Annotated in this window: 41 protein-coding genes and 2 pseudogenes (1 of these 43 running past the window's edge); 7 read left to right on the plus strand and 36 right to left on the minus strand. The window is 50.0% G+C overall.

What is annotated here, in order from left to right:
• The 24 genes and pseudogenes from IPF95_18065 to tgt all read right to left on the minus strand — a co-directional run.
• Positions 1 to 548: ABC-F family ATP-binding cassette domain-containing protein (locus IPF95_18065; protein ID MBK6476588.1), on the minus strand; the 548-nt coding region annotated here is incomplete at its 3' end.
• Positions 549 to 587: 39 nt separating this feature from the next.
• Entirely contained in the window at positions 588 to 890 is a 303-nt protein-coding gene (locus IPF95_18070; protein MBK6476589.1) for an ABC-F family ATP-binding cassette domain-containing protein, read from the minus strand.
• 2 nt (positions 891 to 892) lie between these two features.
• Positions 893 to 1,087: an ATP-binding cassette domain-containing protein gene (locus tag IPF95_18075; GenBank protein MBK6476590.1), complete on the minus strand. Its 195-nt coding sequence runs from the start codon at positions 1,085 to 1,087 to the stop codon at positions 893 to 895.
• The gene (locus IPF95_18080; GenBank protein ID MBK6476591.1) at positions 1,065 to 1,478 is read right to left on the minus strand and encodes a hypothetical protein; all 414 of its coding nucleotides are present in this window, start codon (positions 1,476 to 1,478) and stop codon (positions 1,065 to 1,067) included. Before IPF95_18080 ends, IPF95_18075 begins: the two co-directional genes overlap by 23 nt.
• Positions 1,479 to 1,563: 85 nt before the next feature.
• Positions 1,564 to 2,247 (minus strand): response regulator transcription factor, encoded by a 684-nt coding sequence (locus IPF95_18085; protein MBK6476592.1) that lies wholly within the window; start codon positions 2,245 to 2,247, stop codon positions 1,564 to 1,566.
• Positions 2,248 to 2,562: 315 nt separating this feature from the next.
• Positions 2,563 to 2,874 (minus strand): hypothetical protein, encoded by a 312-nt coding sequence (locus tag IPF95_18090; GenBank protein MBK6476593.1) that lies wholly within the window; start codon positions 2,872 to 2,874, stop codon positions 2,563 to 2,565.
• A 224-nt stretch (positions 2,875 to 3,098) separates the two neighbouring features.
• Complete coding sequence (locus IPF95_18095) at positions 3,099 to 3,611, minus strand: hypothetical protein (protein ID MBK6476594.1); 513 nt, start codon at positions 3,609 to 3,611, stop codon at positions 3,099 to 3,101.
• Positions 3,612 to 3,963: 352 nt separating this feature from the next.
• Positions 3,964 to 6,960, minus strand: a complete 2,997-nt coding sequence (locus tag IPF95_18100; GenBank protein MBK6476595.1) for a hypothetical protein — start codon at positions 6,958 to 6,960, stop codon at positions 3,964 to 3,966.
• Positions 6,957 to 7,403 carry a hypothetical protein gene (locus tag IPF95_18105; protein ID MBK6476596.1) on the minus strand — a complete coding sequence of 149 codons (447 nt, stop codon included), beginning with the start codon at positions 7,401 to 7,403 and terminating at the stop codon, positions 6,957 to 6,959. Before IPF95_18105 ends, IPF95_18100 begins: the two co-directional genes overlap by 4 nt.
• A 236-nt stretch (positions 7,404 to 7,639) precedes the next feature.
• On the minus strand, positions 7,640 to 9,166 hold the full coding sequence (locus IPF95_18110; GenBank protein ID MBK6476597.1) for a T9SS type A sorting domain-containing protein: 1,527 nt from the start codon (positions 9,164 to 9,166) through the stop codon (positions 7,640 to 7,642).
• A 454-nt stretch (positions 9,167 to 9,620) separates the two neighbouring features.
• Entirely contained in the window at positions 9,621 to 10,106 is a 486-nt protein-coding gene (locus IPF95_18115) for a hypothetical protein (GenBank protein ID MBK6476598.1), read from the minus strand.
• A 383-nt stretch (positions 10,107 to 10,489) separates the two neighbouring features.
• Positions 10,490 to 11,692: a pyridoxal phosphate-dependent aminotransferase gene (locus IPF95_18120; GenBank protein MBK6476599.1), complete on the minus strand. Its 1,203-nt coding sequence runs from the start codon at positions 11,690 to 11,692 to the stop codon at positions 10,490 to 10,492.
• Positions 11,693 to 12,113: 421 nt separating this feature from the next.
• Positions 12,114 to 12,284 (minus strand): annotated as a pseudogene (locus tag IPF95_18125) (transposase).
• Positions 12,285 to 12,602: 318 nt separating this feature from the next.
• Positions 12,603 to 13,115, minus strand: coding sequence for a hypothetical protein (locus tag IPF95_18130; protein ID MBK6476600.1), 513 nt, complete (start codon positions 13,113 to 13,115; stop codon positions 12,603 to 12,605).
• Between the two features lie 225 nt (positions 13,116 to 13,340).
• Complete coding sequence (locus tag IPF95_18135; GenBank protein ID MBK6476601.1) at positions 13,341 to 13,853, minus strand: hypothetical protein; 513 nt, start codon at positions 13,851 to 13,853, stop codon at positions 13,341 to 13,343.
• A 203-nt stretch (positions 13,854 to 14,056) separates the two neighbouring features.
• Complete coding sequence (locus IPF95_18140; GenBank protein ID MBK6476602.1) at positions 14,057 to 16,255, minus strand: tetratricopeptide repeat protein; 2,199 nt, start codon at positions 16,253 to 16,255, stop codon at positions 14,057 to 14,059.
• A gap of 267 nt (positions 16,256 to 16,522) precedes the next feature.
• On the minus strand, positions 16,523 to 18,712 hold the full coding sequence (locus IPF95_18145; GenBank protein MBK6476603.1) for a tetratricopeptide repeat protein: 2,190 nt from the start codon (positions 18,710 to 18,712) through the stop codon (positions 16,523 to 16,525).
• Positions 18,713 to 18,842: 130 nt separating this feature from the next.
• The gene (locus IPF95_18150; protein MBK6476604.1) at positions 18,843 to 19,511 is read right to left on the minus strand and encodes an SCO family protein; all 669 of its coding nucleotides are present in this window, start codon (positions 19,509 to 19,511) and stop codon (positions 18,843 to 18,845) included.
• A 32-nt stretch (positions 19,512 to 19,543) separates the two neighbouring features.
• On the minus strand, positions 19,544 to 20,269 hold the full coding sequence (locus IPF95_18155; protein ID MBK6476605.1) for a DUF2490 domain-containing protein: 726 nt from the start codon (positions 20,267 to 20,269) through the stop codon (positions 19,544 to 19,546).
• On the minus strand, positions 20,269 to 20,673 hold the full coding sequence (locus IPF95_18160; GenBank protein MBK6476606.1) for a hypothetical protein: 405 nt from the start codon (positions 20,671 to 20,673) through the stop codon (positions 20,269 to 20,271). The genes IPF95_18155 and IPF95_18160 overlap by 1 nt, the downstream gene beginning before the upstream one ends.
• A 43-nt stretch (positions 20,674 to 20,716) precedes the next feature.
• The gene (locus tag IPF95_18165; GenBank protein ID MBK6476607.1) at positions 20,717 to 22,477 is read right to left on the minus strand and encodes a long-chain fatty acid--CoA ligase; all 1,761 of its coding nucleotides are present in this window, start codon (positions 22,475 to 22,477) and stop codon (positions 20,717 to 20,719) included.
• Between the two features lie 62 nt (positions 22,478 to 22,539).
• A complete protein-coding gene (locus IPF95_18170; protein ID MBK6476608.1) occupies positions 22,540 to 23,244 on the minus strand; it encodes a DUF4918 family protein in 705 nt (234 codons plus the stop codon).
• 7 nt (positions 23,245 to 23,251) lie between these two features.
• On the minus strand, positions 23,252 to 24,331 hold the full coding sequence (locus IPF95_18175) for an LptF/LptG family permease (protein MBK6476609.1): 1,080 nt from the start codon (positions 24,329 to 24,331) through the stop codon (positions 23,252 to 23,254).
• 95 nt (positions 24,332 to 24,426) lie between these two features.
• Positions 24,427 to 25,557 (minus strand): tRNA guanosine(34) transglycosylase Tgt, encoded by a 1,131-nt coding sequence (gene tgt / locus IPF95_18180; protein MBK6476610.1) that lies wholly within the window; start codon positions 25,555 to 25,557, stop codon positions 24,427 to 24,429.
• 186 nt (positions 25,558 to 25,743) lie between these two features.
• On the opposite strand from tgt, the gene IPF95_18185 reads away from it, so the two are divergent.
• From IPF95_18185 to rsmG, 3 genes are all read left to right on the plus strand, one after another.
• The gene (locus tag IPF95_18185) at positions 25,744 to 26,844 is read left to right on the plus strand and encodes a glycosyltransferase (GenBank protein ID MBK6476611.1); all 1,101 of its coding nucleotides are present in this window, start codon (positions 25,744 to 25,746) and stop codon (positions 26,842 to 26,844) included.
• Entirely contained in the window at positions 26,835 to 27,443 is a 609-nt protein-coding gene (locus IPF95_18190; protein MBK6476612.1) for a sigma-70 family RNA polymerase sigma factor, read from the plus strand. Before IPF95_18185 ends, IPF95_18190 begins: the two co-directional genes overlap by 10 nt.
• Positions 27,444 to 27,548: 105 nt before the next feature.
• On the plus strand, positions 27,549 to 28,163 hold the full coding sequence (gene rsmG / locus IPF95_18195; GenBank protein ID MBK6476613.1) for a 16S rRNA (guanine(527)-N(7))-methyltransferase RsmG: 615 nt from the start codon (positions 27,549 to 27,551) through the stop codon (positions 28,161 to 28,163).
• A 10-nt stretch (positions 28,164 to 28,173) separates the two neighbouring features.
• On the opposite strand, the gene IPF95_18200 is transcribed toward rsmG, so the two are convergent.
• The 3 genes from IPF95_18200 to IPF95_18210 all read right to left on the minus strand — a co-directional run bounded on the left by IPF95_18200 (position 28,174) and on the right by IPF95_18210 (position 31,356).
• Positions 28,174 to 30,000 carry an ATP-binding cassette domain-containing protein gene (locus tag IPF95_18200; GenBank protein ID MBK6476614.1) on the minus strand — a complete coding sequence of 609 codons (1,827 nt, stop codon included), beginning with the start codon at positions 29,998 to 30,000 and terminating at the stop codon, positions 28,174 to 28,176.
• A 215-nt stretch (positions 30,001 to 30,215) separates the two neighbouring features.
• Entirely contained in the window at positions 30,216 to 30,623 is a 408-nt protein-coding gene (locus tag IPF95_18205; protein MBK6476615.1) for an SRPBCC family protein, read from the minus strand.
• Positions 30,624 to 30,702: 79 nt separating this feature from the next.
• Positions 30,703 to 31,356 (minus strand): orotate phosphoribosyltransferase, encoded by a 654-nt coding sequence (locus IPF95_18210; GenBank protein ID MBK6476616.1) that lies wholly within the window; start codon positions 31,354 to 31,356, stop codon positions 30,703 to 30,705.
• Here IPF95_18210 and IPF95_18215 point away from each other — a divergent pair.
• Positions 31,355 to 31,978 (plus strand): NUDIX domain-containing protein, encoded by a 624-nt coding sequence (locus tag IPF95_18215; GenBank protein MBK6476617.1) that lies wholly within the window; start codon positions 31,355 to 31,357, stop codon positions 31,976 to 31,978. The genes IPF95_18210 and IPF95_18215 overlap by 2 nt on opposite strands.
• 12 nt (positions 31,979 to 31,990) lie before the next feature.
• Here the strand turns inward: IPF95_18215 and IPF95_18220 are convergent, their stop codons facing one another.
• The 5 genes from IPF95_18220 to IPF95_18240 all read right to left on the minus strand — a co-directional run bounded on the left by IPF95_18220 (position 31,991) and on the right by IPF95_18240 (position 35,780).
• Positions 31,991 to 33,508 carry a TlpA family protein disulfide reductase gene (locus IPF95_18220; protein ID MBK6476618.1) on the minus strand — a complete coding sequence of 506 codons (1,518 nt, stop codon included), beginning with the start codon at positions 33,506 to 33,508 and terminating at the stop codon, positions 31,991 to 31,993.
• Between the two features lie 75 nt (positions 33,509 to 33,583).
• The gene (gene coaD, locus IPF95_18225) at positions 33,584 to 34,039 is read right to left on the minus strand and encodes a pantetheine-phosphate adenylyltransferase (protein ID MBK6476619.1); all 456 of its coding nucleotides are present in this window, start codon (positions 34,037 to 34,039) and stop codon (positions 33,584 to 33,586) included.
• Between the two features lie 66 nt (positions 34,040 to 34,105).
• The gene (gene rsmD / locus IPF95_18230; protein MBK6476620.1) at positions 34,106 to 34,669 is read right to left on the minus strand and encodes a 16S rRNA (guanine(966)-N(2))-methyltransferase RsmD; all 564 of its coding nucleotides are present in this window, start codon (positions 34,667 to 34,669) and stop codon (positions 34,106 to 34,108) included.
• Positions 34,657 to 35,472: a DUF3822 family protein gene (locus IPF95_18235; GenBank protein ID MBK6476621.1), complete on the minus strand. Its 816-nt coding sequence runs from the start codon at positions 35,470 to 35,472 to the stop codon at positions 34,657 to 34,659. The genes rsmD and IPF95_18235 overlap by 13 nt, the downstream gene beginning before the upstream one ends.
• The gene (locus IPF95_18240) at positions 35,469 to 35,780 is read right to left on the minus strand and encodes a hypothetical protein (protein ID MBK6476622.1); all 312 of its coding nucleotides are present in this window, start codon (positions 35,778 to 35,780) and stop codon (positions 35,469 to 35,471) included. Before IPF95_18240 ends, IPF95_18235 begins: the two co-directional genes overlap by 4 nt.
• Before the next feature lie 182 nt (positions 35,781 to 35,962).
• Here IPF95_18240 and IPF95_18245 point away from each other — a divergent pair, with 182 nt between their 5' ends.
• On the plus strand, positions 35,963 to 37,351 hold the full coding sequence (locus IPF95_18245) for an AAA family ATPase (protein ID MBK6476623.1): 1,389 nt from the start codon (positions 35,963 to 35,965) through the stop codon (positions 37,349 to 37,351).
• On the opposite strand, the gene IPF95_18250 is transcribed toward IPF95_18245, so the two are convergent.
• The 3 genes from IPF95_18250 to IPF95_18260 all read right to left on the minus strand — a co-directional run bounded on the left by IPF95_18250 (position 37,315) and on the right by IPF95_18260 (position 48,648).
• Positions 37,315 to 38,103: a 4'-phosphopantetheinyl transferase superfamily protein gene (locus IPF95_18250; protein ID MBK6476624.1), complete on the minus strand. Its 789-nt coding sequence runs from the start codon at positions 38,101 to 38,103 to the stop codon at positions 37,315 to 37,317. The two genes, IPF95_18245 and IPF95_18250, sit on opposite strands and share 37 nt — an antisense overlap.
• 78 nt (positions 38,104 to 38,181) lie before the next feature.
• Complete coding sequence (locus tag IPF95_18255) at positions 38,182 to 42,147, minus strand: amino acid adenylation domain-containing protein (GenBank protein ID MBK6476625.1); 3,966 nt, start codon at positions 42,145 to 42,147, stop codon at positions 38,182 to 38,184.
• Positions 42,148 to 42,159: 12 nt separating this feature from the next.
• Positions 42,160 to 48,648, minus strand: a complete 6,489-nt coding sequence (locus IPF95_18260) for an amino acid adenylation domain-containing protein (protein MBK6476626.1) — start codon at positions 48,646 to 48,648, stop codon at positions 42,160 to 42,162.
• Positions 48,649 to 50,657: 2,009 nt separating this feature from the next.
• Here IPF95_18260 and IPF95_18265 point away from each other — a divergent pair.
• On the plus strand, positions 50,658 to 53,810 hold the full coding sequence (locus IPF95_18265) for a thrombospondin type 3 repeat-containing protein (protein MBK6476627.1): 3,153 nt from the start codon (positions 50,658 to 50,660) through the stop codon (positions 53,808 to 53,810).
• Positions 53,811 to 54,181: 371 nt separating this feature from the next.
• Here the strand turns inward: IPF95_18265 and IPF95_18270 are convergent.
• Positions 54,182 to 54,947, minus strand: a pseudogene (locus IPF95_18270) (hypothetical protein).
• A gap of 515 nt (positions 54,948 to 55,462) precedes the next feature.
• Between IPF95_18270 and IPF95_18275 the strand changes: the two are divergent.
• Positions 55,463 to 57,671 carry the 5' portion of a fibronectin type III domain-containing protein gene (locus tag IPF95_18275; GenBank protein ID MBK6476628.1) on the plus strand. It continues 1,880 nt past the right edge of the window, so the window shows 2,209 of its 4,089 coding nt (coding positions 1-2,209); the start codon lies at positions 55,463 to 55,465; the stop codon falls past the right edge of the window.

Consider the following 57,671-nt stretch of genomic DNA (forward strand, 5'->3'; position numbering starts at 1 on the left):
TCCAACGCATTGAGCGTAGGAATATCAAGATCATTCGTAGGTTCGTCCAGGATCAGAACGTTCGGGTTCTTCATAAGCACTGTACACAGATACAGTCGGCGCTTCTCGCCACCGCTCAGCGTGCTTACGTATTGGAATTGTTTGTCCTTATCGAACAGGAAGCGTTCCAACAAACCACTTGCGGTCAGTGTTTTGCCTTTGTTCAACGGAATAAGTTCGGCGATCTCGCGCACCACTTCAATGATGCGTTTGTCCTCCGTAAGTTTTAATCCCTGCTGGCCGAATGTGCCCAGAACCACCGTGTCGCCGATGGTCACTTTACCCATGTCGGGTTCCTGTTGTTTCGTGAGCAGGTCGATGAACGTACTCTTACCAATGCCATTAGGTCCAACAATACCAATGCGGTCACCGCGCTTCAAGGAATAGTTGAAGTGCTCCACGATCGGTTTGTAGGTCTCAGGATCATTGCGATCCCCGAATCCCATGGTGAGGTTACGTGCTTCGATGACCTTGCCGCCCAATCGCTCTGTTTTCACATCGATCTTCACTTGTTCGCGATCGAATTTTTGGTGGCATCCGCTTTGATCTTATCGAATGCATCCAAGCGGCTCTTGCTTTCGTGCCACGTGCTCTAGGCATTTTGCGGACCCATTCCAGCTCGTCTCTTCATGAGGCCGCGCAAATGGTGCTGAGTGGCATCCCGCATCATCCAGCAGCGCTTTCTTCTCCACGTAGTAACTGTAGTTGCCTTTGAAGCGTGTGAAATCACCGAACTCCATTTCAACGATCTCGTCGCACACGTTGTCCAGAAAATAGCGATCGTGCGTCACCAACAATACGGTCATGTTGGGTGCATTCAGTTCATCCTCCAATTGCTCGATCATATCCACATCTAGGTGGTTGGTCGGCTCGTCGAGATCAAGACATCCGGGGCATGGATCAAGACCTTTGCCATGGCAAGGCGCTTCTGCTGGCCACCACTTAATGTATTGACAGGTTGCTCCATATCACGCAGTCCGAAGCGGTGCAGCAGGACATTTACACGGGCTTCATGATCCCATGCTTTATTCTCTCTCCATGAGCTCAATGGCCTCTTGCATCGTATCTGCATCAGCACCCTTGGCTACAGCGTGTTCATAGGCTCTCACGGCGTTGGTCACAGGGTCGTTCTGGTCCAACATTTCATCCAACAAGGAATGGGTGGAATTCATCTCCACGCTCTGGTCCAAATAACCGGTGGTCAGGCCCTTGTTGAAGGTAATGATGCCACTATCCGGCTTTTCCAGTCCGGCAATGCATTTAAGCAGGGTGCTTTTCCGGTACCATTCCGAGCAACGATCGCGGTTTTCTGACCACGCTCCAGACCGAAGGAAATATTCTCGAATAATTGGCGTGGCCTGTACCGTTTGGCAAGGCGTTCTACAGAAAGCACGTTCATGGGGCGCGAAGGTCGGTATTGGTTCGGTGCCACGACCCATTTGGACCAATATCCTTACAACCGAGCCAAACTATCCATCAGCTCCTGCTTCTTCCTTCGGCTTACAGCCACGTTCGTACCATCGCTCACATCACTTCGCCACCTTCTCCGCGAATGTATTTGGTGATGTGTTTTACGTTGATCAAGTATGAATGGTGTACGCGAATAAAACGCTCAGGGTCCAAGATGTCCTCGAACTCCTTCAGCGTTTGGTCGATCACCAAGCGTTTTTTATCTGTTTGATGGACCACAGTGTAATTGCTATCACTTTCGCAGTAGGTAATGTTGTCCACATCCACCATTTCCAAACCCTCCGCGACCGGCAATGCAATTCGTCTTTCCGCGCTCTTGGGTTGCGTTAAGTTCTTCATTAACGCCATGAATTGATCAGGCGTCTGTGGTGTGCGTTCTGCTTGAAGCACTTTTGCGATAGCACTCTCCAGCTCGTCCGGATCTACAGGTTTCAGAAGATAGTCCAAGGCGCTGAAGCGAATGGCCTTAACCGCAAAGCCCTCATGAGCAGTCGTAAAGATCACATGTGGCCTGTCAGGACCTATCGTTTGGAGCAGATCGAACCCGGTCTGATTGCCCATTTCAATATCCAGGAATAGGATCTTGGGTTTAACCTTGCCGAGTAAGGCAACACCATCCGGCACATTGGTGGCCATACCCAATAACTTGATGTTCTTATGCTTCCGTTCGAGGATACCGCTAAGGGCATCTCTACAGTGTTGTTCGTCGTCCACGATCACGGCGGAGAGTTCGGTCATTCTTGGTTCGCTTTTGTTGCGAGGCGAAAAGATAGCACTCTAGGACCGAACGAGTATATAAAAACGGAGAAGGGCCGCATCTAGCGGCCTCATTTCCGAGATGCAAAAGGCTTACAACTTTGCGGCAATGGCATTGCTAGCCAGCATGTTCTTGGCCTGTGGTGTAGGCACGAGCAAGGTGCGAACACCCTCTCCAAGTAGGGTGAAGTAGATCTTGCCGGCCAAGCCATCATATTCCATTGGGTAGTTCTTGTCCTTGGCGCTCTAGTTGCACGTAGAATTCTACGTTTTCTGGGCGTGCGAATGGGCCTTTTGCTACTGGTGCATTGTGGGTATCGAGTAAGGGATCTCTTTGGTGATGTGTTCTTCGCTGGTAAGGATCACGCTAACGGTCTCGTTGGTAGGCACTGCGAAATTGTACTGGCCATGGCAGCCGATCATTACATCCATGGTATCCACGCCATCGGTAACGATCATGGAAACTTCAGCATTGGTGGATTGGGCCATTAATATGCTGCCTTTAAAGACCACGTGGCCTTGTGCATTGGCGAAGAGTGAGCATGTTACAGCGATGATGAAGAGAGCTGTGTGGAGAAGCGTGCGTTTGTGAAGTGGTTGGAAGTTCATTTGAGTTGGTTTTGTTAGGGGTGTGTGTTGTTGTTCGACAGTGCAAATCTGCGGCTGCCTTAACCCTGGCGAAGCAGGAATGAGCAAGTGGCGGGTGGGAGAGAGCAAGTGGCGGAAATAGGTTGAAGGCCATGATGAACATGCATTTCGGAATACAGACTTTAAACCCCGGAAACGGAAAAAGGCCGCTCTGAGGCGGCCCATTTTCCGAAGAAGGGATTTACTTACAACGCTGCGGTAAAGGTGTTGGAAACCAGCATGTTCTTTGGTTGTGGCGTAGGAACGATCATCGTCCGAACACCTTCGCCTTGTGGTGCGAAATAGATGCTTCCTGCGAGACCGCTGTACATCATGGGCTGCGTCAGTTGATTGAGGCTCAGCTCCACATAGAACTCTACCTGCGCCGTGCGAGCAAATGGACCCTTAGCTTCAGGAGCGTTGTGGGTATCAAGCTTGATCTCTTTGGTGATGTAGTTCTCGCTGGTCAGTATCACGCTAACGATCTCGTTGGTTGGGATAGCGAAGTTGTATTTGCCATGGCGGCCGATCATCACGTCCATGGTGTCGACACCATCAGTAACGATCATGGAAACGGCTGGGCTGGTGATATCGGTACGGAGCACACGGCCTTTGAAGATAACATGGCCTTGGGCGTTGGCCATTACGGAGAATCCGATAGCTATCACGAAGAGGATGGTGTGGAGTAAAGTGCGCTTGTGGAGAGGTTGGAAGTTCATTTGAGTTGGTTTTGTTAGGGGTGCGTGTGTTGTTGTTTGACAGTGCAAATCTGCAGCTGTCATCACCCCTGGCGAAGCGGGAACGAGCAAGTGGCGGGTGGGATAGAGTAAGTGGCGCAAACGCCATGGCCCCCAATGGATATGCTAAGCAGAAATCTTTCTGAACACCATGGAAATGGAACAGGGCCGCCTCTTTCGAGACAGCCCTGTTACTGCTTTATTTGGTCCATTTCGTTGCCCGAATCGGATGGATCCGCACGAAAAATTTACCACCTTTCGAATGATCCGGGTCGCAGATCAACTAAGGACAGAACTTGACCAAAGAACTTTTTTCACCAAATACATGACCGATCTATTGCTTTACAAAGCGTGCATGCATTTCATAGGTGCCATTCGCGTTGGTCAACGTAAGGAAGTATGCACCAGCGTCAAATCCAGCCAAGGAAAAGTCGAATCGTCCAGAACCATTTACCGGTCCCATGGGAACGCTCCAAACAATCCTCCCACCGGCATCCATTATACGCAATATCATGCCATCTTCCGGTAGTTCGTCAAAGTAGACGGTTGCATTGTCCAACATGGGATTCGGAACCACTATTGGGGCACCGGACTTGAACAGCACATGCACAACATTTGATGGTTTTTCAGTTCCGTCAAGATCGACCTGGATCAATCGGTAATAGTTACTGCCAGCGTATGGGAAATCATCCACGAAAGTGTAATCGATCAAAGAGACGGACGTTCCAGCGGAAGGCAGGCTGCCAAAACGGTCGAATGAGATCGCATCCATTGATCGCTCCACTATGAAATGGGAGGTATTCGTCTCAGAAACCGTAGCCCAATTCAATTCTACGGATCCTTTTATTGGTCTAGCGTGCAGATCAAGGAGGTCCACAGGGAGCACGGTACAGTCCAATGAAGCTCCATTGGTCAAGTTCCAGCCAAGATCGAAAGCTTGACCATTTGAGCTGAAATTATCGATATACAAGATGTAGATCTCACCTGCAAGAACATTGATGGTGCTCACGAACCGATCCCCACTAGCACTTTCTGTAGCGTCAACGGCTCCATTTCCAAGTCCGGTAGGTCCATATGGTGCGGCATACGAACAACGCAAGGGGGCACCTGTAGGAGGACATGCAATAGTGTTCATCGGTCCCCAAAGTGCAAAGTCGTAATCCGTAGGTACAGTTGGTGTGATCGTAAACCCGATCGTGCCTGAGGCACTTGGCGAGAAATAATACCAGGTTCCTTGGCGTTCGCCGCTAAGGAGACACCCTTGGTTGGCAGTATTCAGATCATTGACATTACCCGTGTTCGAACTGTTGTTATTGAATGCTTGTCCATTACAGATCGTAACGCCTCCAGCGCAATCCTGCGGCGCGGCCGGTGGAGTTACGCAATCCACAGACTGTGCAAAAGAAACACCAGCAATAGGTGAAGATCCGGAGTTGAAGAAGACGCCACCATTCAACATACCGAGTGAAAAACTGTTCTCACACTGGAACGGGCCTGATGCATCGTAGGTAAGTACAATAACATCATTAATGTTCATGCCCAACAGCACCTGTGTATTTGCTCCTGTTACCGTGTACCACGTATTCGCACCTCCGTTAATGCTAACACCAACTTGCGATGTACCCCAACCATCGCCCCAGCTATCGTACAAATTGAGGATATAGACACAATCACCGGTCGGAGGTGGTGGTGGCGTATGCACACAGATGGAGAAAGAACCATTATTGTCTCCACCATACTCCCAGAAACGGATGTAAACAGTAGTTCCAGGAGCAAGACCGGTCAGGTTCAACGCGGGCATTAATCCCACACCACCATCATCATCACAAGCGATCTGCGTGAAAGGTCCTGCGCACGATGCAGCCGTATATACAGCCATCCCACCATCGGTAATAACTCCGGGGTTGGTTTCAATGATCAACGATCCGTTCGCAGGTACAACTGCCCTGAACCAAACGTCACTGGTAACATAGTTGGAGCAGGTCGGTGGGGGTGGTCCTGTTGTCCCGGTAGAACTGGATGTAGTGCTCGACGAAGAAATACAACTTGTGTTTACAGTTAAACTAGTTGCACCGCACGGGTTGTCATTCCCCAATGGTGGTGGTGGTGGTCCACAGATGATATTCGCTGTCCAGCCCGCTCTAACAACTGATCCATCGGACGTAAACCTCACGGTAAGGCAACCGCCAACGGCGGTGGACGTAATAGCCCCTGGGTTTGCAGTACCACTGTACGAACCAAGCACAGGTGAGGCCGTTGTCGGTCCATTGTAGATAGTAATTATATCCAACCCTGCTTCGGTATTGAACGCCGTGAAATTCATGGTCACTACTTGCCCTGCTACTGTAGGACAATAGGTTGCCGTAAAATTGGCATTGTTGGCATAGTTACCAGTACCCCCTGGATCATAGACCGTCGTTCCACATGCGGGTGGTGGCGGTACTGGAGGTCCACACGTTACATTGCCATACCAACCGGCGGCAACACCGGAACCGTCTGAAGTGAAGTTCAATGTAAGGCATCCGCCTACAGCAGAGGAAGTAAAAGGTCCTGGGATCGTTGCGCCACTGAATGTGCCAAGAACTGGTGATGCTGTAGAAGGTCCGTTATAGATGGTAACAAAATCCCAATTCGCTTCAGTAGCGAATTGGGTGAACGTCAACGTAACCATATCACCGGCCACTGAAGGGCAATAGGTGCGTGTAAAGTTGGTATTGTTCGTATAGTTCGCGCCTGGTCCTGCGGGGTCGGAGAACGTAGTACCACATGCGGGAGGAGGGGGAGGAGGTAAATTGAGACCGAAAAGACCAGGACATGGGCTATTCGGTGCGGGCCACGTATCGAACCAAATGAAATAGTTCGTACCTGCAACAAGAGGGACGTTAATGGAGGTGTAAGTGCCGGTATTTCCGTCGCCATAAACACAGGTGCCCCCAGCAGTTGGGCAACCCGCCCAAATTTGGATCGAACTATAGGCTTGTCCGTTGACCCATGCATTATAGGTTCCAGAGGTAGTTGGTGTGAATGTGTAAAGCGCCTCAATTCCGTTCTTGTAAACGGCTAGATCTCCAGTTCCACAGAGTGTTCCAGGGACGTTCGTGGCGTTAAGGTCATCTGCACCGCCACAGACAAGCGATTGGTTCACGATCGGGAGTGTGGCCGGGTTTATTACCGTTGCCCCGGGACATGTGGTCGCAAATGAATTCGCATTCATTGCAAGTGCAACACTTACCAAGAACAATGCACGGAGCCATGAATTCCAGGAATTTGTCCTGGTACTATTCGATGTTCGAAATGAACCGGATACGAAGGAGAATAAAGCTTTACTCATTCTGCACTGTTTTGTTGGTTCATAGCCTTGTATTCCTCCGGGTTGGCCAGGATCCACGCACGTTTCTCAGCGGTATACACGGCTTCATCATGAATTGGATCACCTGTATTCTGCTGAACAGGGAAGTTCTTCGCGGATATGTTTTCCGTAGCAGCTTGGTCGATCGAATAATTGCCTGCAGAATTCGCTCGGAGTTCCGATAGCAGTTCGGAAACGTCTATGGCTGCGTTCAAGCGCACTTTTACGTGCTGTCCGGAGATCGAAATAATGGAGGAAGGATCAAGTGAACGGATCACTTCGTAGAACATTTTCTCTTGAACTTCACCATCTGAGACCCGCAACACGTAGTTGTTCGAAACCTGCGAGAACAACGGCAACCCCATTACGAAAAGCAATGAGGTCAACAGGAATTGGTAGGAAATTCGTTTGTACAATGTATTCATCCAAGGGTCAGTTTGTTCGTCGAATGGTTCTGCAAGTTAGACAATGATCCGATCAGCGCCTAATACATTCTATAATACGACGAACAATTTACCAATTGGTTGCCTCATGGACCATTGTGCCAAAGCACAAGTTTCCGGTGGAAGGCATTTCCTGAATAGTGAACGCCCCTTTCCGCGAAGAGACGTCCGTTGAAGAGCGATGTGATGCACCGCCTCCTAAGTTGTTGTAAAAGATTCTATTCCTTCATAAATCGACCAGAACCGATGTGGTTCTCTTGCCGATCGAATAAATGGATCGAGTAGATCCCGGCATCAAGATCTCCCACAGGAATATTCACGAATGATGGTCCAATACCAACAAGGATACTCACTGTCTTTACCATCCGCCCGCTTCCATCGAAGAGGTTCAGGGACACTTGTTCCGTAAAGCCAAGAGGTAGGTCTATCTGGATCGTTGAATTGGCAGGGTTAGGACGAGGAAGAAGTATGTTCTCATCGCGCTTGAATACCGCCGGTGATACGTTCGAATAGGTAAATGATCCATCCAGTTCAAGCAGTTTCAATCGGTAGTAATTGATACCTGTCCGAGGGTTATTATGGACATATTCATAATTCAGCGTTCCGAACGATGTGCCCGCTGCAATTACGTTGCCAATGGGCACGAAATCAGTATTATCCATAGAATGTTCAACAACATACTGATCGAAATTTGATTCGGTCTGGGTCCTCCAGTTCAGTAGAACGCGGTCCTTCAGAGCCGCTGCTTTGAAATCGACCAATTCAACAGGTAGGACAGTGCAATCCAGCATGGTAGGCGTGCTCAGGTTCCAGTTTAGGCTGAATGATTGTCCCGTGATATCGAAATTGTCCACGTACATGACATAGATCTTCCCGACTTGACCGGCACCAACGACGATAGGCGCGACGAGTCCATTCACCCCCGAACCGTTATCCGCTTCAGATACGTCCGTGTTCCCCGCGACCAGTCCGTTCCTGTATGCGACGTTGCCTGGGTATCCCGGAACGGCTGGTGGATAGGCCCATGAACAACGCAATGGCGTGCCTGTGGGTGGACAGGTCAGTGTATTCATTGGGCCCCAAATAGCGAAGTCATAATCCACGTTCACGGGATTACCCATGGCATCTGTGGGTATCATCAAGAAACCCATGGTTCCTGCGCTTTGTGGCGAAAAATAGTACCATGTGCCTTGGCGTTCGTTGCCCAAGAGGCATCCTCTGTTCGACGCAGTGAGATCTACGCTACATCCCGTATAATCTGCGGAATTATTTATCGCTTGACTACTGCAAACGGTGATCCCACCTGCGCAATCCTCGGTAGGAGTTGGAAAGTTATCCGGGCCTCGTACGCATAGGCTGAATACCCCTGAGGTATTACTGCGTCCCCAATAGCGTATGAAATAGGTGGCTCCCGGTGTAAGTGCTTTGCATCGTCGGTCGATGTCCGGCATCAGACCCGGACCACTATCATCATCACAACCGGTGGCGACCAGCGTTAAGCTTCCGCACGTGCCGGAGTACAATTGCATCACCCCGTCATTCAATGTAACCGCATTGGAGTTGATCCTTACCACACCACTTGCAGGTGCAACGAAGCGGAACCAAACATCGGTATTAGGTGCTCCGCCACACGTTGGTGCAGGTAAATTGCCGGAAGCTGTTGCACCAGAGTTGGTGAAATTCTGTACGAAACAGTTCTCAATGACCGGTAGGACAATAGCACCCGCGCAATTATCATTGGTCATGGGTACCGGAGGCGGCGAGCATGATATTGACAATGGAGAGCATACGCCTGAGTGCGCGCAGGGGTCATACCAAAGGTACTCATCAACCAAAACACGGAGCAGACCTGTGTAGCTGGCTATCCATGAAACCTGCGATTGCAAACCGCAGAAGTCATCATTGAACCCGATGGCAGCACCGCCCGCATTGTTAAATAGAGTTATCCGCGTATCATAGGTCGCACCGCATGTACTGAAAGCGTAAATATTTCCAGCAACTACGTTTACTCATAGCGTGATCGCCCGGGATTAACGCATGTCACGTTAATAGTTCCTGGACAAGGTAGGTGTTATATTCCCACCTGCAAGCAATATGTTATTATTCCCACACTGGGAAAATGCATTGAATGGAGCACAGAACAGCATCAGTGCGCCTGCGGTCAAGATGCTATGGAGAGAGCTAACGCGTATCATGATCTTATTTATCACTGTCTTTAGTAACTGGATGTTCACCCTTGACCAGCGCGTCATATTCCAGCGGATGTGCAAGGATCCATTGGGCTTTAGCTGTTTCATAGCGTGTATTATCCTCGATCTCATTCCCTGTATCGTATTTGGATGGAAAGAGTTCGTACATCGGATCCAGACTCTTCACATCGCTCTCACTTTGCCTTCCGTCACTGACACGAATTGCAAAAAAACCATGTGGTCCGATCAGAGAACGGAGTTGTTGTAAGGAGACCGCAGTTGGTGATGTGAATTGTAAGGAACGTGTTCCATGATCATGCGACACGTCGATCACCCCGATGGTGCGCACCAATTCCGACATCATCGGCTTTGGTGATCGCATCGGAGTTAATGGAATTACCTCTGCTTGATATGAATATTGAGCAGTGGATTCGTTAACGTGGCATAGCGCGATAATAAGCGCGACGACGGTGAGAAGACGAGTGAATGGTCTCATAGCAGTTCGATCAGTTTTCAATGATCAATGGCGATACGTGATGTTCCATCGTCTTTAATTTAGTTCCCAGTTCTACGCGGCAGCGTGGAATAGGTTACAGGGAGATTCGACGGATGGCGTGCTAAGTTCGACGAACTAGCAAATTTTGTCAATGGGTGCGGATGTTGATCTTTACCGAGTAGTACGATCTACACACTTCGTTCCAATCGAACGCTGGTGCCAATAAGGGTTGTGGGCAGCGCAACGGAATCGCCCCTGATAAAGCATATTTTACTGATATCAGTCCTTTGTGTGCGACCAATAGTCACGGCTGACCCAACTATGCCGTTCCTTGGAACCGGGCATAGCGCCTTCTACTGACCCGCTAAATTGTTGATAAGTGATCAAGCTCGATCACGACCGGGGTATACCTCCAGTGCTTTTGCCAAGCACTTCACTGCCAATTCGAGAAAAGGCAATTCAAGAACATACGCAAGCCTCACCTGGCGCTTACCGCGTTCTGGGAACGCATAGAATCCGGTACATGGCGCCATCATGACCGTTGAGCCTTCAAATTCGAATTCTTCCAATAACCATTGGCAGAAACGATCAGAGTCGTCAATGGGAAGATCTGCTACACAATAGAATGCGCCGCTCGGCATAGGGCAGTGAACGCCCGGAATAGCATTCAGGCCATTCACCAATGTATTGCGTCGAGCCTTGTACTCTGCAATTACGTTCTCAAAGTAGGAAGGTGGTGTTTTGAGTGCAGCTTCTGCAGCGATCTGCCCGAATGTTGGTGGACTAAGCCGCGCTTGTGCCATTCTAAGCACTGCGGAATACACATCCGTGTTCTTGGTAATGAACGCTCCAACACGAGCGCCACACATGCTATACCTCTTGCTCACACTATCGATCAGGATCACATTCTGTTCCAGACCTTTCAATGTCATTGCACTTATATGTTCAGTGCCATCATAACAGAACTCGCGGTAAACCTCATCCGAAAATAGGAAAAGGTCATGTTTGAGCACGATCTCGCGCAAGCGCTCCAACTCATCAGCTCCGTAGACACGCCCCGTAGGATTGCCCGGATTGCAGATGAGAATACCTTTGGTCCGTGGAGTAATAAGCGGTGCGAATGTTTCTTCGGCAGGTAGTGCGAACCCATCATCGACACTCGTCTGTAATGGGATCAGTGACACACCGCAAGAGAGCGCAAAGCTGTTGTAGTTGGCATAGAACGGTTCAGGTATGATCAGCTCGTCACCAGGTTCAAAACAGGCCATCATTCCGAACAGCAGTGCTTCCGAACCGCCATTGGTCACGATGATCTGCTCATGATCAACATCGATCTTATGTGCTTGGTAATACTTCGCAAGACCTCTTCTGTAACTCTCGTATCCGGCACTGTGGCTGTATTCGATCACTTTTCGATCCAAGTTGCGGATCGCATCCAAGGCTACTTCAGGAGTCTGGATATCCGGTTGGCCAATGTTCAAATGGATCACTTTGACCCCTCTGGCCTTCGCTGCTTCAGCAAAAGGGACGAGCTTACGAATGGGGGAGGCGGGCATGTTGCGCCCTTTGGTGGAAATAGCTGGCATATCAGATCTGTCTAGAACGGTGCGAAGTTCGTGATTACGCGATCATACCCTTTCGCAATACGAAAATAACCCGATCTACTTGCTCTTTTTCATCATGGCATCTCCAAATTAGTGGCCCCGTAGCAAAGGCAATGCGTCAACCATATTGAATCGCCTTGGTAAAAAATAGCTGCGCGGCTTTAGCCTATTTTGTATTGCGCAAGGGTAGTACCAATACTAACCAAAAGTGGACCGTCTCGAAAGGGATGACCCCTTTTTCATTTAATAGTGATCGGATGCGGCTTACGTTCGGATATCCAGCTGATCGGGATCACATGCTGCTGTGCCCATGTGTTGTACTGGGATGAACAAAGGGCACGTTTGATGCATTGCTCGGCCTGTTCTTGAAGGATCCGGACCAACTTTTTCAAGTAGATCGCTGTTATAGTAGGCCGGTTTCCAAGGTGACTTTGTCCAGTCCTCTGAGCCTGAACCGTATGAAGCGTTTGCTCTGTTTCAGGTTGCCGAAGGCCGATCCCACTTCCATCGGTCTGATGCTGCGATGTCTTAGACCTTCTTCGCTGGTGAGCCTTTCACGGGCTTGGACCCTTAGTTGTGGTCCAGCCTATGGGCAGACGCATTCGTTACGCGCAGCGTTGTAATGGAGCCTGTTCTGTGTAAAGGGGTGTTTCTCCCAGTGGCTCTTATGTTGTTCACGGTGGAAGTGGTTTTACTTTACAAAAGCCCCCACCCACACCTTCCAGAGATGGCAGTAGATTCATCGCTTGTGCCGGGTCCGAGATCCTTGAACACGACTTTTCTTCGTGAAGCCATGCCTACATGTCGATCACACAGATCAACTTCCAACGGCTTTTCAACAAAACGGAAAAGGCCGCTCAGAGGCGGCCCATTTTTCCTAGTGATAGGTTTTTTATAACTCTGCGGCAATGGCATTGCTAGCCAGCATGTTCTTGGCCTGTGGTGTAGGCACGAGCAAGGTGCGAACACCCTCTCCAAGTAGGGTGAAGTAGATCTTGCCGGCCAAGCCATCATATTCCATTGGGTAGTTCTTGTCCTGGCGCTCTAGTTGCACGTAGAATTCTACGTTTTCTGGGCGTGCGAATGGGCCTTTTGCTACTGGTGCATTGTGGGTATCGAGTAGGATCTCTTTGGTGATGTGTTCTTCGCTGGTAAGGATCACGCTAACGGTCTCGTTGGTAGGCACTGCGAAATTGTACTGGCCATGGCAGCCGATCATTACATCCATGGTATCCACGCCATCGGTAACGATCATGGAAACTTCAGCATTGGTGGATTGGGCCATTAATATGCTGCCTTTAAAGACCACGTGGCCTTGTGCATTGGCGAAGAGTGAGCATGTTACAGCGATGATGAAGAGAGCTGTGTGGAGAAGCGTGCGTTTGTGAAGTGGTTGGAAGTTCATTTGAGTTGGTTTTGTTAGGGGTGTGTGTTGTTGTTCGACAGTGCAAATCTGCGGCTGCCTTAACCCCTGGCGAAGCAGGAATGAGCAAGTGGCGGGTGGGAGAGAGCAAGTGGCGGAAATAGGTTGAAGGCCATGATGAACATGCATTTCGGAATACAGACTTTAAACCCCGGAAACGGAAAAAGGCCGCTCTGAGGCGGCCCATTTTCCGAAGAAGGGATTTACTTACAACGCTGCGGTAAAGGTGTTGGAAACCAGCATGTTCTTTGGTTGTGGCGTAGGAACGATCATCGTCCGAACACCTTCGCCTTGTGGTGCGAAATAGATGCTTCCTGCGAGACCGCTGTACATCATGGGCTGCGTCGTTGATTGAGGCTCCAGCTCCACATAGAACTCTACCTGCGCCGTGCGAGCAAATGGACCCTTAGCTTCAGGAGCGTTGTGGGTATCAAGCTTGATCTCTTTGGTGATGTGGTTCTCGCTGGTCACTATCACACTAACGATCTCGTTGGCCGGAACAGCGAAGTTGTATTGGCCATGGCGGCCGATCATCACATCCATGGTGTCGACACCATCAGTAACGATCATGGAAACTTCAGCATTGGTGCTGTTGGCCATAAGAATGCTGCCTTTGAATACTACGTGGCCTTGTGCATTGGCGAAGAGTGAGCAAGTAACAGCAAGAATGAAGAGAGCTGTGTGGAGTAAAGTGCGCTTGTGGAGTGGTTGGAAGTTCATTTGAGTTGGTTTTGTTAGGGGTGTGTGTCGTTGTTGTTTGACAGTGCAAATCTGCGGCTGTCATCACCCCTGGCGAAGCGGGAACGAGCAAATGGCGGGTGGGAAAGAGTAAGTGGCGGAAGTAGGCTTAAAAAGCCCATGACCGTACTATGAAATACGGCCTAGTTTATTGATAAGTCCCAGATCATCAGTCGGAAGACTGCTCATGCGTTCAGGAACGGTATCTCCACCTCAACACGGGTACCTTGTGGTAGATCCGTGTAATGGAAGCCTGCTTTACCACCGTGTTGCTTCTGCACCAGATCCAAGCGCGAGCGGGTTATGGCAGTTCCTAGTGACGTTTTCTTCATGGGTTGTCCAAGAGGTGATGCTTCCTTTTTCGCATGCCTGCCGGCGCCATCATCCTCAATGGTCCATACCATTTGGCTACCGCGCCTAGCAACACTGAGTGTAATGTGCCCTTTGCCTTCTTTGCCTGCCATACCATGCCAGATCGCGTTTTCCACGAAGGGTTGCACCACCAATGGGGGCACCATGACCTCTTCCGGATCGATAGTTTGGTCCACGGTGATCGTAAAATCGAACTTCTTTTCCATCCGCATACGTTCCAGATCCAAGTACCCGCGAAGTGCTTCAAGATCATCGTTCAAGGGCACTTCGGCATGTCTACTATTCTCTAAGACCAACCGCATAACACGGGCGAATTTGCTGAGGTAGCTTGTCGCACTGTCCTGATCATTCTTTTGAACGAATGCGTTGATGCTGTTGAGCGCATTGAAGATGAAGTGCGGGTTCATCTGGCTACGTAATGCTTGGGTTTCCAGTGTAGCCGCCTCTTTTTCAAATCGTTCCGCTCTTCGTTTTCTATCGGTTACGAACCAAGCTCCACCCCCACCTAACAGCAACAAGCCGCCAAACGCTGTAGCTAAAGCGCGGTTCCGGTTCTGATCAGCACGCAATGACTCGATGGTCCGTTCACTTTCCAGTTGCTCGCGTTCCGCAGCATACTCCAAGCTATCCGCAAGCTGTTCTTTATTGAAGGTGTACAGCATATCACGTTGGGTAAGTTTGCGTTGTGTGCTTTCCAGAGACAGGCTATCCCGAACGCCAACGAAGATCTCGTGGTAGGCCAGCGCCAGATCTCCGTTGCCCAATGCCTTGTATGCTTGGTACAAGCATTCGCAATTCAATAAGCGCTCGTCCGCGGCCTTGATCCGTTCAGCTATTACAAGGCCTTGCTTGCATTTCGTAACGGCCAGTTCAGGTCGATCCAGGACCACATCCAACTTACCAAGTTCGGCAAGGGTCCCTGAAATATTCAACTGATAGTCCATACCTCCAGCGATCACCAACGATTCCTTGAGGATGTTCTCTGCTTCCTCATAGTTCTTCATGAGCCGATACGATCTTCCAAGCAAAAGCATGGTCTGGCACATGGGATATTTCAGATCGGCTTCTTTTTCCAATGCGTAGGCATTCTTCAGGACGATGATCGCACTGTCCGTTCGACCACTATCGAAAAGCAAGCTGCCAAGACCACTTAGCGAATGCGCCATACCAGGTCGATCGCCTATTTCAGTGAACAGTTCGTGGGCCTTCAGCATAGACGGAAAGCCCTCTTTGGGATCACCAAGGGAAGCACGCAGATCGCTGAGCATGACATAGCTATGAGCGATCTCAAGTGGTTCTCCTAAACGTTCCATGGTGGCGATATTCTTGTAAGCCAGATCGATCGCTTCCCCGATCCTTCCCATATCGTTGTAGGTCACAATCATGTTATTGTAGCCCCAAGAGGCCACGGCTTCATCATCATATTTCTCAGCGATCTCCACAACTTTCGCGAAACAGACCAACGCACTGTCCGGTCGCCCTTGTATCCGGTGTGCTCGCCCAATATCGTTGTAGCAATAGGCCAACCCGATCTCATGTCCTGCCTTCAAGTGCAGCGCCATACTTCGCCGATTATGGGCGATCGAAGCATCCATGTTGGTTTCTTGCTGTTCAATGAATCCCAGATTGCTTTCCGCATTTGCAGCACCGACCAAGTATGCGGAGTCTTCCCTAAGCAAGAAGATGTGTAGCCCACTATCGACCAATTGGATCGCTTTTTTCGTGGCTCCCTTCGTGAACTGGGCCAGGCCTTCTTTCCTTAATCCCTCAGCCACCATGAACGTGTCATTGGCGCGCATCGCAAGTTCCACCATGTGCTTGGCCAACGTCAGGCTACTGTCCGGATCGTTGGCCCGCAGGGCATTTGTCAACAGGTTCAATGCCTCAAGTTTATTGCGCGTGGGAGTTCCGGGAGTCCTGTAGACATTCCACAACGAATCGTTCTGATCATCCTGCGCGGTGCAGAACGTGGTGAACGGAACAATAAGGAGTAGGATGATAGATCGCCACATGGGAGAGTATGTTGAATGGTCCCGGAAGTCTTGTCCCCGACCAAATTAAGATATGCGGACAATGGGCGGAGATGTAAAACCATCTCGCGATATTAATACCCCCGAATTACTCGCTTTTTACCTGTGCGAAGAGATCTTGCGTACCAAACTGATGGACTTCGGAATGAAGTATCATCGATGCTTCTTCAAAATCGCGTTCCGTAGCAATACATGGACATATAGAAAGCGCACGGCGCATGATCCCATTTCCGTTGCCGGCCGTGGCTATTACGCACTCAAAAATGGCATCTCCACCTCAACGCGGGTACCTTGCGGAAGGTCCGTGTAATGGAAGCCTGCTTTACCACCGTGTTGCTTCTGCACCAGATCCAAGCGCGAGCGGGTTATGGCGGTTCCTAGTGACGTTTTCTTCATGGGTTGTCCAAGAGGTGATGCTTCCTTTTTCGCATGCCTACCAGCGCCATCATCCTCAATGGTCCATACCATTTGGCTACCGCGCCTAGCAACACTGAGTGTAATGTGCCCTTTGCCTTCTTTGCCTGCCATACCATGCCAGATCGCGTTTTCCACGAAGGGTTGCACCACCAATGGGGGCACCATGACCTCTTCCGGATCGATAGTTTGGTCCACGGTGATCGTAAAATCGAACTTCTTTTCCATCCGCATACGTTCCAGATCCAAGTACCCGCGAAGTGCTTCAAGATCATCGTTCAAGGGCACTTCGGCATGTCTACTATTCTCTAAGACCAACCGCATAACACGGGCGAATTTGCTGAGATAGCTTGTCGCACTGTCCTGATCATTCTTCTGAACGAATGCGTTGATGCTGTTGAGCGCATTGAAGATGAAGTGCGGGTTCATCTGGCTGCGAAGTGCTTGTGTTTCCAGCGTTGCTGATTCCTTTTCGAATCGCTCTTGTCTGCGCCTACGATCGGTGATGAACCAGGCGATGCCTCCTCCAAGCAGCAAGATGCCTCCGATCCCGGTTGCCAGTGCGCGGTTTCGATTCTGATCAGCGCGAAGAGATTCGATCATTCGTTCGCTTTCCAGCTGTTCGCGCTCGCTCGCATAGGCGAGGCTATCGGCCAGTTGTTGTTTGCCGAAGGTGTACAATAGGTCGCGTTGTGTCAATTGGCGTTGGGCCCTATCATTGACCAAACTATCGCGGATCGAGATGAAGGTTTCATGGAATTGCAATGCCTTCAAGCCATTTCCCTGAGCCTTGTACGCCAAATAGAGGCACTCGCAATTGTCTCGTCGTTCGGTGGAGATCAAATTCTTGTCTGCCAGAGTGAGGCCTTTGGTGCATCGTTGAATGGCTTGTTGAATAGCGCCTTTATCCAACGATGTTCTGCCCAGTTTGGCGAATGCTTGGGCTTCACTGGGTTGGTCGTTCAGGCTTTGTGCCAAGATCAATGCTTCGTTCAAGATCCGTTCCGCATCCGCTGTTCTTCCTACGAGACGGTAAACTGTCCCAAGTTCCAGAAGCGTTCTTCCCATCAAGTCCTTTACATCGCCTTCGCGTTCCAACTGCAGCGCTGTTTCCAACATGACGATTGCACTATCCGCCTCATTCATCTCCATTAAAAGGGCGCCAATGCTACTTCCGGAGGTCATCATTCCTTGGCGATAATCGGCCTTTTGGTAAAGGTCATAAGCACGTCGCAAGAGGTCAAGCGCTTCTTGGTCCTCGCCTATTGCGCGTTTCAATTCGCTGATAGTGGTAAGGCATGCGGCTACGCCTTTTAGGTCACTGATACGTTCAAGTATGGCTAAGCTCTTGTACGTAGCATCGATCGCCTCACCAATTCGGCCCGTCGCCGTATAGACGTTCCCCATATTTCCGTAACCACCGCCTACCATATCATCCATGCCGATCCTTTCGCCTTCGCTCACAACCCGTTCATAATAGTAGAGCGCACTGTCGTGTTTTCCTTGTATTTCGTAGATCCTGCCAATGCCGTTGTAGCAATAAATTGCCCCTTCCGGATCGTTTGCGCGTTCGTGCAGGCCTAAGCTGAGTAGATAATGGTGCATGGCCTCCTTCAATCGCCCACTGTTCTTGTGTGCATATGCCATGTTGCTTTCCGCCGCTCCAGCACCGCGCAAGAAGGCCGAGTCCAATCTGGTGGAATAGTAAAAGAGTGCACTATCCAAGGCTTTCAGTGCCGGTTCGCTGGATCGCATCATTAAATGTGCGATGCCCACATCACGGTAGCCTTGGCCGATCATCAGTGTATCGTGCTGTTCGCGTGCCCGGTCAACAAGAAGGTGCGACAAATTCAAACAACTGTCCTGATCCACCGAACGCATTTCAGTGATGATCTGGTGGAGCGTTACCAGCTGCTCGCGAGAAACCTTTTGTCCTTGGAAGGCACGCCAAAGAGAATCCAACGGATATTGTCCATAAGCATGTGTTGCTAGTATGGTAAGGATGGTGAGTGCGGCTCGGAGCATGTAATTCCGGCAACTGAGAGAGGCGTATCTGAGCAAGTTATACCATTGGGGCCGCCAAAAGGCATTATCACTATTCCGAGCAGTACATATGCAATGATGAAGAGTTCAGAGGGCAGGTCATAGTATCGGTCTACTTCTCAGGGAGAGGATCCTTTACTTCATCCAACAGTTTCTCAATATCCCCGATCAACCGATCAACATCCACCGTTTTGGTGCCGTCGTAAAAACCACGGATCCGGCGTTGCGGATCAACCAGAACGAAATTTTCCGTGTGCACAAAATCATCCGGACCTCCATCACCTTCATCCACTGCTGCGAAGTAGGATCCTCTAGCGAGGTCATAGATCTGCTTTCTGTCACCGGTCAGAAAACGCCAGCGATCGTAATCAGCTTTGTATAATTCGGCATAGCTCGCCAATACGGGAACGGAATCCATTTCTGGTGTAACGGAGTGGGAGAGGAGCATCAGCGGAGTTTCTTTCGGGAATGCTGCTTGCACACGTCCCATTTGCGTGGTCATTTTCGGGCAGATCGTCGCGCAGGTCGTGAAGAAGAAATCGGCTACGATGATGTTATCCTTTACGTCGCTGTAATCCACAATGGCCCCGTGTTGATCGATCAACTTGAAATCGGAAATATGATGTTCTCCGGTCCGGCCTTTGACATCATCGGCCACAAGGCGTGGGTCCAATTGCGACGGATGATAGATCGGAAGAACGTCGCTGGGCTTTAGGATCTGCCATCCCACGATGATAGCGACCGCAGCGACCGCGAGGAAAAGGAGAATGCGAACGCCTATAGATCTATTGGTCTGGTGCTCCACGGCTGGAATTAAAGGTCTCGCAAATCTAAGGCGTAACCGATGGAATAGATCCACCGATAGGTTGGCCAGGCAACACCATGATCGCGATCGTGGATCAACTTAAAGCTGATCTTATGTGCTTTGGAAAGGGAGTACGATGTGCCAATGGAGTGGCGCGTGCTGGTGTGTTGGATCCCCTGGTAGCCGACCCACGTAAAGAATTCGGTACTGATCTCGGGATCGAACTTGAAATTTTTGAAGTCGTAGCTCAAGGAGAATTTATTGCGGACCATCTCGCGCGCACTACCGAACTCCGTGTAATTATGTTGGTAGCCCAAACGGTATTCCAGTCCGAAGCGCTTCCACTTGGTATCGAAATTCAACTGGAGACTTGTGCGGTGTTTTGTGTTGTCCTCCGGACGGAAACTGATGCGTTGAACTACGCCGATATCGAAATGTCCATTCAGCTTGAAATTTGCACCAAGATCGGTGTACACCTGCCGTGGAGCGTAGAACACATCGTCACTTCGATAACCCAATTCAGCGGCTAGTTTGAATCGTTTGTAGAGGTCCTTTCCCAATAGGTCCTTGAATACCTTTGGCAATCCACCTTCCACATCCAGGGATACCCAGAGTTCGTGTTTGCGAATAGGTTGGGCGCGTTCCTGTGCATACGTTTTGGCAGAAGTGCAGGCCAATGTGATCACGAAAGCAAGACCTGCGATCCACGGAAAACCCATTCGAAAAGAACGCATCAATCGTACCACTTAACGGTGATCAACGGTACTTGCACAACTTCTTTTCGGCTACCTATCTCTACGGTACTGTAAATGGGGTACTGGTTGCCATCACAGGTGTTCTCTTGGCACTCGGAATAAGTGTAGACCGTATAGGAACCTTTGCGCAACCATGGGAAACGGTAGGTGCCATCAGGTTCGGTTCGCGTATCATCACTGGCGAAGGTGTCATCGCCATAACGGATGTACACGCGTTGTTCTGCCACTGGAATGGGAACGCCAACTATGAGACCGGTATTCTTATTGTATTCCTGTTGAAAAATAGTGCCTTGTACCTCGGCTTTTCCGCCCTCACCGGGGTCTTTGGAGCAAGCACTGAAAAGTAGCGCGCCTGCAAGCGCCATTGCTGGGATGAACTTCATGGTAACGATAATTTAACGAGGGGCAAATGTAACCGAAGGGCCCTTATGCTTCGCCATAAATGGCTTTGACCTCCTTGGAATATTTAGCAAGGATCGGTTTCCTGCGTAGGCTCAGCTTGGGTGTCATTTCTCCGGAATCGATCCCCCATTCGGTAGCGAGAAGCGCAACGCGTTTCACCTGTTCCCAGTGACCGAGAGAAGCATTCACCTTGTCCACCTCTTGATCTATCCGATCAATGATGCGCTTTTCATTCACTATTTGCTCATTGCTGGTGAATGGTATGCCTTTCAATTTGCAATAGTCCTTCAAGAACGCAAAACTCGGCACGATCAAGGCTGATGGGAACTTGCGGTTCTCCCCGATCACCATCACTTGTTCGATGAAGCGAGATTCCTTCAATTTATTCTCGATCAACTGCGGAGCCACGTATTTACCACCGCTCGTTTTGAACATTTCCTTTTTCCGATCTGTGATCCGTAGAAAACCGTCTTCGCTCAATTCTCCAATATCGCCAGTACTGAACCAACCGTCCGGGGAAAGCACTTCGGCGGTCATTTCCGGTTCTTTGTAATAGCCCATCATAACATTGGGTCCTTTGATCAGGATCTCACCATCGCTGGCAATTCTCACTTGGACATTATCCAGTGGTTTGCCAACGCTCCCGAACCTTAAGCCATCGTTCTGTGCATCGTTCACACTGACAACCGGCGATGTTTCCGTGAGTCCATATCCTTCCATAAGTGGAATACCGGCGGCGTTGAATATGCGTGCCAGCCGAGGTTGTAATGCTGCGCTGCCACTGGCTATGACCTTGACCTTCCCGCCGAGGCCGGCTTTCCATTTGCTGAATACGAGCTTACGTGCGATCGAAAGCTGAAAGTCGTACCACGCACTTCTGCCGTGAACATCATAGGCTTCCCCCAATTCCAAGCTCCAGAAGAACAGTTTTCGTTTAATGCCAGTGAGGGCTTCACCTTTCGCGAGGATCGAATCGTATATCTTTTCCAGAAGCCGTGGCACAGCGGTGAACACATCAGGTTCTGCTTCGCGGATGCGTGCACCAAGATCTTCAAGAGTTTCTTGAAAACGGACCTGGGTCCCTGCACGCTGATAGAGATACATCAGCATACGTTCGTAGATGTGGCATAGTGGCAAGAAGCTGATCGCACGTGAACCGGCCGAGATCGGTAAGCGTGGTGTACTGGCTTCCACGTTGCTCAGGATATTGTCGTGGCTCAACATAACGCCCTTCGGTCTACCTGTAGTGCCGCTCGTGTATATAATGGTGGCCAGGTCTGCGCGTTTCACTTGTGCCTTGTAGGTATCGAGCTTTGCTCGGCCATCTTCTCCCTTCCCAAGTAACTCTTTCCAATTGGGAGTTCCCTGGATCTTTTCAAAACTAAAAATGTGTTCAAGCCCGGGGCAATTCTTTTTGGCTTCAGTTGCTTTGGCCAGAAGCTCGGGGTTGCTAACGAAGAAGACCTTCGACTCGGAATGGTTAAGCACGTATGCGTAATCATCTGCGCTACTGGTAGGGTAGATCGGAATGTTAATGGCTCCGATCCTTAATAACGCTTGATCCACGATCGCCCACTCAGCACGATTTCCACTGACCATGGCAACCTTATCACCAGGAACTATCCCGATGGTCATAAGACCCAATGCCAACGACTCTGCCGTTTCAATGAATTCTTTGGTGCTGTAAGCCCGAAGCTTTCCATCTTCATAACTCTCAACACATGCTTTCTGGGGAAAGTTCGCGAGCTGATATTCAACGATCTCGAAAAGGCGCTGTACTTGCATAGGGCCAAGATAAACAAGGAATGGATGACCAACGCCCTGTTTAGTCACTTGAGCGCTACCGCCTATCCCACATCGTGCAACGCGTCCATATACTTGGCGATATATTGACCCAGCTGTTTCGCCTTGTACTGCATTACATAGCGTGGATGTTCCAAGGGGATGATTCGATCGAACAGATCGAGTTCATCGTTCAGTTCCTTGAAATACGCTGCGTTCTTTCCGGTACCGATGCAGAAAACAACATCGGTGCGCATGCCGCATGCAACCAGGGTCCTTAACCAGTTGGTGATGAATGGTGTCAATGCCCTTTGTAAGTCCTTGTCATCGTAATAATTCAGGTTGATCGGTCTACCCAGCGGGCCATCTTTTACGAATCCGAGTGGGCAAATTGCATGGACGTAGGTCTTGTCGTAGAACGATCCAGGTCCTCCATAAGCGCGGATCATTCGGTAAAAGAAATCGCTGCTTGGTTCGTGTGTGCGCATACCATTCACCGGAATTCCCAGGTCTGCTTCGCATCGTTTCGTATCGGTGAAGGAGAGTCCCGTGCTACCTGCGCCCAATCTGCCGGGGTTTATTCCGAGCATCAATAAGCGCTTGCTATTATCACTGTAGTATTTTCTGTGGAAAAGCTTTACGATCCTTAGAACTTCATCGCGTTGGGGTCCATTGAATGGATCGAGGACACCTACGGTATCCGGCAATGTTGTTTCATCCAATGTGAATGAAAGTACGTGTTCCAATAGACAATCTGCGAGGGTGGTCATGCTTGGTTCATTTCGGTGCACCCCGATAGATCCAAACGCCGATGATTGCGAAGAAAATATTTGGCGTCCAAACAGCGATCAAGGGGTCCATGCCTGCGTTGGTAGCTGCTACGGCCATTAAGCGCATGGAGAAAACGTAGATCAAGATCAGACCTACCCCAAGTGCCAAGTGCAAGCCCGTGCCGCCGCGCACTTTACGACTTGCAATGCTCACCCCGATCAAGGTGAATACGTAGGTCGCGAAAGGGTAGGCCGTTCGCTGATGCTTTTCGATCTGATAGCTCACTGTTGAACCATCTCCTTGCGCTTTTTTTGCGTCGATATAGTTATTCAATTCACTCCAGCCCATTGCCATCGCGGTCTCCCAGCGTTGTCCGAGGTCAGATGGTTTCAGGCTGATCATGGTATCCAATTCAGTTCCCCGGATCAGCACTTCAGGGTGGGTCGTCATATCGCGAAGCACGTAGTCGTACACATGCCACACGCCTTGCACGCTATCGTATGTGGCTCGATCCGCAGTGAGTTTGCGTGTAAGTTCCGCGTTCTCCCAATTGGAAAGACTGAAGCGATACCCTGTTTTCTGACCAACATTGTACGACTCCATGTATGCAATGGTACCTGGTGTGATCTCACGATGGATATTCTTTGCATCGACGAAGAATGTAACTCGGATATGTTCTTCTTCGAAGGCCAATCGGACCTTATTGGCCCCAGGAAGAACCATGTGATTAACAATGAGTGATAGAGCCGTAAGGAATGTTGCTGCAACGAAATAGGGCTTCATCACCCGTGGAAAACTAACACCACTGCTTAGCATCGCGATCACTTCGGTACGGTGCGCAAGACGGCTTGTGAAAAGGAGCACACTGATGAAAATGAACAGACCACTGAACAGGTTGCTGTAGTAGATGATGAAATTGAAATAGTAATCGACGATTATCTCACGCGACGATGCATTCATTTCGGCGAAATCCTCTGTTTTCTCGCTGATGTCGAAGACCACAGCAATGGCCATGATCAACATCAGGATAAAAAAGAACGTCCCGAGGAATTGGCGGATGATATATCGGTCCAGGGTCTTTAGCATTCAGGTCATATGCTGGTTGTCCTATGTCTCATGCACGACGCCTCTGTTGAAGGCATTGTGTAGAAGACTTAGGACATTGGACAGTCAGTTTCATTTTACAAACGTGTTTTCAACTTGGGCAATAAACCGTTCTTCCAGCTGCTGAATGTTCCTGCTTTGATCTGTACGCGTGCTTCGGCCATAAGCCCTAAATAGAAACCGATGTTATGCAAGCTAGCGATCTGCTGGCCAAGCATTTCCCCGCTCTGGAAAAGATGGCGCACGAATGCTCTGCTGTAGAACGTATCCACCCAACTATGGCCGTTGGGATCCAACTTGGAATGGTCATCCGCCCATTGTTTGTTCTTGATGTTCACCACGCCATCCATGGTGAACAGCATACCGTTCCTTCCATTTCGTGTAGGCATTACACAATCGAACATATCCACGCCCACGGCCATATTCTCAAGTAGATTCCACGGCGTACCCACGCCCATCAAATAACGCGGCCTATCGGTAGGGAGTATATTACAACACAGTTCAGCCATAGCGTACATTTCTTCTTCGGGTTCGCCAACACTTAAGCCGCCGATCGCATTGCCGAACATTCCTTTCGTTGCCACATATTCGGAGGAGCGTTTGCGTAGTTCCGGATACGTGCTGCCTTGGACTATAGGGAACAGCGCTTGCGTATGACCATATTTCGGTTCTGTTGCGTTGAATCGGGAAATGCATCGATCCAGCCAACGGTGGGTCATGTGCATGCTCTTCTCGGCGTATGCCAGATCACAAGGCCAAGGCGTACACTCGTCGAACGCCATCATGATATCCGCACCGATACTTCGCTGCGTATCCATAACGCTTTCCGGTGTAAAAAGGTGTTTGCTGCCATCAATGTGGCTACTGAATCGAACGCCTTCTTCGGTGATCTTTCGGATATCGCTCAATGAATGAACTTGGAAACCGCCGCTATCAGTCAGTATCGGGCCTTTCCAGCCATTGAACGCGTGTAATCCGCCTGCATTCTCTATCACCTCCACGCCAGGGCGTAAGTATAAATGATAGGTGTTACTGAGCATTATCGACGCGTGCAGGTCCTGATCCAGCTCACGCGGATGCACGGCCTTGACCGCACCGAGCGTACCTACCGGCATGAAGATCGGTGTGGGAATAATGCCGTGATCGGAATGCAGCTCGCCTGAACGTGCTTTGGAACCGGGGTCTTTAGCCAAAAGTTTGAATTCCATAACAGGGACTTGGACCGCAGGAACGCACTGCGGTAAGAAGTGGGCAAAGGTAGGCGGGTAGCGTGAGTGAAGCCATCCACGTTGGTTCTGTTCATAACTGAGCGAATAGTTACACCGTTCCGACGGTGCTTCCGGGTAGATTCGCCCTCAGCATGGGCCAAAGGGTACCGTTGCATTTCACCGTAAATGTGGTCAGTGGATTTCATTGTAATGCTCAGTGCGCTCGTTGTGCTCCTTTTCTTTCATGGTGCCATGTTCGCGCGCTTGGCGTTCAAACAAGTCGCCGTTGAACCAGAGGTGAACATTCCGGTCAGTGTTGTGATATGTGCCCGCAATGAAAGTGAGCGATTGGCCTATTTGATCCCCGTACTATTGGCACAGGACCATAAGGAGTTTGAACTGGTGGTGGTGAACGACCGTTCCGATGATGATACTTGGGAGATGCTGCAGAACATGCAACCACTGCATCCACGTCTTCGACCAGTGAATATACAGGCCGATGAAAAATTCAACTACGGTAAGAAGATCGCGTTAGGCGTAGGTGTACGTACAGCCAAATATGATAACGTGCTGCTTACGGACGCCGATTGCGAGCCACATGGCAAGGATTGGATCAGCACCATGGCAAGCGGGTTCTCCAACGGACGGAAGATCGTTGTGGGGCATAGCCCTTATGCATTCCAGCCTGGAATAACGAACGTTCTCGAACGCTACGACAGTACCGTGAAGACCATGCAGTACATGAGCTTCGCGATGGCAGGATTCCCGTACATGGGAGTTGGTCGGAATTTGGGATATACCAGCGATCTGTTCTTCAGTGCTAAAGGCCAACGGCGGCATGGGGAGTTGATGAGCGGCGATGACGACCTCTTCATTAACGAGGTGGCCCGTGCGAACAACACTTCGGTAGTGGCGGATCCACGGTCTTTCATGACCACATCACCGACGCCAGACCTTGGTACATGGGTCCGAAGGAAGCGTAGACATTACACTACTGCAGCGCATTATCGATTCGTACATCAGTTCTTGTTGACCTTATTGCCCTTTGCACGAGTGACCTTCTGGGCGGCATTGATCGTATTGGCCATCCGTGGGAACTGGGTCGGATTTGCGATCGGACTTGGTGTTGAGCTATTCATATTACTACCGATAACCATTGCCGCAATGAAACGCTTACATGCTGGTCTTTTGGCGTGGTTCGCGCTACCGTTGGAATGGTTATTTCTACTTTTGGACCCACTACTCTACACCAGCACCATATTGGTTAAGCCTAAGCGATGGAAGTGAACGAGAACCTTAGTGAAAAAGCGCAGTACGATTATGTTCTCGTGCGCCGCGCCGTTGATAAACACGACCAGAAGGCCTATGCCGAATTGATGGGCCGATACCGCGACTCCATCTATTTCATGTTGTTGAAGATGATCAACAACAAGGACGATGCGGAGGATCTTACGATCGAGGCATTCGGTAAAGCATTCCATCGGTTGAAGCAGTACACGCCGAACTATGCATTCAGCACATGGTTGTTCAAGATCGCATCGAACAACTGTATCGATTGGATCCGCAAACAAAAGAAGAAGACCTTCTCCATCGATAACCCGATCGGGACTGAGGATGGGGATGAAATGACCATTGAGCTCAAGGGCACGGGTCTGGATCCTTCCGAGATCGCAATTCGAGAACAGAAGAGTGAGATCATGCGTGATGTGGTGGATAAGCTGAAGCCCCGTTATCGCACGCTCGTTGAGCTACGCTATTACAAAGAGTACAGCTATGAAGAGATCGCCGACGAGCTCGATCTGCCATTGGGTACTGTAAAAGCACAACTCTTCCGTGCGCGTGAGTTCCTGCTGAATTTGATGGAGCCAAAGAAGGATACGATCTGATGATCAGCTGATCGGTTGATCAGCTAATGGTACGATCAGACAATTAGATGATCGGATCAGCTCACCTGCGCTGGGTTTCGCTTTTGGCACGCTATCTTTTCTCCTATGATCGGTCTCGAATTGATACATACCTATTTCCCGGAGCTTAGCGCGAAGCAGCGCGATCTATTTGCACAACTCGGAGCGCTCTATTCGGATTGGAACGAACGCGTGAACTTGATCTCCCGGAAGGATTTCGAACATTTGTATGAGCGGCATATCCTGCATTCGTTGGGCATCGCCAAAGTGGTGCAGTTCGAAAAAGGCATGCGCATAATTGATGTAGGTACCGGGGGCGGATTTCCATTGGTTCCATTGGCGATCATGTTTCCCGAAAGCACGTTCCATGGCATCGATGGTACCGGCAAGAAGATCAACGCGGTAAAGGGTGTTGTTGAAGGTCTTGGTCTAACCAATTGTACAGCGGAACAGCTTCGGAGCACGGACCATAACATGCGCTACGATGTGATCGTTAGCCGCGCTGTAACCACGTTACCAGAGTTCATCCGCGATACCAAACATCTCGTGTCGAAGGGTCAAGGGCGCATGTACTACCTGAAAGGCGGTGAGCTTGCCGATGAGATCCTACCTGTTCGTCAGTCGGTAAGGGTGCATGAACTGAACAAGGTGTTCAAGGAAGAGTTCTTTGCGACGAAGAAGGTTGTTGAGGTGCGGTTCTGAGGAACAGTATTCAAACGTCGTTTCCGCCTAGTTCCGTATTACTCAAGCTACGATACAATCCTTTATCATCTGCGATCAACTCATCATGTGTCCCACTTTCCACAACGGATCCGTGGTCCAGAACTAGAATGCGATCGGCATTACGGACAGTACTTAGTCGATGCGCGATCACAATGCTCGTGCGGCCTTTCATCAGTTCGTCGAGGGCATCTTGTACGAGTTTTTCACTTGCAGTATCGAGTGAACTGGTTGCCTCGTCAAGGATCAGGATCACCGGGTCTTTGAGCACGGCACGCGCAATGGCAATGCGCTGCCGCTGACCACCGCTTAGCTGCACACCACGTTCACCAACGATCGTGTTATATCCATCAGGAAAGCGTTCAATGAACTCGTGAGCATTCGCTTGTTGCGCTGCAGCCTCGATCTCTGCATCCGTTGCACCGGGTTTGCCGTATGCAATATTCTCTTTTATCGTTCCACCGAACAAGAGGACCTCCTGTGGCACAATGCTCAAGCGGTCCCGAAAGGCCGTAAGATCATAGGACGCAATGTCCTTTCCATCAATAGTGATCGAACCATCAACGGGTTGGTAAAAGCGCAGAATGAGCGATGCGATGGTGCTTTTTCCAGCACCACTGGGGCCAACGAGAGCAACACGTTCACCTGGTCGAGCAGAGAAATTTACGTTCTTCAATACAGGAACGTCCGCGCGCGTGGCGTAGTGAAAAGCAACATTGTTGAAGGTGATGGAACCGTCCAAATGCAGTGGCACTGATCGCGGACCGAGGTTGATCGCTTCCGGAATTTCGTCCTGCAGATCCATTAAACGTTCGGTTGCACCCACAGCTTTTAACAGGTTGGTGATCAGATCGGGGAACGAGCCGATCGATGCTCCGATCATGATCGAAAGCCCAATGAACGCGGCGATATCACCAACATCCAATAATCCTTCTGCGCGCAAGTGAACTGCTCGCCAAACGATGAAGACCACTACACCGAACATGGCGAAGATTATGAAGGAAATGAACGCTCCACGCCATCGGACCGACTTCAAGGCAACGTCCATTGCAGCACGAACGCTGCGGCCATAACGAGCCACTTCGTAACCTTCATTACTAAAAGCCTTTACGTTCTGTATTCCTTGCAGCGTCTCTTCGACCACTACACTGGAATCGGCGATCCGGTCCTGCACATTCTTGCTTAATTCGCGGATATACCTCCCGAATAACACGGCGATCAATGCGACTATAGGCAGCGTCGCCAGCATGGTCACTGTGAGCTGAACACTAACATAGGTCAGTAACGTTATTCCTAAAACTATGGTAATGAACTGCCTGAGGAATTCCGCGAAAACGGTGGTCATTCCTTCTTGCAATAGTGCCACATCCGCGGATAATCGGCTGTTCAATTCACCCACGCGGCGTTGTGCGAAGAACAGCATCGGCATACGCACCAAATGCGCGTAAGTGTCCTCGCGGATATCGGCCAAGGCATGTTCCGAGACATACCCGAACGTATAGATCCTGATGTAGCCGAAGAACGCTTGCAAAGCGAATACGATAAGAAGAAGTTTGGCAATGGAATCAATGTTCGTGAGGTCGTTCAATGGCGCATTCCAGAACGATGTGTTCGGTTCCGCAGTGATCAATTTTCCCAGTAGCAAAGGGAATGCGAGCGCCAAAAGACTTGTAATAAGTAAGCACACAAGGCCAATTGCAAACACCCCGGCATGTGGCTTAAGGTAGCGGTAGATCCGCAACGTTTTCTTCAGCGTTGCTTTGTTCAGCTTCGCTGATGGAGCATCGTCATCGCCAGTGCGTTTCCTTCTTCCGGCCATAGGTCTAATTCTATCTTAAGAAAGGAACCAAAAGCAACGCTGCGTTGGATGGTGAGCTGGTACTTCGCTCTGTGGTAAGAACATCTGCCTCAAGGAAAACGAGATAGGATATAGCGCACGTTCATCGATCTACCCACTTCCATATCAGTGTTAATCATTTCTTTCAGCGTCATCTGCGTTCCAACCTTCGACCAAGCAGTCACTAAATTATCTGATCAAATTCCGCCATGGATCGCCAACATCTTATCCGAGATGTGGTCGAACAAGTTCTTCAGCGGTTTCTCCACCATCATTTTAATGAAGGGATTCAGGTCCGCGTTGAATTCCTGGTGAGCTGTTGTAATACCATTGTTCTCCTTGAGGAACACGTCCAGCGTGAAAGGGAACGGACTGCGCTCAGTGGCTTTCATGCGCAGATGGTCGGGTGGTGTACCTCCGTCCAGTTGCAAGCCAATGGTTGCGGCCCCTTGCACTTTGAACGAGCAAGAATTGCCATCACTTTTCCATTCGCTGATCCGGTCCTGTGGTAAAAGCTGATGGAAATTATTCATGTCCTGTAAAAAAGTATACAGGTCTTGCGCGGGCTTTTTGATCTCAACGGATTTGCTTTCAATTCGGGTCATATAGTGGGTTCAGCAACAACGTGTTCCTTTCGGAAAATAACTGTGCCTCGATTTTTCTTTGTGGATGATGAACTCGGGTTCAGGCTTGTACCGTATTACCCCAGATCGATGGGTCGGCCATCCAAGCGTTCAAACTAGGAAGGTCTTTTTCAGTGATGTATTCGCTTTTCAATGCTTGTTCCATCAATACCGTGAGGTTAGTAAGTGGACAAAGTTTCACCTTGGCATCATCGAAAGCTTTTTGAGCGGTATCAAAACCGTAGGTGAATATCGAGACCATGCCTTTTACTTCGCATCCCTCTGAACGCAGAGCCTCAACAGCTCTCAGACTACTACCGCCAGTACTAACCAGGTCTTCCACAAGTACGACACTTCGTCCGACCGTAAGATCACCTTCTACTTGATTTTGCATGCCATGTCCTTTCGCTTCGCTCCTAACATAGAGAAAAGGAAGTCCCATGTCGTGTGCAACCAATGCACCGTGAGCGATACCACCTGTAGCAACACCAGCGATCATATCCGGCCTACCGAATTCACTGTTGATCACGTGTACGAATTGTTGGCGGATGAATGTGCGCACCGCAGGGTAGGAAAGCGTCTTTCGATTATCGCAATAGATCGGTGATCTCCAGCCAGAAGCCCACGTGTACGGTTCTTTAAGGCTAAGTTTGACCGCTTTGATCTGTAAAAGGAATTCCGCTACTTTGAGCGCTGGATCGAGCTGCGAAGGCATGGTACGAAGGTATACTGTTTATATAGAGAACAAACCGTTGGTCATCTCGGAAAGTCCGATGGAGACCCCCGTTACAGGGGTTCTAAATGAGCGCATTTATGCTGCCGAAGAATTGATCACTGCGATCAAAACCCTTGTGGATCATAGCGATGTGGTATCCGCCCACCTTTGGTCACCGGATGTTGAACGAGTTTGGGAAGAGTTCAAGTCGATGTACAAATTCGTTGTTGCCGCAGGTGGTGCTGTTATTGATGAAGACGGAAGATTGCTGGTGATCAAAAGACTCGGTAAATGGGACCTGCCTAAAGGGAAGGTGGAGCCGGGCGAAGCAATTGAGGCTGCAGCGATCCGTGAAGTACAAGAAGAATGTGGGCTCAAGGAACTGAAGATCACTGCTCCATTGACATCAACCTGGCACACGTACGAGCGCAAGGGAAAAATGTATTTGAAACGCACGGATTGGTTCTTGATGCGCAGTTCTTCCAAAGAAATACTTACGCCACAAACGGACGAGGATATTGAAGAGGTGCGTTGGATGGATGCTGCGGAAGTATCTCAAATGAAGGGAGTAACGTATCCGAGTTTGCGCGCTGTTGTTGAGGAGTGGGAAAAGGCCAGATAAATCAACATATTCTCAATTGTCCCACACTTTCACGCGGTTCTTTTTGTCCGCATCCACTTGCACTTGATGAAAGATTGCACCCAGACCTTCACTCGGTAATGGTGCTGGTGATCGGGCCAACGTTGAATCATTGAGCAATAGGAACAAAGGCAGCGTGCGTATGCGTAGGTCCTCTCGAAGCTGCTGCTCGGCCTCTGCGTGGAGCCAAGTGAAATTCTGTCCGGGATGGGCTCTGCGATAGGTGTTCATGTCGGCGATATCCTCATCAAGTGAAATGGTGAAGATCTGCATTGCACTGGGATACTGGTTCTTCAGTTGTTCAAGCCCGGCCATCTCTATAGCACATGCCGTACACCAACTTGCAGTAAATGCGATGCAAACCGGGCCGGTCAAAAGCGAGTCGAGATCAACTGGTTTGCCTGCAGTATTCTCCAATCGCATTGAAGGCAGTTGCGTGCCGTTGCGCATGGTGAGCATATCCCAAAGCATATTACCGGCAATGATCTTGTGTTCCGCGTATTTGGAATGCTGTCCGATCGCTTTCAGGAAAGCTTCCACTTCGGCATGATCCACCAATTTGGTGTGCCTGTTCAAGTAGAATTGATCCATTGCTACCAACTGTGCAAGGCGTTCTTCATTCTTCAAGAAGTCATTTCTGCGGAAGAGCGCGACTACGCTATCCATCGATGCCGATGCATTTGGGTCCGCGACCAAGGCGCTCAGGTGTTGATCCAGATCCGCGCTTTGGTAGCGGGATACCTGCGCAAGCGATTCGCCATACAGGTTTCGGATGAACCGCACGTACTCAGGGTCATCGTAAAGCACGTCGTGGTCTTTGATGAACCGATCATACATTGACCGTTCATTCACTCTTGGACCGAATTGTAATCCCGCCAGGCCATTGTCCACGTATCGCTTGAACCAAGGGTCATTCACGTCTTTGTAGAATCGGCGAAGTTTCGTACTGAATGAATCCACTTTATTCTCTGAGAGCAAGGGGGTTACAAATAGGGTAGGAGGGCGCGCAGTGGTGTCCTGTTCGGGAGCATCGACCTTACGTTGTAGGTCTACAGCTTGCATACCGCCGATCTCGTCGGTCGCAAGATCCTCGGCGATGAATGCATCGATCCGCTCATTCACGTCACTGACCAAGGCGTTGATGTCCAGCGAGCTAAGTTCCGGGAACGTAATTCCCATCTGAGTAGTGCCATTCATACTGGGTATGCCCGGAAGTGGGGAAAGCTCTACATGGAGGTCGGAACCATCACGAACCAATAGATCCGCAAACCGATCACCGACCCTCAATTGAATTTTCGCAGTACCGTTCACCTCACCTTTCAAGGTCGCGATGCCGTCGGATCCGAAAAGGTCGCGTGTTATGAAAATGGTCCGCATGGTGAAGAGATCATCATAGCGGTAGACGGAGATCACGTCCTCCTTCATATCCTTCGCCGAAGCCCGAATTGTGAATGACCCAGCCGTACTGGACAGGTGAGCTAACAAGGCTATGAACAGAAGGAGTTTTTTCATTGTGAAGTTGGTGGAATGCGGAAAGCAAAGATCGAACCGGAATGATCCTGACCAGCTCCTAACAACGAGCAGGGATCACCCAACCTTCATAGGCACCAACGCAGAAATATCCGCCTTATTGGCGTAAAGCTCCCGTACGATGGTACTGCTGATATGCGCGTGTTCAGGTGCTGAGGGCATGAAGATCGTCTCCACATTGGCGATGGAACGGTTCATTAAGGCGATACTGCGCTCGTAACCATGGTCCGTACTATTCCGGATGCCGCGCAGTATGAATGTAGCACCAACTTTTTTACAAAGATCCACGGTAAGACCTTCAAAGGAGATGACCTCCACTTGCGGGTATTCGGCAAAAACCTCGTTGATCCACTTGATCCGTTGTTCGGCTTCGAACATGGTCTTTTTGGTATTGTTAATGCCCATTCCGATAACGATCTTCTCAAAAAGCGGTAGCGCACGCAATACAATGGATACGTGCCCGACCGTTATTGGATCGAACGTACCTGGAAAAACAGCGATCGGACTTTTCATGTGGATTGACGATCAGTCATGCAATAATACGATTTAGATCCACCGCGTGTCGACGTAGCGACCATGTTACTTCTGAACAGAGCCCCTCTCGATCTCCGCAGGCGTAAAAAAGCTGAACTGGATCATCCCATACTCCCGCGTTTTCTGGTAACCCGGCAAAGTCTTGAAACTGATCTTGTCGTGGTGCTCCAGTATCAATAAGCCTTCGGTTCCTAGAAGTCCATTCTCCAAGATCAATTGCGGAATGCGTTCGATCCCTTCCATATAGAATGGCGGGTCAGCGAAAACGATATCGTACAGCCCCCGATGCGAATTGAGGAACGTAAAAACGTCGCTGCGCACAACGCGCCAATTCGTTTCATTCAGATCTTTGGCTGTGCGTTTTATATAGCCATATAGTTTGTTTTCCTGCTCTACTGAGATCACTTCGGCAGCTCCGCGTGAAAGAAATTCAAGAGATATACTTCCGGTGCCGGCGAAGAGGTCGAGAACGCGGATCTCTTCCAACGCCGTACTGTGTTGTAACACATTGAAGAGGCCCTCTTTCGCAAAATCAGTTGTAGGACGCGCATCGATCCCTTGTGGAGGTACGATACGTCTGTTGCGGTATTTGCCTCCTACGACACGCATGCGAATTGTTCCAATGCAGCCAACCATCGATCAGCAGGATCCTGTTCAGCATTAGAATCAGGGAATGGATCCAACACAGCGCCATCCAGGTGTTTGAAATACTTAGCGAGAAGTTCCCGGTCATTGGCATTCAAGTGCGTACCGCCGTAGAACAGGTCAATATCCGCTGGAGAGTGACCTGTTCGCTCGACTGCAAGCAGTGTGAAATACAATAGATCTGCTGATGTATGAACAGGAAAGGAATTGCAGAGCAACAAGTGGTTCTGATAGGCAATGGCGATCTCCGTTCGATCGGCACCTTTGTGCAGCAGAACCGACGGTTTGGAAGAAGAACGCGAAAGCACTCCGCGCACCAGGATCGAACGCAACGGCAAAGGGCGTGCATTCGCGAAGAGTTCCAACAATGTCTTTTCGGCCTGCGCAGATCGCGAATAAATACACGTAGCGCCGAGCAAACGAACAGGCTCTGTGCGGATCTGACCTTTAGGAGCATTGCCATGCACAAGTGAAAGGTGCTGTGCTTCGGTACCTGGCACCAGCGCTGCATCCGGGACCAGGGTGCTCCATTCCGGTAATGCGACATAGCTCACTGAAACTGGATGCTCGGGTAGGTGATTGTCTTTCAATGCCAAGTCACCAGCGCTCCATGCCATTGCCACCAGTTCACCATTCCCTGTAGCATGCACTACCCAAGCACAAACGCCCTCGCCCAGCAACACGCTCAAGTGGAAAGCGCGTTCGCGTGTGCGATCATAAGTGCCACTTCGGAAGTGGGTCAATAAGGGTGTAATGATCGCGGTCATGATCGCATAGGTACCTCTGTATAAGTGCCAATTGGATCTTGATCCAGAGCCACCGTCCGTTTATCGGATAGATAATTCCGTAATGCAAGGAATCCGGCTGCGAATAAGAACAGAAACCCAAGGATAGCCCCGGTCCGTTTGGAAATTATTTCGGCCTGGAGAGCAAATGCAGTGAGACCAGCCGCTAACGCCAACGCAGCTCCGACGAGCATCGATGCCGAACGACCTTGCATCAATCCCACAATAAGCAGCGCACCTCCTACCATGGTCAGCAGTAAGGGCAATCCATATCGTGCATAGCGTTTCATTCTTCAACCGCCAAAGTAAAGGTAAAAGGCGCCAAGGAATTGCGGCGTCGCGACCAAGGCCACACTCCATGCTATCCAAAGCTACATTTGCAAGGAACAACATCGGATCGCGTGGATCACGCTACCATACTCCCTCACCAAATACATCCAAACTGTCCGCTCTAGCCAGAAGTCTTCGTGATATGTTGGGCCATACGCCCACGGATGGACAGGAACGCGCTATTAACGCGTTGGAACGTTTGATCCTGAGTGAACGTGATCAAGCAACACTGGTGCTGAAAGGCTATGCAGGTACGGGAAAGACCACGTTGGTCGGTGCTTTGGTGAAAGTTCTGGCCAACGAGAAACGACCGGTCGTATTGTTGGCTCCGACGGGTCGTGCAGCGAAAGTGTTGAGTGGATATGCGCATGCTTCAGCGAGCACTATTCATCGGCGGATCTACCGTGTGGCAGGAGATGATGACGGAGGCTATGGCGGTATGACGGTTGCCGCGAATAAGGATAGTACGGCATTGTTCGTGGTGGATGAAGCTTCCATGATCGGCCAAGGTGGGGGCGAAGGACTTTTCGGTGACCGGGACCTGCTGAGCGATTTGTTCGAGCATGTGTTCAGCGGTCATAAATGCAAGCTGTTGTTGATCGGTGATCCTGCGCAGTTGCCGCCAGTTGGTAGTGATCATAGCCCTGCACTTGACATCAAGCACCTGCGGGAAATGGGCCTTTTGGCTGGATCCGTTGAACTTACCGATGTAGTGCGTCAATCCGAGGATAGCGGCATACTCGAAAATGCCACAGCATTGCGTGGAATTCTTGCTGATGAGGACCCAATGCCGCAATTCATCACCGGATCGGAAGACGTTTCGAGGATCGACGGGTATGATCTAGAGGATGCTTTGGAAACGGCTTATGATCGCGACGGCGCCGATGAAGTATGTGTGATCTGCCGGTCCAATAAACGTGCTTACCAATACGGACAACAAGTGCGTGCACGCATTTACGGGTACGAAGAAGAACTATGTCCGGCCGACCGTTTAATGGTGGTGAAGAACAACTATTTCTGGGCCGGAAAGAATGGAAAGAACGAACTGATCGCGAACGGAGAACCAATACTGGTAAAACAGATCCATGGGACCGAGGAACGCTATGGTCTTCGTTTCATGGACATTACTGTCGGTTGGTGGAACAGCACGGAAGAACGGGAGTTGGACGTAAAAGTGATCCTGGATACGCTTTCAACCGAAGGCCCGGCATTACCGGGTATCCGCATGCGTGAACTCAGCAAAGCAGTAGTGGCCGAGTGTGGCGAGACGACAAAAAGTGGTCGCTTCAAATTCCTGAAACAGGATCCTTATGCCAATGCATTACAAGTGAAGTATGCGTATGCCGTTACGGCCCACAAAGCGCAAGGTGGCCAATGGAATACGGTCTTCGTTGACCAAGGGTATGTGACCGAGGAAATGATCGATACCGAATATGTACGGTGGTTATACACCGCAATAACACGTGCTACACAGAAACTGTACTTGCTCAATTTTCACCCGCGATTCTGGGGTGAGGTTGAAGGGGACTGAACGGAAAAAAGTTTGACCGTATCAAGACTGATGGGTGAAGCCAAGCTGATCAAATGCTCTGTTCCGATATGCCATGTACGCACGTGGTATTCCAAAGCAGCCATTTCAACAAATACTTCGTGTGTGATGGTGTTGTTATTCACTAATGCGTCCACTCGCAATACGCTAAGGTCATCCATGATGCCTACGCCACTCGCCTTTAAAACTGCTTCTTTGCGTGTCCAAAGCTCAAGAAAACGGCGTTTCGCATCGGGTGCTTTCGACATATCCACGATCTCTTCCGGCGTGAAGTAATATTCACTGACGGACGCATGATCCACTTTGCGGGTCATCGTCTCAACGTCCGCACCGATCTCATTACCCAACGTAAAAGCGACGAATACAGCGTCCTTTGTGTCGCTAAGATTGAATTGTAATCGGCTCTTCGCGAGGAATGGTTTTCCGTAGTCACCACGTTCCATTACAACCAAGGCAGGGTCGAGATCCAAATAAACTCCAAGAAGTTCTCTGAGCCAGCCATGTCCTAACACGAAACGCTCCTTATCCTTCTCGAACCGGAACCTGTCTGCACGCGCGTGCTCGGCCGAGTCCAATAACTCCCAATATTGTTCGGCCTTGTTCCTCAATTGGTCCACGGTAGCGAACCAAGCATGCACCGCGTCGGGTTCCAAGATGCGCGATACTGTGTCCTCGAAGGCATGTACCTGCACAGGCTCACAACGCACCACTAACGAACGACCAACCCTTGACATGGATGCAAAGCAAGAACAAATAGCGCGTGCATGAACCTTGTTCGCTGTATCGTTGAATTGATCGAAAAGGACATAAGACTATACCGCTTCCACCGCATGCTTGCTTACTGCAAGATCAATGCTGATAGCGAGCTCCTTCACAAGTTGTTTCACCTCAGGGTCCTTTATGAGGCTATAGTGGTCGCCCGGTAATTCGTGCACATGCAGTTGCCCCTTGACCAATTTGGCCCAGCCCATATCCAGAACACCTGGACTCTTTTTCGCCTTGAACACGGTAACAGGGCCGTTATACAATTTGGGGGTGTAGATCTGCAATGCTTTATCGTACGTATCAATGATGTGGAAGTGGCGCAATTTCGGCGTTACGATGCGTCCCTTGTTCTGCTCACGTTTCACCAATTGTCGCATGATCACACGTTTCATTGGTTCGTAGACCTTTTCCTCTTGGCGCATAACTGCGATATAGTCTTCTGGCGCGAACGTATCGAACATGGCCAGCAACGGAACTTCATGCCCCTCTGCAGCAAGTTGACAAGCCATTTCGTACGCAACAATGCCACCGAATGAATAACCGCTCAGCAAGTAGGGGCCGATCGGACGTACGGTCTTCATTTCGTTAATGAAATGCTTTGCAATGTCCTCTACCGTTGTGAATTCCATCGGTGATCCGTCTTCACCTTGGTGAGCGAAACCATAGAATGGTTGGTCGTTTCCGAGGTATCGAGGTATGAAGTGATTTGCTTCATCGCCGTTCACACAGAAGAAAGGAATACGATCACCTTCCGGCTGAATTGCCGATAAACTGGTCCATTTCACATTGGTCCCCGCGCTGCCCAGCAGTTTCGAGAACAACGAGATCGTCGGAGCTTGGAACAGTGAATTCAACGCCAGTGAGATCCCGAAACGTTCTTCCACCTGAGCTAACAACTGGATCCCGATCAATGAGTGACCACCAACGTCGAAAAAATTATCGTGAACGCCGATACGTTTAACACCAAGTAATTTACCCCAGATCACGGCCAACGCAGTTTCTTGTGGATCACGGGGAGCAACGTATTGCGCATGCATTGTCTGTGAACGTAGTTCGGGAACGGGCAATGCACGCTTGTCCACTTTGCCATTCGCGTTCAACGCAAAGCTTGGTAGGACCATGAATGCAGTAGGTATCATGTGCCCTGGCAGGCTGTCACGCAGGTGTTCACGCACACTAGCGATCAACTCCTCTTGTGCATCAACGGCTTGTTCAATATCGTCAATGGCTTTTGGCACGAGGTAAGCGACCAGCTGCTTTGCCCCGGGCATATCGCTTCGTACCATTACAACATTATCCTTTATATCTGCATGTGTGCCTATCGCATTTTCGATCTCTCCCAATTCCACGCGGAAACCACGCACTTTCACTTGGTCATCGGTACGACCTATGAACTCTACATTGCCATCAGCTAACCACCGGACGAGATCACCGGTCCTGTACATTTTTGCGCCGGGCTTTTTGCCGAACGGATCATCAACGAACCGCTCCTCCGTAAGATCCGGTCTTTTCCAATAGCCGAGTGCTACGCCGTCACCCCCGGCATACAATTCGCCTTTTTCGCCAATACCAACTGGTTTCATGTCACCATTCAGGATATGGACCGTGGTGTTATTCAATGCTTTGCCGATCGGGACTCCACCCCGTATGGCAATTTCGTCATTGATCACATAGCAACAAGTGAATGTCGTATTCTCGGTTGGTCCGTATCCGTTGATCAAGACACCAGGGCCAACAACACGCAAAGCACGCGCAACATGCGGAACGCTCAGTACGTCACCTCCGGTAAGGATATGTTTCAACCCTTTCAGTTTTTCGACATGCTCATCCACCATCAGGTTGAATAGGCCTGCGGTGAACCACACGGAAGTAACGTTGTGTTGCTTAATCGTTTCAACGATCTCGAGCAAAGTCGGCTTTTGTTGCGGTTGAAGGACCAATTTTCCTCCATTCAACAAAGCACCCCAAAGCTCTAATGTGGAAGCATCGAAGGATATATTCGAAAGTTGCAGAAAAGAAATGTCCGGACCGAAGCTTAAATAATTCTGGTTATGTACCAATCGGATGATCGCACGCTGCGGTACGATAACTCCTTTCGGTTGTCCGGTTGAACCGCTTGTATACATAATGTAAGCGGCGGAATCCACTTCGCCGATCGATGTCGTAGCTGCTGTATTCGAATGAACGATGTCTTCCAGAAATATCGTTCTGGCACTATGTGCTGGCAAAGCATCTTTCAATGGCCGTTGTGTCAATAGCACATTTACTGAAGTGTCCTTGAACATGAACGCCAATCGCTCAGCAGGGTAGCTGGGGTCGAAGGGTACGAAGGACGCCCCACAGCGCATGATCGCGATCATGGAAGCCACCATATCGGTGCAACGCTCCGTACAAAGTCCAACCGGATCACCGGCTTTAACACCAGCTGCGATAAGTGTTCCTGCTAGTGTATTAACGCGGATCTGAAGTGCAGCATATGTCGTAGTATTCTGGTTGAGGACCACAGCGGTGCGGTCACCGTATTTCGCAACAACTTCATCGAACAATTGTCCAATGTTCTTATTCAGAGGGATCTCCGTCTCAATGCCCTTCCATTCCGCTTTTGGCGCTTCACCTTTATGCTCATTCGCCAAGTCGTTGATCAATTCCGAAATAGGCGAAGCAGCACTACGGTTGATCTGTCTCACCAGTTCGCTGAACTGGTCCATCCAACCACGGATAGTTGCTGCATCGAATAGATCGGTGTTGTAGCTCCATTCCAATACCAAATGATCATCCTTCCCCGTTGCGTTCAAGAATAATTCGAAATTCTCGAAGGCGCGCGGGTTACTTTCAAAACGATGGACGAGGCCGTCAAAAGCCACACCGTCATCCATATTCATATCAATGTTGAACACCACCGGTGCTAGCGGAATACGGCCCGGTTGACGAGGAACACGGAGCTTGCGCAGCAGCGTTCCGAAGGTGTATTTCTGATTGTCGAACGCATCCAACACGCCTGTCCGTCTCGCTTTCAGGTGTTCAGCGAATGGTCTTTCCTCGTCGATCCTGCTATGCAATGCAAGTAGATTCACACAGTGGCCGACCAGGTGTTTCATATCAAGGTCGCTCTGGCCGGCAGCGGGTAGGCCCACAACGATATCGCTGTCACCTGTGAGTTTGTACAGCAGGATCTCGAACGATGTCAGTAGGGTGGTAACGAAGCTTGCGCCATTTCGTGTAGCTACCTCTTTCAATCCGCGCACCAGATCGGGAGCCATCTCAAGATCGATACGATCTCCCTTGTATGTTTTTTGTTTCGGTCGAATGCGATCAACGGGCAGATCCAATTGGGGTAACGGTCCTTTATAAAGATCCATCCAATATTGTTCTACCGCAGCATGTTCCGTGCTTTTCGCAAAATCGATCGTCGCTAACACGTACTCGCTCAACGGCACGGCTGGCGGAAGTTTTAGCACACCACCTTTCTTGTGTGCATTGTACAACGCGCTGATCTCAGCCATCATTATACCTAGGCTCCACCCATCAATGAGTATGTGGTGTCCGCTCAGGCGCAGTACATATTCATCTGCACGCATGCGCATGATGGAAACCCGGAATAGTGGACCGTTCACCAGGTCGAACGGTGTGGTCATATCCTTATGGGCTATGGCCTTAAGTTCCTTATTCCGTTCCTCTTGACCCAGTGCATGCAGGTCTGAATATCCGATCGCTACTTGAACTTCATCAAAAACGATCGTACGTGTTCCGTTCGTATTCAGCACTGCACGCAGTGCTTCATGACGGCGCACCAGATCGATCAGTGCAAGTTCGAGTGATGCCCGGTCTAGTTTGCCGGTAAGGATCAATGACACACTTTCATTGTACGCGCAATTGGCATCAACTCCCATCACGGAAGCAACATACACCTCGCGTTGGGCTTCGGTGGTTGGTAAAATGCGTTCGATCACCGGTCCTTTGAACGGGTCGAAATCCACTATTACCTGTTTGGTATCTGCTACGAATTTCTCCATACTGCCTCACTTTCAATTATCGGCCAATTCTAACATTATGAATTTCCCTTCACGTTCAGGATCTGGCAAGAACCAAGCTGGGTCGCCTTTAGGAGTACGCCCTAATCGTGCGCCAGCGATCGGTGCGTCGGATGCTTCAAGAACGCGCTCGCTCATTTTCCGAGCGTGACCATTCAACGAATTGTTGATCACTTGGATCGGATACGTACGTTTCGGCATAAAGCACGAAGCACGCAATTCAACACACACCTTTTCCACCGTTGCAATAATGAACTCGACATCGACCTCAGTATGGGCCGTGGTCAGGAAATGCGGGAAATCAAGGACGTGCACTCCGTGGTAACGCATTAGCAGGAAGAAGAGTTCCGTGTAGTTCACACTTTCATCATACTTCGTTTTGAATGCACTTCCGAAATTAACCCATCGGTAGGGTAGTACGTATTGATCGAATAGGCCGTTCACACGTTCCACCATATTCTCGGTCATGGTGTTCAGTCGTTCCTGCAACGCGGGACCCTCATCCTTCATATGCACAAGTGCGGCTTTAGCAGCGGCCATGGTCAAAGGGTGACGTACGAATGTTCCTGCGAAATAGGTAACGCCTGAAGGCGGAACGCTGTCATCGCCGAACTGCCAATGGCCACCATCCAGAGCATCCATCCATTTGCTGGACCCTATCATTGCTCCAATAGGTAGACCGCCACCGATCACTTTGCCGTAGGTCCCGATATCCGCTTTAATACCGAACAGCGCTTGCGCCCCATTCGGGTGCATGCGGAAACCGGTTATCACTTCGTCGAAGATCAAAGCCGTTTCATGTTGCTTTGTAATAGCACGCACTTCGCGCAGGAAATCCACCGGACGGAACTCCATACGGCGGCTTTGCACTGGCTCAACCAGAACTGCCGCAGCTTCATGGCAGCGCTGCTTGATGATCTCGAGACTTTCGGGTGTGCCGTAATCCAGGATCAACATGTTCTCCACCGCCTCTGGCATGATACCTGGCGCTCCTGGATAGCTTTTTTTGCTCTTGCTACCACGGATGATCACCTCGTCATTGATCCCGTGGTAGGATCCTGCGAATGCAATGATCAAGTGCCGTCCAGTTACCGTACGGGCCATCCGCATTGCGCCAAGAACCGCTTCGGAACCGGTATTGCAAACTGCGGCGCGTTCACCCCCTGTAAGCTCGCATAGAAGTTTGCTGACGTCCGCAGCAAGCGGATGCATTGGACCGATCTCGATGCCAGCATCCAACTGCTTGTGACATTCCTTCTTGATGAATTCAGGCATGTAACCGAACATGGAAGAACCGAAACCGCTGAGGATATCAACGTATTCGTTGCCATCAAGATCCCACAAGTGGCAACCTTCGCTACGGTCAACAACTACTTGATAGACCAGTTCTTTCGTTTGCGGTTTGAAGCCCGTTACAACGCGCGGGTCGGCCATTGGCAAACGGTTCTCTTGCGTAAATGCTTTGCTCTTTGCTGTTTTCGCAACGTAGCGTTCTACGAATTCATTGTACCAGGCCCGTTGCTCTGGCGAGAAGTCATCCAGTTTTTCTTTCACGATCCGAGCTTGTGCACCGAATACTTTTTTCAGCTCCGGAGCATCTTCGAAAGCATTCGTAACTGCATCGGCGCCAGCGGAAGGTGTGGCTGCACTATTACTGCCACTCGCTACGGACCCTGCGCTTTGACTGCCAACATGCGGCAACAAATGATCAGCTAGTTTGTCCAAGTTCGGCAGTTCTTCATTCAACTGGCGGAAGGAGATCTTGACTCCGAATTTGCGGCTCAAGGACGTTGCTACTTGAGTAAGGAATAAAGAATCCAGACCCATTTCAAGGAACGTCTCTTCAGGGCTTGCTTCTGCCAGCTCAAGACCGGAACTTTCCTCCAGTAACGTTTTGATCTGCTGGATCAAATTTTCTTTTGGTGACAGGTTCGCATCCCCCGCATTCGCAACAGGCGCTTCAATCGTGGTGGAAGCAATAGCATGCCCACCCGCCGCGATCATGGCAACTGGATCCACCCAATGGCGAACGCGTTCGAATGCATAGGTCGGCATGGAAATGCGATGCCGCACTTCGCGTTGGTAGAATTTGCTGCGATCGATCTCGATACCACTTTGCCATAGACCACCAACGGCTTTCAGCAACAACCCCAGTTCGGCACCTTTGCCCGATTCCGCACCCAATGAGGAAACTGCAACTTGGCGTTTAGGATCGGTACTTTGCTGGCGTGCGAGCGTGCTGGCCGTGGTGCGCGGACCAACTTCCAACATGACACGATCGCCTTGTTCCCAACCGAACTTCACGGCTTGTGCAAAGCGTACGGTAGCGCGCAAATGCCCGCTCCAATATTCGCTGGACATGGCTTCTTCATCCTTCAACCATTCCGCAGTAACGGTACTGATGATCGGAATGCGCGGTGCATTCAAAACAATGTCGTCCACAATGCGCTCGTAAGGCACGACCATGGGTTCCATCATAGGGCTATGGAACGCGTGGCTGGTCATTAGCAACTTACAATTGACGCCTTCTTTTTCGAGTTCAGCTTGCAAGGTTGCAATGGCTTCTTTTGGTCCACTTGCGACACATAATTGAGGGCCATTATTCGCTGCAATGCTGCAATCAGCAGGCAAGCGTTGTGCAATATCTTCTTCCGCAGCACGCACGCTTAGCATGGATCCACTTGGGAGCGCCTGCATCATACGCCCACGGTTCGCAACCAGCGTAACAGCATCCTTCAGTGAGAATACACCGGCCAAGCAAGCTGCAGCGAACTCCCCAATACTATGACCGAGCATGGCCTCTGGAACAATCCCCCAATGCATCCAAAGCTTGGCTAAGCTATAGTGCATCGTAAAGAGTGATGCTTGGGTGTAAATGGTCTGCTTTAATTGTTCCGCTGCCTCTTCTTCTTTACCTACTGCGGGGAACATGATCGCTTTAAGATCCACATCGAGTGCAGTATTGAACAGGTTGATGCACTCATCGAAATGCTGCGCGAAAATGGGTTCGCTCGCATATAGGTCGCGGCCCATATTCACATATTGTGAACCTTGGCCAGGGAACATGAACACTACGCCAGGTGAAGCTTCATAAAGCTCACGCGTACCCATTGCATTGGTATCCTTATTTGCAATGGCATCAATTACCTCTTGGTGAGTTCCTCCAACTATTATGCGCCGGAATTTGAATGATCTTCTACCGACCTTCAGGGTATAAGCGGCATCCGCCAAAGAGGCTTCAGGATGTTTTTCCAACCAGGTGCGGAGGTTCTCCGTCATGGCATCCAAACTCACCTTCGTCTTTGCGCTGAGCTGAAAAACCTCTTTACTACGCGAATTGCTCGATACTTTTGGCGACGGACCTTCTCCGAGGATCACGTGGGCATTCGTGCCACCAACACCGAATGCTGAAACTCCTGCAATACGAGGTTTTGAGGTACGCGGCCATTCAATGTTCTCATCTGCCACGCGGAACGGACTATTGCCGAAGTCTATCGCTGGATTAGGTGTTTCAAAACCGTAATTCGATGGGATCACGCCATTCTTCAACGCCAAAGCGGTCTTCATTAATCCCGCGACCCCTGCTGCCGCGGTAAGGTGTCCGATATTGCTTTTTACGGAACCGATCGCACACCAATGCGGATCGCCGGTAACTGGGGTGATCTCAGCGGAACGGAACGCTAGTGTCAATGCTTCCACCTCAATTGGGTCACCCAACGGCGTAGCTGTACCGTGTGTTTCCACATACGTGATCTCGCTCGGTTGCACATTGGCATCCGCATGCGCCATTGCGATCACTTCAGCCTGGCCGCGAACACTAGGTGCGGTAAAGCTGGCCTTATCGCTGCCGTCGTTATTCAGTGCACTACCTTTAATTGTCGCGTAAATATGATCGTTATCGCGAATAGCATCATCCAACCGTTTCAGGACTACAACACCCACCCCATCACTGAAACTGGTTCCTTTACCGTTGGCATCGAATGTTCGTGTGCTGCCATCCGGGCTATACATACCACCTTCGTTGTACAGAACGCCGCTATTGATCGGAACAGTGACCGCAACACCACCGGCAAGCGCCATGTCACATTCGCCATTGCGTAACGCATGCGTCGCTTGCGCGATAGCGACCAATGATGTGCTACACGCAGTATGGATGCTTAAAGCTGGTCCACGGAGATCGAATTCAAAGGCCAAGCGTGTTGCGATATAATCCTTCTCATTGGCGGTCATCACCTGGAAATCGCCAACTTGTTCGATCAACTCGGGGTGCCCGATCACATTTTTCGTGAAGTAGGTATTATTACCCATGCCCGCATACACGCCGATCAACCCGTCGAATTGAGCGGGGTCATAAGCTGCATCTTCCAATGCGGACCAAGCGGCTTCCATGAATACACGTTGCTGCGGATCCATCAATGCCGCCACGCGCGGATTGATCCCGAAGAACCCTGCATCGAACTTATCCGCATCGGTGATCACACCACGTGCACGAACATAATCCGGGTCATTCCGAAGATCATCGTTAACGCTGGGGTCCAGTTCCTCCTTGCTCCATGTCGTAATGCCGTTCTTTTTTTCCAGTAGGTTCTTCCACAATTCCTCAACGCTTGGAGCTCCAGGGAAACGACCATACATTCCCACAATGGCGATCTCACTACGACGATCCGTGTCGTAAGCCTCTCGACGTGCCCGGGCCATTTCTGAAGGTGATTTACCACTGCTGCCGCCTTCCAAATATTCAGCACATGCTTTTACTGTAGGATGCTGGTAAAGCTTAACGATAGGCAATGCCAAGCCGCGGCTTTCAAGTTGGGCAACGCACTGTATGCTCAACAATGAGTTGCCACCAAGATCAAAGAAATTATCATTGATGCCGACTTTGTCCACACCGAGCAACGCGGCCCAGACCGCAGCAACGGCTTCTTGTAATTGGGAAGAAGGTCGGGCATAGGCCACGTCGAGGTCAGGTCGCTTAACATCCGGAATAGGCAAGGCTTTACGATCGATCTTGCCACTAGGCGTACGTGGCATTTCAAGTACCTTGACGAAAGCAGAAGGCACCATGTAGTCGGGCAAAAGTGCACCGAGGTGTTTGCGCAGATCATTCGTTGAGATCGACTTTTTCGCAACAAAGTAGCCTACCAGTCTTTTTAATCCGGGGGTGTCTTCGCGCACGGTTGCAACGGCTTGTTCGATGTCGCTATGTTTCTCCAGCGCGACCTCAACCTCACCTAGTTCGATGCGATAGCCGCGAACTTTTACTTGTCCATCGATCCGGCCCTTGAAATCAATGTTCCCATCGGGTAGCTCAACCGTACGGTCGCCCGTTCTATAGAGGCGCCCTCCATCGGTGAATGGGTCATTCAAGAATCGCTCCGCGGTAAGGTCATCACGACCGATATATCCTTTGGCAACGCATGCACCACCGAGATAAAGTTCGCCCTCTTCGCCTTTGGCGACCGGTTGCATCTTTTCATCCAGAATGAGCAACTTCACGTTGTCGATCGCCTTACCGATGTTCGGCAGGTCAGGCCAAAAGGAAGGGTCCCCTTTCAATTCCAATTCACTGACGACGTGCCCTTCAGTAGGTCCGTATTGGTTGCAGAAACGACAACCCGGTAGTTGCTTGAAGAGATCGGCAATTGCTGGAGTGATCTTCAACTGTTCCCCACTGGTGAATACCTCAAGCAATGAAGATGGAATTTCGCCGGTGCGTTGAACTGCTTCCGCCAAATATTGAAGGGCAACAAAAGGAACAATGATCCGGTTGATCCCCTGAGCAATGATCTTGCGCAAGAGTTGCGAAGAATTCAGTCGGTCCTCATCGGTGATCAGGACCAACGTACCGCGTTGCGCGAACGTGGTAAATAGTTCCTGAAAGCTAACATCGAAACTGATCGGTGCGAATTGCAACGTTTTCGCACCTTCCTTCAGAACAGAAGTACGTATTTGCCATTCGATCAAGTTGATCAGTGGGGCGTGGTGCATGGAGACACCTTTAGGCCTACCTGTACTGCCGGACGTGAACAGAACGTAACAGAGGTTGCTGGGTTTTGCGGGAGAGGGGCCTTTGAAAGGAGTAAGGGTCTCAAGGTCAAGTTCGTCCAGCAGAACGACCTTTACGCTCATGCCAGTGAACAGGTGCTGGTGTGCCCGGTCCGTAATTACCACCGGTGGAGCCGCATCTTCCATCATCAGGGAAATGCGGTCCGAAGGGTAGTTAGGGTCGATCGGTACGTATGCAGCTCCACTGCGGAGTATTGCTAAGACGCTGATAACAAGGTCAATTGAGCGATCCAAGCAAATGGCTACGGTTTTGTCAGGTCCAGCTCCTGCCTTTGAAAGTAGGGTCGCAAATCGACGCGAACGAGCGTCCAGGTCAGCATAGCTAAGGTTTGCATTTCCTTCAATAAGTGCAATGACTTCGGGCTCTTTGGCAACACTTTTGTCAAAGAGCTCGAGCAGATTCTTGCGGTGGGTCATAGGGATCGTGGTGGTATGTGCTGAGAGTACACCATGTTCCCGCTCATGATCAGAGGTTTTCACATCTCCGACCATGGCTGGAGCATATCTATTTGTTCACTTTATCGGCTTTCATACGAAAAGAGGGAACCATGAGTTGCAGTACGACTAGGAGGTCGATGACAAGATAGGGATCAAAAAAAGAACTAAATATGCTGAAGACCACCTATTGGCCGAAAAGTTATACCCATTCGTCGTCAATATTCCTTGTTTCATCGTAAGTGATGGGTGGTGTCCTGCATTTTCGAATGTGAATTCCACATTGGCGCGAACTCGGAAGAGTGTAACCTGTCCAACATCGGTTGGTTAGTAACTTCTTGAATTAGCTCACTAGTTTCTATCTTCGCCGCCCTTTGATGCTAGCCTTAATAAGATCAACTCTCCTAGTTCTGGTCGTTCTGTGTTTAACGATCACGAGCGATGCCCAGACCTTGGGTCACGATCGTTCGGTCCAAATGTGGGTTACGGCCCAAGCCGCTCCAGCACGCATAAGCCTCAATTGGAAGCCACATAATAACACTACAGGTTTCCAGGTCTATCGTAAACTGAAGGGTGGGACTTCATGGGGTGCAGCACTTGCGAATTTGGATGCTGGTAGCTTAAGTTACATTGATAACTCGGTCCAAGTAGGCGTTTCCTATGAATACAAGGTCATTCGAACTACCTCGAATCTCGGAAATGGTTATGGATATACCAACAGTGGTATCGAGTTGCCCATGGTCGAAGCGCGCGGCAAGCTCATTCTAATGGTTGATGACTTCTATTCATCTGCGCTCACATCCCAGTTGAATCAACTTCAAAGCGATCTGGAAGGAGATGGTTGGACCGTAATTCGTCATGACGTAAGCCGGTCCTTGCCAGTGCCTTCCGTGAAGGCACTCGTGGTTGCGGATTATAACGCTGATCCCACGAAAGTTAAGGCCGTATTCATTGTGGGTCATGTTCCGGTACCGTACTCCGGGAGTTTGGCACCTGATGGGCATGGCGAGCATTTTGGGGCTTGGCCTGCGGATGTTTATTATGGAGATGTAAATGGTACTTGGACCGATAATTCTGTAGGAAATGCGGGTGCTTCGTGGCCTCGCAATCATAATGTAATAGGAGACGGCAAGTTTGACCAAACGTCGATACCCAGTGACGTGGAGTTAGCTGTTGGAAGGGTGGATATGTACGACCTGCCCACATTCAGCGCCTCAGAAACTACGTTGTTGGGCAATTATCTGACCAAATTGAGCAATTGGAAACGTAAAGTGTTCACTGCGAACGGACGTGCTCTCATCGATGACAATTTTGACGGTTACTCGGATGCGTTCTCTCAGAACGGCTGGAGAGGATTTGGTCCTTTGGTACATCCAGATAACGTTCAGGATCTGGATTATTTCGGCACATTGTCCAACCAGAGCTATTTGTGGAGCTATGGATGCGGTGGTGGTTGGTTCTCAGGTGCCAATGGAGTGGGTAGTTCATCCGATTTTTCCAGCAATAATGTGCAAACAGTATTCACCATTTTGTTTGGATCTTATTTCGGTGATTGGGATAACACGGATAATTTCCTCCGTTGTGCATTGGCCTCCGGGAATACCCTTACGAACTTCTGGGCTGGATATCCGAATTGGTATGTGCAGCACATGGGTATGGGTGAGACCATTGGTTATGGTACGGTGTTGAGTCAGAATAATGGCGACGGACATTACGAGCCGGCCAATTGGCAAGCTGGTCGGATCCACATTGCACTTATGGGTGACCCAACATTGCGGATGCATATTGTTGCACCACCCAGCGATGTTTCGCCCCTTGTCAGTGGATCAACAGTGAATGTGTCTTGGAATGCTTCCAATGAGACCGTTATAGGATATCATGTTTATAGAAAGGTTGGTACGGCACAATCGTGGGAACGCCGCACCGCTACTGCTGTAACCGGGACTTCATTTGCGGATAACGTAAGTGGTATCAGCGGATCTGTTCGTTACATGGTGCGTGCCTTGAAACTGCAGATCGGACACAGCGGGAGTTACTACAACTTGAGCCAAGGGGCATTCGGAGTTACGAATGTGTCAGGAGTCGTCACAGATTGCTTGGGTGTTGTGAATGGACCAGCAGGACCTGGAACTCCTTGCAACGATAACAATGGCTGTACGATCAATGATACATTCAATGCAACATGTCAATGTGTAGGAACACCATTGCCCTGCTCAGATGGCGATCCATGTACTGCGGATGGTTGTGCTGATGGAGTTTGCGTATTCACTCCTTTGCCCGATGGTGATGGTGACGGGACCTGTGATCTATCCGATGGTTGCCCAACGGATCCGAATAAGACGAGCCCAGGGAACTGTGGTTGTAATAATCCTGAACCAGGTAGTGCCTGTGATGATAACAACCCGAATACTGTTGGAGATATCGTACAGCCCAATTGTAGCTGCCTGGGCTTAATGAATGATTGTCTTGGAGTACTTGGTGGAACTGCTTTACCGAATACGCATTGTGATGATGATGATGCACTCACAGGTAATGATCGATGGAATTCTTCTTGTGAATGTGTTGGGCTGTTGATCGATTGCGCCGGGATCCCGGGTGGAACGGCACTGCCGAATAGTCCGTGCAATGATGGGAATCTTCTTACAGCAAATGATGCTTGGAATGATGAATGTCAATGTATTGGAGAGCCAGTTGATTGCCAAGGGCAGCCCAATGGTCCGAACCTACCGGGAACTCCATGCGATGATAATGATCCGCTAACTGGGAATGACCTCTGGACGACCAACTGCCAATGCGCGGGAGTTCTGATCGATTGCAACGGAATTCCAGGCGGTGGTGCGGTGATGGATATGTGCGGTGTCTGTGGCGGACAGAATGATTGTGTGGATGGCAATATTTGTGTGGTTCTTGGCGAAACAGGTTCGAACCCGGATGGAGAAGAATCTGAAAGTGGTGATGTATACATGAACGCAGGTTCGCTGGACCTGATCCGAGATGGGTCGACGGGTGAATGGCGCGGGAATCAATTGATCGGCATGCGATTCAGCAATATCATTGTCCCCAATGGGGCGGTCCTTATAGAAGCACATGTTCAATTCACTGCCCGTGGCTCAGGTGATCTTGATCAATGTGAGCTCTTTGTTGCTGCGCAAGCTGCCGATAACGCTACAGTACTGAGTTCAAGTGTGAGTGATCTGAGTACACGTGAACGTACCACACAGGTTGCATGGTCACCTCCCCAATGGATACAGGCAAATGAAGCTGGTCCGGGGCAACGCACACCAGATCTTAGCCTAGCGTTGACCGAGGTATTTGGCCGGTCTGGATGGCAGCCGGGTAATTCGTTGGTTATACTGTTGAATGGAACCGGCCGTCGATCCGCATGGAGTTATGACCAGGACCCATCGAAGGCCGCACGCCTCTGCATTTCTTACCAATTACCCGGACCATTAATTGATTGTATGGGTGTTGAAGCTGGTACTGCATTGCCAGGGACACCTTGTGATGACAATGACCCGGATACAGGAAACGATAGTTGGTCATCCGTTTGTACTTGTGTAGGGGTGCCGTTGGATTGTATGGGAATTCCGGGCGGCACGGCAACAGAAGGTTTGCCATGTGACGACGGAGATGTAACAACGGGTAACGATAGTTGGACCGCAGATTGCAATTGCGCGGGCTTGCCGTTGGATTGTGCTGGAATACCCGGTGGTACTAGCGTATCGGGAACGGCATGTAATGATGGGTCCATTCTGACCACGAACGACACCTATGGTGCTGACTGTATTTGCATCGGAACCCCAGTAGATTGTAATGGGTTGGAGAATGGTCCTGCAATACCTGGATCACCTTGTGATGATGGCGATCCTGATACAGGAAATGATCTATGGAATACGTCGTGCTCATGTGCGGGTGTTCCGTATGACTGTAATGGTGTCCCTGGTGGTTCAGCAGTTCCAGGTCAACCATGTGATGACGGTGATGCCACTACAGGAGATGATACTTGGGCTTCTGGTTGCAACTGTGTTGGATTACCTCTTGATTGCGTTGGAGTGCCAGGTGGCACAAGTATTCCGGGATCACTCTGTGATGATGGCGACCCGGACACCGGTCTTGATCGATACGGGGATGATTGCACGTGCATTGGCCAAGCTTACGACTGTGCGGGCGTACCCGGAGGTGCCGCAATTGAAGGCACATCTTGTGATGACGGTGATGCAACCACAGGAGCCGATACGTTGGATGCTACATGTAATTGTGTAGGTCAGCCACTGGATTGTGAAGGTGTTCCAAATGGTAATGCAGTATCTGGTACTTCATGTGATGATGGAGATGCAACTACTGGCAATGATCAATGGAATGCTCAGTGCAATTGTGTTGGGCTACCGTTGGATTGTTTCAACGTGCCCGGTGGATCCGCAGTTCCTGGATCACCGTGCGATGATGGAAATGCGGCAACAGGCAATGATTCATGGACGGTTAATTGCGCTTGCGTCGGGTTGATCAATGACTGCGCAGGTGTGCCTGGAGGTGCCGCGTTACCCGGAAGTCCGTGCAACGACAACGATCCGAATACCATCCTGGATATGTGGAGTTTTAATTGTCTATGCGTTGGACAACCCTTGGATTGTGCAGGCGTGGCAAACGGAACGGCATACGTTGATGCTTGTGGAATATGTGCCGGTGGCACGACAGGTATCCTGCCTGATCCCGACAGCGATTCTGATCTGGTTGTGGATTGCATTGATAATTGTTCTACTTCGTCCAATGCCTTACAGGGCGATTTTGATCAGGACGGGGTAGGCGATGTGTGCGATAATTGTCCTTGGGTCGCGAATGCTGATCAACTCGATAGTGATAATGATGGTGTTGGTGATGTTTGTGTTGGGATAGGAGTGGAAGAGATGGAAGGCATACAGCCGTTATCGGTCTATCCGAATCCAACCCGTGGGCAAGTTCGCATTGTAGGCGCTTCACCTGAAGCACGTCGGATCGTATTCTATGATATTTCCGGGGCCAAGGTCCAGGAACAGACTTATGCTCCTGTTGTAGATATCGAGAACCTTGCGGTTGGTACCTATCAGTTGTGGGTCTTGAACATCAACGGAATGCCTGTCGGCCGAGCTAGGATCGTCCGAATGTAAAGGCAGACCATCTCGAATTATATTTCATTGATTTATGGATGGTCTCCTACTATTGGGTCGATCATTGTTTTATTCCGTCTGGAACCGATAGTTGATCGACAGGCAGGAACACCTTGCAAAAGCGGTGGTCAGGAGGTCCACTGATCCGAACTTCAAATTATTGGTGTAATAGACAAAACGAATGGCTTTTGGGAGACGTTTGTCTCTAATGGACAAAACGAATGGCGAGTTATCAACCGTTGTTGGAGAACCTAATTGCGATTCTGATCTTTGGGTGTCTGGCGAAACGGAAGTAGGCTCTGCTGGAGAGCAACCTGCCAGGGATAAACCTGATGACTGAGCGATGATCGGATGGGAACGGAACCTTCGGATCAACCGTTCCCATCGCGAGGTCCGCATGCCTTCAAAAACTCATCGATAAATTTTTGTTTCCGGAGTCAAGGAGAGGCCATTGTGATTGCGAAGCTTGTTCTTCAGGTCTGCGAAGTAGCCATCTATTGCATTGGTGGTGTTGGGAATATCCAGTTCAGGATAGTCGTACCAAGTGAACAACCAAGGCAGATTGCACGATAGGCTCCGGTGTGCGCTCCGCAGGCGACCGTGCGTATAACGTGACTTGCCGGTGGTTGATTCCACAGTTCGTTCAGCGAGGAAGGCCTTCCATTTGGTATGCCATAGTTGTAGACCCCCAGTGAAGCTTTCCTTATCGGTCTTCTTCAGCATCTGTGTCAATTGGCGCAGCTCAATGGCTGCTGGCAACTTGGGCTTTCTAGTGAGATAGCGGGTAATGATCGCTACTTGATGAAATTGGCACATTTGCACCGGGATTCCTCTGCAGAGTTGCAACAGGCCTCGTCGGCCATCACAAACAACGGCGCTTATCTCCACGCCTTGTCCACGAAGGAATTTCAGACCATCCGCATAAAGCTGGTTGGTCTCATGTTTTACGTATTTCCTATACAGGACTGTGCCTGTAGTTGCATCCCTGAACACCATTACACCGAAGGTTCTCCCGAAGTAGGTCGTATCCATTAAAACCACGGCTGAAGATGGCAGAACAGCCTTGGCTTCAGTGCCTGTGTATTTGTCCAACGTCCGCTGTATGGTCCGAATAGAACAACCATACTTGAGAGCCAACTGCCTGTAAGTCTGTTTGCCAGCTTGATACTCAAACCATAGTTCTTCGGGCTGCTTTGTTTGGCCGCCTAAAAATTGCTTACCACAAGTGCGGCAACGGTACCGTTGCTTACCCCGAACCTGGCCGTATTTGTTAATAACTGGACCACCACACAAAGAGCACTTTTTTGGTTCATGACCTTTGAAAGGCCTCTAACCTAAGCCAGGTAGGACTTTCAGAAGGTTTTACCATTCGTTTTGTCCATTAACCCAAATTATTTTTTATCTGTTGATCCAACGGCTCTATCCCATGGAATGGGGTGATCCGTCCGTTGTTTGATCAGTTTCAGCGAAATAGGCCATGTAACCCGTAGCACATTTCTACAGTAGAAGGTCCTGCCTGACCAAGGTGGACTTCAAGTAAATCCACTGCCATGCGATGAACTCGGCCTCGACTCCGTGTTCCACCAAAGTTGGGCAATTCTTTCAACTAAACCCAATTGCCCATGTTACGTCATGCGATCGCTTTAACCTGCTTGATCCTAAGTTTAACCGGATTTGGTCAAACACCCTCGGAGAGTGCAACGGTCAAACTATCTGCAGTAACACAAAGTAGCCCACCTCGAGTAACACTGAGCTGGGCCCCTGTATCCGGTGCAAGTACCGTTACGATCTATCGCAAGTTGCGATCTGCGACAAGTTGGGGTTCTTCGATTGCAACACCTTCTGCATCCGCAGGTCAGTACCAGGATAACGGTGTTAGCGTTGGAACCTACTATGAATACAAAGTGAAAGCCAACGGCGGAAGCAACGGCGACGGATACATCAGCTCCGGTATTGATGTGCCGCTTGAAGATTACAAAGGCAAGATCCTCCTTTTGGTGGACGCAACCTTAGCACCTCAGCTTGTGTCAGAGATCCAGCAGGTCGAAAGCGATCTGAAGGCCGATGGGTGGTCCGTGCTACGGAACGATGTTTCACGGACAGCCGCGGTAACGAGCGTACGCGCTATTGTTGTTGGGCATTACAACGCTGATCCGACCAACATGAAGGCGGTCTACATCATTGGACACGTTCCTGTGCCTTATTCCGGTAATGTAGCTCCGGACGGTCACACAAGTCACCAAGGAGCATGGCCATGTGATGGCTATTATGGTGAAATGAATGGGACTTGGACGGACAATAGTGTGTCCGTACAACAATCGCAGAACCCCTATAACTACAACGTGCCTGGCGATGGGAAATTCGACCAGAGTGATTTCCCTTCAAGTGTCGAATTGCAAGTGGGGCGGGTGGATATGTATGATATGCCTGCGTTCAGCACGAGCGAAGTGCAGTTGATGCGTAACTATTTGAACAGAGCGCATAGCTATAAGATCAAAGGGTGGGAGCCTCAAGTACGGGCCATGATCTTTGATAACCTACAGTGGGCTGGTGGAATACTAGCCGCCAGTGGGTGGCGGAGTATCGTGCCATTAGTAGGTGCCGCGAACATTTCAGCACCTTATCAATATGGTCCATCATTCCACAGTCAAATGAACGGACAAAGCTACCTATGGACATACTCAAGTGGTGGCGGTCTACAGCTGAATACGGATGGCGTTGTAACATTCAATGGTGCTGATAACATTGGCACCACGCAGGATTTTGCTGCTGCCACGAGTATGGGCGGAGTGTTCAACATGTCTTTCGGATCCTACTTCGGAGATTGGGACAACAAGAACAATTATTTGAAAGCACCGCTTGCACGTGGTGAAGCACTCACGAACGTATGGTCTTCGATCCCTGCCTGGTATTTCCAGAATATGGGCCTAGGCGACAACATCGGGTATAGTACATGGCTTACCATGAACAATACAAGTGCGTATACACCGCTTACGGATGGATGGCAAGGAACGATCGGTCGCAGCCATCTAGGATTGATGGGGGACCCCTCCGTTCGAATGAAGATGGTGAAGCCGCCTACGAATTTGGTGATCACCAATGCGGGTGGTAATGCCTCATTTTCATGGAATGCTGCTACTGAAACGGTGCTTGGTTATTACATCTATAAGATCGAAGCATCAGGTCAGATCATTAAATTGACTACTTCACCAATTACTGAAACATCCTATGTGAATGCGTCCATCCCATATACTTCAGGTCAAGAGTACATGGTAAGAGCGGTGAAGCGTGAAACGAATTTCAGTGGTACGTACATGAACCTTTCGTTGGGTGCGATCGCATCCGCTAGTGGATCTCCAATCGCTGATTGCCTCGGAGTTATCGGTGGCAGTGCTGTAACAGGCTCACCTTGTAACGATGGTAATGCTTGCACAACAGGAGATCTTTGGAATGCTAGCTGTCAATGTGTTGGGACGGCGAGTGGTGATACGGATAATGACGGTATTTGCAACGCACAGGACAATTGCCCGAACATTGCTGGTCAGATCGGTTCATCATGTAACGACAACAATGCCTGCACAACGAATGATGTGATCAACTCAAGTTGTCAATGTGTTGGAACACCGGTGCCGGATAGTGATGGTGATGGAATTTGTAACACGGTCGACAACTGTCCGAACGTACCAGGTCAGATCGGCTCAACGTGTGACGACAATGATGGATGTACGACGAATGACGTATTGAATAGTAGTTGCCAATGCATAGGAACGCCAAGTGGCGATAGTGATAATGATGGTACCTGCAATGCACAGGATGGTTGTCCGAATGATGCCAATAAAACGTCACCAGGAAGTTGTGGAT

It is taken from the genome of Flavobacteriales bacterium (assembly GCA_016704485.1).
In the GTDB taxonomy this organism is placed as follows: Bacteria; Bacteroidota; Bacteroidia; order Flavobacteriales_F; family PHOS-HE28; genus PHOS-HE28.

Bases quoted from the DNA above. Each gene is read 5' to 3' on its own strand.
- IPF95_18080 (MBK6476591.1), bottom strand. From the start codon at position 1,478: ATGGGTCGTGGCACCGAACCAATACCGACCTTCGCGCCCCATGAACGT.
- IPF95_18085 (MBK6476592.1), bottom strand. From the start codon at position 2,247: ATGACCGAACTCTCCGCCGTGATCGTGGACGACGAACAACACTGTAGA.
- IPF95_18090 (MBK6476593.1), bottom strand. From the start codon at position 2,874: ATGAACTTCCAACCACTTCACAAACGCACGCTTCTCCACACAGCTCTC.
- IPF95_18095 (MBK6476594.1), bottom strand. From the start codon at position 3,611: ATGAACTTCCAACCTCTCCACAAGCGCACTTTACTCCACACCATCCTC.
- IPF95_18100 (MBK6476595.1), bottom strand. From the start codon at position 6,960: ATGAGTAAAGCTTTATTCTCCTTCGTATCCGGTTCATTTCGAACATCG.
- IPF95_18105 (MBK6476596.1), bottom strand. From the start codon at position 7,403: ATGAATACATTGTACAAACGAATTTCCTACCAATTCCTGTTGACCTCA.
- IPF95_18110 (MBK6476597.1), bottom strand. From the start codon at position 9,166: ATGACCAATGATAATTGCGCGGGTGCTATTGTCCTACCGGTCATTGAG.
- IPF95_18115 (MBK6476598.1), bottom strand. From the start codon at position 10,106: ATGAGACCATTCACTCGTCTTCTCACCGTCGTCGCGCTTATTATCGCG.
- IPF95_18120 (MBK6476599.1), bottom strand. From the start codon at position 11,692: ATGCCAGCTATTTCCACCAAAGGGCGCAACATGCCCGCCTCCCCCATT.
- IPF95_18130 (MBK6476600.1), bottom strand. From the start codon at position 13,115: ATGAACTTCCAACCACTTCACAAACGCACGCTTCTCCACACAGCTCTC.
- IPF95_18135 (MBK6476601.1), bottom strand. From the start codon at position 13,853: ATGAACTTCCAACCACTCCACAAGCGCACTTTACTCCACACAGCTCTC.
- IPF95_18140 (MBK6476602.1), bottom strand. From the start codon at position 16,255: ATGTGGCGATCTATCATCCTACTCCTTATTGTTCCGTTCACCACGTTC.
- IPF95_18145 (MBK6476603.1), bottom strand. From the start codon at position 18,712: ATGCTCCGAGCCGCACTCACCATCCTTACCATACTAGCAACACATGCT.
- IPF95_18155 (MBK6476605.1), bottom strand. From the start codon at position 20,269: ATGCGTTCTTTTCGAATGGGTTTTCCGTGGATCGCAGGTCTTGCTTTC.
- IPF95_18160 (MBK6476606.1), bottom strand. From the start codon at position 20,673: ATGAAGTTCATCCCAGCAATGGCGCTTGCAGGCGCGCTACTTTTCAGT.
- IPF95_18165 (MBK6476607.1), bottom strand. From the start codon at position 22,477: ATGCAAGTACAGCGCCTTTTCGAGATCGTTGAATATCAGCTCGCGAAC.
- IPF95_18170 (MBK6476608.1), bottom strand. From the start codon at position 23,244: ATGACCACCCTCGCAGATTGTCTATTGGAACACGTACTTTCATTCACA.
- IPF95_18175 (MBK6476609.1), bottom strand. From the start codon at position 24,331: ATGCTAAAGACCCTGGACCGATATATCATCCGCCAATTCCTCGGGACG.
- tgt (MBK6476610.1), bottom strand. From the start codon at position 25,557: ATGGAATTCAAACTTTTGGCTAAAGACCCCGGTTCCAAAGCACGTTCA.
- IPF95_18185 (MBK6476611.1), top strand. From the start codon at position 25,744: ATGTGGTCAGTGGATTTCATTGTAATGCTCAGTGCGCTCGTTGTGCTC.
- IPF95_18190 (MBK6476612.1), top strand. From the start codon at position 26,835: ATGGAAGTGAACGAGAACCTTAGTGAAAAAGCGCAGTACGATTATGTT.
- rsmG (MBK6476613.1), top strand. From the start codon at position 27,549: ATGATCGGTCTCGAATTGATACATACCTATTTCCCGGAGCTTAGCGCG.
- IPF95_18200 (MBK6476614.1), bottom strand. From the start codon at position 30,000: ATGGCCGGAAGAAGGAAACGCACTGGCGATGACGATGCTCCATCAGCG.
- IPF95_18205 (MBK6476615.1), bottom strand. From the start codon at position 30,623: ATGACCCGAATTGAAAGCAAATCCGTTGAGATCAAAAAGCCCGCGCAA.
- IPF95_18215 (MBK6476617.1), top strand. From the start codon at position 31,355: ATGGTACGAAGGTATACTGTTTATATAGAGAACAAACCGTTGGTCATC.
- IPF95_18210 (MBK6476616.1), bottom strand. From the start codon at position 31,356: ATGCCTTCGCAGCTCGATCCAGCGCTCAAAGTAGCGGAATTCCTTTTA.
- IPF95_18220 (MBK6476618.1), bottom strand. From the start codon at position 33,508: ATGAAAAAACTCCTTCTGTTCATAGCCTTGTTAGCTCACCTGTCCAGT.
- coaD (MBK6476619.1), bottom strand. From the start codon at position 34,039: ATGAAAAGTCCGATCGCTGTTTTTCCAGGTACGTTCGATCCAATAACG.
- rsmD (MBK6476620.1), bottom strand. From the start codon at position 34,669: ATGCGTGTCGTAGGAGGCAAATACCGCAACAGACGTATCGTACCTCCA.
- IPF95_18235 (MBK6476621.1), bottom strand. From the start codon at position 35,472: ATGACCGCGATCATTACACCCTTATTGACCCACTTCCGAAGTGGCACT.
- IPF95_18240 (MBK6476622.1), bottom strand. From the start codon at position 35,780: ATGAAACGCTATGCACGATATGGATTGCCCTTACTGCTGACCATGGTA.
- IPF95_18245 (MBK6476623.1), top strand. From the start codon at position 35,963: ATGTTGGGCCATACGCCCACGGATGGACAGGAACGCGCTATTAACGCG.
- IPF95_18250 (MBK6476624.1), bottom strand. From the start codon at position 38,103: ATGTCAAGGGTTGGTCGTTCGTTAGTGGTGCGTTGTGAGCCTGTGCAG.
- IPF95_18255 (MBK6476625.1), bottom strand. From the start codon at position 42,147: ATGGAGAAATTCGTAGCAGATACCAAACAGGTAATAGTGGATTTCGAC.
- IPF95_18260 (MBK6476626.1), bottom strand. From the start codon at position 48,648: ATGACCCACCGCAAGAATCTGCTCGAGCTCTTTGACAAAAGTGTTGCC.
- IPF95_18265 (MBK6476627.1), top strand. From the start codon at position 50,658: ATGGTGCGTGCCTTGAAACTGCAGATCGGACACAGCGGGAGTTACTAC.